Raw genomic sequence first — 57671 nt, forward strand, 5'->3', positions numbered from 1 at the left:
GGACGCCGAGGTGCGTCGTCTGGTGCGGGATATTCAACGTCTGGAGGCCTACTGAGGCCTGTGGTGCCGATGTCGCCGATCGGCGACGAGTGGGGGCGAGTATCGGGGCCGGCACCCTCGGGCTTTCCGATGAGGCGGCTCGGTGCGGCTGTCCACTGACATCGGGGGGCAGATGCGATATAACGACTCCCACGTTTTCTGGCTACCGGCTTCCCACCCATGACGCAATCCCGAGATGAGCGCTTTCTGCTGAGCCGGCGGCGTTTCGGCCTGCTGGCGCTGAGCCTGCCTTTCTGGTCGACCGCCGCCCCGGCAGCCACCATGATGAGCGACCTGCTGGCCCAGGCCAGTGCGCCGCGAGCCCCCGATGAGCTATGGGTGCTGGTGGATGATCATGAGGCCCGTCTGAGCATCTTCCGCGGTGCCAGCGAGGAGGAGCGCTTTTCCCCGGTCTCGCTGGGGCGCGGCGGTGCCAGGGCAGAGCGGACGCGTGGCGATCGCGCGACGCCGCTGGGCGAGTTTCGGGTGACGCGGTTCAACTACCGAAGCAAGTACCGCACCTTCGTCGGTCTGGATTACCCCACGCCCACGCATGCCCGTATGGCGCTGGATGCCGGGGTCTACAGTCAGCAGGATTATGACGACTACTTCAGCTACTACCGTCGGCATGGTACGCCGCCGCAGGATACGGTGCTGGGCGGGTACATCGGCATTCATGGCATCGGGGTGGCCGACCCGGCGATTCATCGGCGTTTTCACTGGACCGATGGCTGCGTCGCGGTCACGGATCGGCAAATCGACACCCTGTCGGCGATGATCGACATTGGCACGCGGGTCGTCATCCGCTAGTCTTTATATGCGCTAAGGACGTTCTAGCCGGCAGGCGCGTGCTGTCGTGAAAAACGCCCAGCATTTGACGTCTCCGGTTCGCAGCAGGCATTGTTGCTGCATTAGAACCTGCGATAGCAGGACGCCTGGTTGTCAGGCATCACCAACGCAGTACCAAGGAAGACTCAAGGAGAACACCATGACTCTCAAGACTACTCTGAAGCTGTCCGCCGCTGCCGCCTCTCTCGCCGTTCTGGCGGGCTGCGCCTCCTCCAGCGCTCTGGAAGAAGTCCGCACCACTGCCGAGTCTGCACAGGCCGACGCCGCGGAAGCTCGCAGCATCGCGACCCAGGCGCAGAACACCGCCAACCAGGCTCAGCGCGACGCTCAAGCGGCTCTGCAGATGTCTCAGCAGAACCGTGAAGAGATGAACCGCATGTTCGAGCGTTCCATGCGCAAGTAAGTCGTTAGCCGCAGGCCAGGCCTTCAGGCCTGGTGATGCCACGACGGGCCACCCCTCGCGAGAGGGGTGGCCTTTTTTGTGGGTACCGCGATCGTACCGCGTTCGCGCCATCGTGCGATGGATGTGTCGTACCCGATGACGCCGACCGGGTATGAGGTGTCACTTATGGTGCGTTTACCGTGTCGCCAATGGTATTGCCCGGTGTAAGAGATCTCGGACTGTCGCGTAAATGTCATCGCGGTTGTTTTGTAAGACATCTTTATTATCAGTAATTTACAGAAACCTGTAGGAGATTTCAGACGGTGTGAAAAGCTCGCGTTCCTTCATACGCTTCCGGCAGCAAGGCAGTCGTTCGGCATCGTTCATCCGGCCGATGAGCGATGCCTCCGGTAGAAAAAGAGAGGAACGTGATGATGGCAGGGAACACGGAATTCAAGACACGGCTCTTTCCGCTGACCGCGCTGGTGCTGGCGATCTCGCTGGCCGGCTGCAGCGGTAGCTCCGATATTTCACAGCCGCTGGACGGCGGAAATGGCGGTATGGAAGCCGGGGATGGTGATGGCACCGGCAGCGGTGACGGTTCCGGAGGAGACGGTTCGGGCGGTGATGGCATCGGTGACGGCGACGGCTCGGGTGGCGACGGCTCGGGTGGCGATGGCTCGGGTGGCGATGGTGACGGCTCCGGTGGTGACGGCGACGTGCAGTCCTCCAGCCTCGAGCGAGTGATCCAGGATGGCAGCGGAGTGACCGGCGGCGTGGGTGATACCGTCACGGCGCTGGGTGGTGCCATCCAGCAGGTCGATGCGCCTCTGGTCGGCGGGGTGACCGACGGTAGCGGCCAGGTGCTGAAGGACCTGGGCGACGGCGTCAACCTGCTCTCCGACGGTCTGAATGACGGCCTGGGCAGCCTCGGCAACAACGACAACGCCCTGGGCACGACGCTGGGCGGCGCCACGGGGCTGGTCTCCCAGACCGGCAAGGCCGTCAGCAGTGCCGGTGGCATCGTCGAGGGGCTGGGCTCGCTGCCGGTGCTGATGCAGGTGGAAGACGGCACTGGCGTGCTCGCCAGCCTGGGTGGCACCGTCGACCAGCTCGGCGGCACGGTCACCGCCGTGGGCGATCGTCTGACCTTTACTCTGACCGATGAAGATGGCCATCTGGCCGGCCTGACCACCGAGCTGACCGGCGTCGTTCGTCCGCTGGTCGTCAACGTGGAGGGCACGACTCAGCGCCTGGGTGACACTTTGGTGGTCGGCCCCGTCGGTAACCGCCTGCTGGGTCAGGTCGGCGGCGCCGTGGTCATGCTCGGCGAGCGTCTCGGTGGCGGCGGCGTTCAGCTCGCCGGTGTCGGCGATCTGGTGACCTCGACCGGCCGGCTCGTGGCCGACGCCGGTGGCCTGCTGACCGCCGGTGAGGGCGGCTCCCCGGGCCTCGGCCTGCCCGGCGTCGACGGTGGGCTGCTGGATACCGACAACGGCCTGCTCAACGGACTCGACGGGCTGACAGGTGGTTTGCTGGTGGGCGAGAACGGCCTGGTGGTCGGGGATAACAGCCTGCTTGCCGCGACCCTGTCCGCCGAAGGCGGTCTGCTGGACGATCCGACCCTGGTGCTGGGCGATCTCGGCGGCGGGCTGCTCGGCGGCGAAGGCGGCCTCCTGGGCGGCGATGGTGGTCTGCTGGGTGGCGTGACCGGCGGTCTGGGAGGCTCCGCCGGGGGCCTGCTCGGTGGCGGTGAAGGCGGTCTGCTGGTCGGCGGTGAAGGCGGCCTGCTGGGTGGCGTGACCGGTACCGTGGATGGCGTGACCGGTGGCCTGGTCGGCGGTGAAGGCGGCCTGCTCGGTGGCGATGGCGGCCTGCTGGGGGGCGTGACCGATACCGTGGATGGTGTGACCGGTGGCCTGGTGGGCGGAGAAGGCGGCCTGCTCGGCGGCGACGGTGGCCTGCTGGGCGGCGTGACCGATACTGTTGACGGTGTGACCGGTGGCCTGGTCGGCGGTGAGGGCGGCCTGCTCGGTGGCGACGGCGGCAGCCTGGGCGGTAGCGGAGGCCTGCTCGGCGGCGTCGCGAACACCGTGGATGGCGTCACCGATACCGTCGATGGCCTGACCGGTGGTGCCCTGCAGGGTGTGACCGGCACCGTGGATGACGTGGCGCACGGCCTGCTGGGCGGCGGCACCGACAGCTCCGGTAGCGAGGACTCAGGTACCGAAAGCAGCGGCGGGCTGCTTGGCCTGGGAGGCCTGCTCTGATCGCTCGCTCCATGCGGCGGCAGAAGGCCCGGCAAGTGCCGGGCCTTCTGCCGTGTAGGCCATGTATGACGGAGTGTTGATGATGAACCTCAATTTTCTTCGATTTTGGCTTGCCACAGATCAAGGTTTTTGTACTAATGTAAATTCAGTCTTCGGCATTAGTCGTTCTTAGCTTTGGTGTTAAGGCGTCGAAAGCGTGAAATAACACCATCGGCGGCGCATGCGATTACTGAATGCCATTGCAGGGAATAAATATGATGCCAAGGTTCGGCGTAAAAAATTTATTAGCAAGAAAACTTTCTGGCAAAATGTTAGTGAGTGAAGGAGTTCGGTATAAACTCTTCTCGCTTGCCATGCTTTCCGCGTGTTCGATGAGTACGACGTTGGTGCAGGCCAACGATGTGCCGTCGGTCATCAACGAGCGTCAGCCGACGATGACGCCGCCGGTACAGGACACCCTGGATCGGCAGCGACAGGGCGGGGCCGAGGTCAGCCTGCCCGGTGCCGCCGAGGCGGTAAGCCCCGAGACGCAGGTGCCGGTGGCCCGGGTGCAGATTCGCGGCGGCAGTGTCTTCGATCTCGAGACCCTGAGTGCCCCCCTTCAGCCGCTCGTCGGGCAACGCGTGGCGGTAAATCGTCTGGTCGAGGCCGTGGAGACGATCACGCGCCGCTACCAGGACGCTGGCTACCCCCTGTCCTACGCCTATCTGCCCAGCAACAACTTCCAGAGCGGTACCCTGACCGTCGTGGTGGTCGAGGGGTATATCGCCCGCACCGAGATCGCCGTGCAGGATACCGCCGTCGCCCAGCGAGTGCGGCGGCTGGCAGATCGGATGCGGGAGGAACGCCCGCTGACCCGTTCGACCTTCGAGCGCTATACGGCGCTGATCGAGCGCATCCCGGGCGCCAGCCTGGCGGTCAAGGCGCCGGTGCCGCGCACGCCGTCCGGTGCCACCACGCTGCGCGTGGAGCAGCGCGACAGCGACCGCGTCGACGCCGGCCTGACCCTCGGCGGCGGCGACAAGAACGATACCCAGGCGGTCGCGAACCTGGCCTTCCACAGCCATACCCCCTATGCGGAAACGCTCTCCTTCGCCTACCTGATGCCGGTCGACAACGACGATCGCTTCTATGCTGCCCAGTATCGTCAGGAGCTCGGTACCGACGGCCTGCGTCTCAATATGAGCGCCCAGCGCTTCGAGGGTGATGAGGAAGACCCGGTGCTGGTGGAAGGACGGCCCTACGAGGTGGCCCAGGAGAAGGAGCGCGACCGCTTCCGCCTGGGGCTCGACTATCCGCTGCTGATGGAGCGCCGTCGGCGCTGGGACGTCGAGGTCAACGTCGAGCACCTCGACGAGACGGCCGACTACCGCTATCGCTCGGATCAGGGGCCTGAATTGAGGGGGCGTCAGGACCTGCGCTACTCGACCCTCGAACTGGGCACCCACTATCGCCAGGGCAATGCCAGCCGTCGGCTGGAGGCCCGCGCCGAGCTGCGTCAGGGCATCGACATGGGCGGCAATCGCACCACCACCGAGATTCGCAACGTCGCCAATGGCGTGTCGGTGGCCGCCGATGGCCGGGAGGAACTCGAGTACACGCGGCTCGGTCTCCAGGGACGCTGGCTGGAGGCGCTGACGCCGAACTGGCGGCTGTCGATGCGCGTGGCCGGCTTCTGGTCGCAAGACGCGCTGCCGGCGCCGGAACGGGGTACCTATGGCGCCGGCCATTTCGCCCGCGCCTACGACGATGGCGAGGCCGAGGGCGAGCGCGGCTATGCCGGCGAGGTCGAGCTGCGCTACCGCCATGCGCTGGCGTCCGGCTGGGTCTCGCATCTGGAACCCTACCTGGCGGTGGACGGCGCCCATACCGAGTTCAACGACAGCGACCTGGAGTACGACCTGGCCTCGGTGGCCACCGGGATCGAGCTGAGCAATAACCGCCTTTATCGCCTGGGCATCGAGTACGCCTACCCGATCGGCGATCGTCCCGCCGAGGACGCGTCTCGGGAAGGCCGGGTCAATGCCCGCCTGAGCTGGGACTTCGGCGGCTAGCGCGCAGGGTGTCGACGGTCTCGCCGCTCATGGGTGGGCGATCTCGTACAAAAGCCCGGCCTCGGTCGGTCGATCTCAAAAGAGCACGATGAAAAACGGCGTGAGACAACGCCGGCAGGAGCAGGGCCCCGGCGCGGGACTCGCCGGGGCGGTGAAAAGAAAAGCAGGACTCAACCAAGCGGGGAAATTCTTATGAAACGCTTCTCTCTCTCAAGTGTGTTCGGCAAGGCCCATGCCAATCTGGCGACTCGTCAACTCAATCGCCCCGTCTTTCGTCGACAGCGGGGGGCGACGGCAATTGAATATGCGATTATTGCGGCTGTTTTAGCTATTGCAATTTTTGCGGTATTTAGTGCTTCGGATGGTGGCTTCCAAACATTACTTGGAAATCTTTTTGACAGAGTGGAGAGTGCTTTAACAACTACGGAAGGTGGGTGACGTCTGAAAGCTATTTTGACTGCAATGAGAAAGCTTTTGGGATGGTTTAAATATGTCGCCTAATTTACTCAAAGCCATCGCCGCCTTATTGGTGGCGGTGGCCATTGGCCTGGCCTTTGCGGGCTGGCGGATGGCCAATGAGGTGCCGGAGACGGTGGTGACGGCGCCGGCGGTGACTCCCGCGGCGCCCGAGCCCACCGGCCATGAGGTACTGGCCGCGGCCCGCCCCCTGGCGGTGGGCACGCGGCTGGCGGCGCCCGGCGAGGGCCAGGCGCCGCTGCTTCGAACCATCGATTATCCCGAACCGCTGGACGAGAGCTTCGGCGCGCTGTCCGAGGTGGAGGGGCGGGTGCTGACCCGGCCCCTCGCCCAGGGCGACGTGCTGAGGCCCTCGCACTTCGCCGCCGGCGGCCTGCTGGCCGAGGCCGTGCCGGCGGGCAAGCGGGGCATCGCCGTCAGCGTCGACGAGGTGATCGGCGGCGGCGGCTTCGTGGCGCCGGGGGATCGCGTCGACGTGTTCTTCTACGCCCAGGACAGCGGCGGCGAGCGCACGCGGCTGGCGCGCCGGGTACTGCGCGATATCCAGGTGTTGAGCTTCGGAAGCGCCCTGCGCGGCCAGCCCCTGCCCGAGGGCGGCGAGGGCGGCCCCCAGCGCAGCGGGCGCACCGCGGTGCTGGCGCTGGACGAGGCCCAGGCCCCGCGGCTGCTGTTGGCCGAGGAGACCGGCCGGCTGCGGCTGGCGGTGATCGGCGCCGAGGAGCGTCGCGCCGCCCTGGAACCCACCCTGCCCGAGGGCGGCGATGGCTGGCTGATGCCGGCGTCGCTCGAGGCCGCGAACGACGACGACGCCGAGCCGGACGACCTGGGCGAGCCCGTGGACTTCGACAGCCTGATGGGGCGTGACGGCGAAGCGAGCCCGACGCCGGCCGCGCGGCCGGAACGCCGGAATGGCGGGCGCCGGGTCGTCCAGCAGGTCGGCGGCGAAGTGCGCAGCGTCAGCGTGGGCGGCTGAGACGCCGCCGCGACCATTATTTCAAGCAGGATGCAGGGAACAGCATGCAACGAGCGACGAGTCCTACCTTCCGGCAGCCGCCGGCCCTTACGCGCGCCTGGCCGATGCTGGTGGCGATGTGGCTGGGCCTGATGGCCCTAGTGCTTTCCACGACGGCGTCGGCCCAGGACGGCGGGCGCACGCTGTCGCTGCTGGTCGGCGAGAACCAGCGGCTCGATTACGGCGCCAGCATCACGCGCACCGCGGTGGGACGTGGCGGCGTCGCCGACGTGCGGGTGGTGGGGGACCGCCAGCTGCTGGTGACCGGCATCGGCCCCGGGGCGACCACGCTGAGCGTGTGGTTGGCCGGGCGGCGCACGCCGCAGTCGATGACCCTCGAGGTGCAGCCGGCGGCGGCCCGGTCGCTGGAGGACGAGTATCGGGTCGAGGCCGGCGGCGAGCGCGGGCGGCTCTTCGGCCAGACGCGTTCGCTGGACCGTCATGACGAGGCCCTGCAGCGCTTCGGCGACGCCCCGCCGGTGGATGCGACCCGCCAGGTCGGGCCGGTGCAGATTCAGACCGATATCCGCGTCGTCGAGGTCAATCGCAGCCGGCTGCAGTCCTACGGCTTCTTCCTCGGGCGCAACAACGGCGGCAATACCCAGTACGCCGTCGGCCCCACCGGCAGCGGCAGCAGCTTCATCAACGACAACAGCCTGGTGGCGCCGCTGAGCGAGGGTTTCTCGATCATCAGCGGCGACAATGACGGCTACCTGGGGGCCATCAGCGCCCTGCGCAACAACGGCTTCGCCTATACCCTGGCCGAGCCCAGCCTGGTGACGCTGTCCGGGCAGAGCGCGTCCTTCCTGGCCGGCGGCGAGTTTCCCTTCCCCAGTAACAGCAGCGACGGCGACGTCTCGGTGGATTTCAAGGAGTTCGGCATCCGCCTGCAGCTGACGCCCACGGTGCTCGACGACGAACGGATCATGCTCAAGGTGGCGCCGGAGGTCAGCGACCTGGACTTCAGCCGCTCCGTGCAGTCCAGCGGCATCGCCGTGCCCTCGCTGAGCGTGCGTCGCACCGATACCACCGTGCAGCTCGGCGACGGCGAAAGCTTCATCATCAGCGGCCTGGTCAGCCAGTCCACCATGCAGAGCGTCGACAAGTTCCCCGGCCTGGGCGACATCCCGGTGCTGGGCGCCTTCTTCCGCTCGACCCGCTTCGAGCGCGAGGAAACGGAGCTGATCATGATCGTCACGCCGCATCTGGTCTCGCCGATCGCCGCCGGGGTCGAGCTCGACGGTCTGCCCGGCGAGGCGCTGGGGCGCTACGATCCGAGTTTCCTGGAGCTGCTGTTCGATCCCCAAGACGCCCGGGAGATCGAGCGACTCGGCGATATCGGTTTTTCCCGCTAGGAGGTGATATGGGGGCCTGGTCTTCGCTGACGCGACACAAGCCGACCCCGTCGCGGTCGGCGCCCGACCTGACCGACGGGGCCCTGAAGGCGGCGCTGCATCGCGAGGTGATCGAGCGTCTGGAGGACGACGAGGCGCTGTTCAGCGACGAGCCCTCGGCGATGCTGGTGCGCATCGAGAGCCTGGTCCGGGACTACTTCGACCAGCGCGCCGAGCAGGTGCCGGTCGAGTCGCTGGAGGCGCTGGCCAGGGAAGTGCTCAACGAGGTCGCGGGCTTCGGCCCGTTGCAGCCGCTGCTGGGCGACGATGACATCTCCGACATCCTGATCAACGGGCCGCGCAACATCCTGGTGGAGCGCCAGGGGCGGCTGGAGAGCGTCGAGGAATGCTTCATCAACGATGCCCACGTGCTGCGGGTGGTGCGGCGGATGCTGGCCCCGCTCGGGCGACGGCTCGACGAATCCAGTCCGATGGTCGACGCACGCCTGCCGGACGGCTCGCGGGTCAACGTGGTGATTCCGCCATTGGCCCTGGACGGGCCCTGCGTGTCGATCCGCAAGTTCCGTCGCGAGGCGCTCACGGCCGAGGCCCTGATCCAGGGCCGTGCGGTGACACCGGAGCTGATGGCCATGCTGCAGGAGTCGGTTGTCCAGCGTCGCAACATCCTGATCAGCGGGGCGACCGGCTCCGGCAAGACCACGCTGCTCAATATCCTCAGCCGTGACATTCCCGAGCATGAGCGGGTCGTGACCATCGAGGATGCCGCGGAACTTCAGCTTGGCAACAGCCATGTGGTGCGCCTCGAGACCCGCCCGCCCAACAGCGAGGGGGAGGGCGAGGTCTCGGCCCGCCAGCTGGTGCGCAATGCGCTGCGCATGCGCCCCGACCGGGTGATCCTCGGCGAGAGTCGCGGCGACGAGGCGCTGGACATGCTGCAGGCCATGAACACCGGCCACCTGGGCTCGATGAGCACGGTGCACGCCAACTCCGCCCGGGATGCCCTGGTGCGCCTGCAGATGATGGTACGCCTGGCCGGCTTCGAGGGCAGCGACGGGCTGGTCAACCAGATCATCGCCACGGCACTGGACCTGGTGGTGCATGTCACCCGGGACGGCGAGGGCCATCGCCATGTGGTCGAGGTCCAGCAGGTGAGGGGGCTCTCCGATGGCCGGGTCGAGCTGGCCCGGCTCTATCGTCACGAGGACCGCCGCCTGATCGACGCCGTCGACTGGCACAAGCATATCGAGGATGCCGCATGAATGCCTGGCAACTCTGGGGCCTGACCATGGCGCTGCTGCTGGTGGCCGCCAGGCTGCTGTGGCGCAGCGCCAACCACGAGAGCGACAAGGTGCTGCGGGCCGACAAGCCCAGACGACGCACCCGACGACGCCCGCCGTCCGAGTCGCTGATGCAGTGGCTGTTCGACTACCTGCTGGCCGCCGGCATTCATGCCACGCCCCGGGGGATAGCGATCGTCGGCGGGCTGGTGCTGGTGGCGGTCGTGGTGGCGCTGATGCTGCTGTCTCATCTTGTCGGTGTGCTGCTGGTGCTGGGGTCGCTGGTGTTGATCAACCTGATCCTGCGGGGGCGGGCGCAGCTCCTGCGCCGCCGTCTGCGCGCCCAGCTGCCAGGCTTCATGGAGCAGGTGGTGCGCGACCTGGGCACCGGTGCCACCGTCGAGATCGCCTTTCGCCGCAACGGTGAGACTGCCACCGGCCTGCTGCGCGAGGCCACCGCGCGGGTCAATGTTCGCCGAGAGCTGGGCATGGAGCTCCACGAGGCGCTGCATCGCGAGGCACAGCTGCTCAAGCTGCAGGAGTTCGACCTGCTGGCCACGGCGGTGGAGGTTAATCAGGCCCATGGGGGCAGCCTGCGCGACATCCTGGGCAGCTTCGTCGAGCTGCTTCGTCAGCAGGAGAAGGGGCGTCGCGAGCTGCGGGCGCTTACCGGCGAGACCCGGGTCACGGCCTTCGTGCTGGCGGCGGTGCCGGTGGCGATGGCGGGGTTCATGTGGTTCAGCAACCCCGAGTTCCTGGCGCCGATGTTCGACAGTGCCGGCGGCCGCATGGGGCTGTGGGTGGCCGTCCTGCTGGAGGTGGGCGGCTGCGTGGCGCTGTGGCGGATGCTCAAGTCGATATAGGAGAAGGCCATGGTGTGGCTGATGACGAGTGCCTTGCTGGTGCTGGCGGCGGCCGGGATCTGCCTGTGGCTGGCCCGCGTCGGGCCGCGCGAGACGCCAGCGGCGGGGCCGAATCAGGGGGAAGGCGGCAGCCGACGCCAGCAGGTGGCGGCCATGGAGGCACGACTGATGGGCAGCGGGCGGATCATCTGGCGCCGGCAGACCCGCGGTCGCCCCTGGCTGGCGGAGCTGGCGCTGGTGCTGCGTCAGGCGGGCTTCATCGGCACTCGCGCCCAGCTTCACCTGCTGTTTTCCGTGGCGCTGGTGGTCTTCGGCGTGTTCAGCGGCGGCGTGCTCCACGCTCTTCAGGGTGGCAAGGCCTGGCTGCCGGCCATGACGACCGGTCTGGCCTTCGCCGCGCTGGCGGCCGTCGGTGCCTGGATCTGGCTGAAGCGTGTGCGCCGCCGCCGGGTGGTTCGGCTGAACGAAGAGGCCGACATGGTCATCCAGGTCACGCGCATGCTGTGGGAGTCCGGCATGACCCTGGAAGGCGTGCTGCGCGGCCTGATTCACAACCTCGATGAGACCTGTCCCGAAAGCGTGCGGGAGCTGCGGCTGATCCTGCTTCGCATCGAGGCGGGGCAGGCTCGCGAGGAGGTGCTCGAGGAGCAGTCGGTCCTCCAGGCCAGCGAGGGGCTCGAGGACCTGCTCAAGCTGCTGGCGCAGATATCGTCGTCCGGGGGCGGCGCACGGCGGGCGATGCTCGACCTGAGCCACCGGCTGCGCGACCGTCGCCGCATGCGCATCCAGGAAGCGGTATCGAGCCTGTCGGGCAAGATGTCGCTGGTGATGATGGTGTTCCTGTTTCCGGCCTTGCTGATCGTGCTGGCCGGGCCGGCGGTGATCAACCTGGGCGGCATGCTCGGGAGTCTGGGAAATTGAGGGGCAATCCATGATGACAAGACGCCTTCGAGCCGGACTGTCGGCGTGGGGCCTGGTGATGCTCGGCGGCTGTGCCGGCGGCGTGGAGCCAATGTCGATGATCGGGCTGGGGCAGCGCGACGAGGTGAAGGAAGTCACCGGCCCCTGCGGCGAACGCTACAGCGCCGATACCGGGCTGCGCATGGACATGATTCGCCAGCAGATGGAAGACGGGCGCTCGCGCTCGGCCCTGGCGCATCTCGACGAAAGTGGCTTCGACTATGCCGAGGCCGCCCTGATGCGGGGCGATGCGCTGCGCGACGTGGGGCGGCGCGACCAATCGGATGCGGTCTACGAGACCCTGGCGGGTGGTTGTCTGGCGGCCGATGCCTTCCATGGTATGGCACGCAACGCGGTGGCGCGCGGTGATCGTGAGCAGGCGCTGGTGCTGATGCGCCAGGCGCGGGATGCTCGCCCGACCGACGCCGAAATCCGCAACGACCTGGGCTACCTGCTGATGCTGGAAGGCAAGCCGAAGCCGGCCCGGGAAGAGCTGCTGACCGCGCTGGAGCTGGGCGGCACCGGCCGGCGGGCCGCCTCCAACCTGGTGATGCTGATGATGCAGGAAGGACGCGTGGTCGAGGCCGAACGGCTGGCCCGACGCTACGACCTGGATGACGAACTGGTGGCCCGCCTGCGCCGGCTGGCGACCGACGAGCGAGCCCGAGAACATGGATAACGTCGAGCAAGGAGATCGCGGGATGCCTATCAGCAGGATGATGAAGCGTATGCGGTGCCTGGGCGTCTGCGGGGTGATGCTGATCGCCTCTCCGCTGGCCTGGGCTCAGGGCGAGGCGCCCTCCTCGCAGGGCGCGATGCCGGTGGCGGACCACCGCAGCGCCGAGGTCGGCGAGCGCACCGAACGGCTGCTCGAGCTGCAGCGCAGCGGACGCATCGCCAGCCGGAACCGCCAATCGCTGTCCGGGGAAGTGCAGTCGCGGATCTATGAGCGCTACCTGCAGAGCTTCACCCACGCGATTCCCGACGAGTACATCGACCTGAGCTTCGGTGAGTGATGACGACCTGCCGCCTCTACGTTCCGCGTCGCCAGCGAGGCGTGATCGGCCTGCTCGGCGCGATGGTGATGCTGCTGGTGGTGCTGTGCATCGCCCTGGCGCTGGATACCGGGCGGCTGTACATGGAAAAGCGCAATCTTCAGCGGGTGGCGGATCTGGCGGCGCTGTCGGTGGCGTCCCGCTGCGAGACGCTGTCTTCCTGCGATCAGGCAGTGACCTATGCGCAGGATGTACTGGAAGACAACGGCTATGCGCGAGAGCTGGTCGACGGTGATGGCATTACTCTGGGGCGAGTGGCATTGGTGGATGTGGCCGTAGAGGGTGGTCCCACGTCTTATCGACGCTATGACTTCGATGACTCCTTGCCTCAGGATGCCGTCCAGGTCGTACTGGAAGACCCGGTATCGCCTCCGCTCATGGCGGCTTTTGTGCCCGATGACGGCGACGCCAGTGATGGCCACACCATCATCCTTCAATCGACGGCAGTCGCGAGGAAGGCGACCTATGTGGCGTTTTCCGTAGGCTCTCGCCTGGCCTCTCTGGATAGTTCCGAATCTTCTTTGTTGGCACCTTTGCTGGGCGGTTTGCTGGGAAGCGATGTGCCGCTGTCCCTCGTTGGCTATGAAGGGGTGCTGGATACTCGGATCACGCTGCTGGAGTTGGCTTCGGAAATACCAGCTCTTGGAGTGGATTTGGCGGCGCTGACAGTCGACGAAGTGCTCAATACCAGTGTGACCTTGTCCGAGCTGCTGGAATTGTCGGAAAGCGTACTGTCCGATAGAGGATTGCTTGCATCCGATCTAGCAGTGCTGGGCGAGATGCAAAGCGCCATGAGTCTCGATGTTGGAACCGCCGATATCAACCTTGGGGAGCTTCTCGATATCCGATCGGCCGAAGGCGTCGACGATACCGAAGCCTTGAAGACTGGCATTCGTCTGGGCGACCTGTTGGGCAGCAGTTTGATGCTGGCCAACCAGGAAAATGCGATTGCGATTGATAATCTCGATGTCGATCTGTCGGCCGTGACGGCTAGCGTTGGATTGACAGTCATGGAAGCCCCGCAGATTGCCATAGGACCGGTGGGCTGCGCGGATGGAGTCGCCCCCGATTGTGGGAACGATAACTGGAAGACCTCTGCCAGCACAGGACAGCTTGATTTAGATGTTGATCTAGGGGTCGATTTGCTTGGGGTGTTGCGGCTCGATCTCGATTTGGACATCGGCGGCATAGAGGCCGAGGCAGGGATCGAGGAGATCTCATTGAATGATGGCGTCTATGGTGTCTCGGTGGGAGCCATAAGCGAGCCCTTGGTGGCATCCGTCGGCCTGGATGCTGAAGTACTGCCTGCGTTTGCCGGGTTGATCAACGTCTCGCTGGAGAGTGGTTTGACGGAAAACCTGGAAGCAGGGCTGTCGGGTTATATGACGGGGGGCATCCATGACTGGCCAGACAATGATGCCGTCGTACTCGCGTCGGGAGTATCCGGTGTGACGACGGCCGTGACCGACCTGCTGGCCGATCTGGAGCTGGACATCAGCCTGGGGGATAAGAGCGAAGAGTGTACCGGGCTGTTGTGCTCAATTACCGGCGCGCTTCTGGATCCGATCAATAACTTGCTGGATGGTGTCGTGGATTCCGTCACGGATCTCCAGAGTGCGCTTGGTACTGCGCTTGGAAACCTGATAACACCGCTGATTAATCAGGTGGTAGAGCCACTGCTGGGTGCGGCAGGCCTGGGCATCGGTGAGGCAGAGGTCAGGGTGATCGAGGTGTCGTCTTCGGGAGTGGAGCTCGTCCAGTGATGCGATCATGTCATGCTCATGGCCGAAAGGCGTCTTACCAGCAAGGCTCGGTGGCCATCGAGTTCGCCATCATCTTTCCGCTGTTTCTGCTGATTTTCTACGCCATCGTCAGCTACAGCTTGCTGTTCGTCTACAAGCAAGGCGTGCATGGGCTCAGCGCCGATGCCGTGCGCCAGGCGATTTCCGTAGAGCGCCTGAGCGACGGCTCGCTGGATGAAGGCGCCATCACCTTGGCAGTGACATCCTTTATCAATGAGGAAGCAGCAGACTGGCTGGGGAGTTCGGTCGCATTGTGTGATGACGACCTTGTCCCGTCATCAGATTCCGTGAGGGTATGTGTCCAGGCATCGTTGGATCTTCCCCAGATAAACTTCTCCAGGCTATTGCCGGGTGGAAATGATGGAGAAGACTCTGCTGACTTCAAAGTTCCGGCTAATAACACTGTGACCTCCACCTCGAGCATCCGCCTATGACATGCCTTCGGCATTGGGCGTACGGTGGCATTCTTCTGCTGGCGCTTGGCGTTGCCGTGCCGAGCTGGGCCGCGGTCACCACCGTGGCCATTGCACCCGGCGAGCCGGGCGGGCGGCTGGATCGCCAGCTGCTGAGTGAGCTCGACGATCGCCTGGAGGCCCGTGACGGCCCGGGTGCGCTGCGGGTGCTGTACCTGGAAGACGGCGAGGTCTCCACGGCCGAGTTGCGCCGGAAGCTGGCCGAGGGTGACCTGGCGGATGCGCCCCGGGTGATCCTGCTCCACGATGCGGCGATTGCCACCTATCGTGAACTGGGCGCTTCCGGGGCGAGTCCATCGCGGCGACTGGCGGCCTACGGCGCCTTCTCTCCGGCCAATCGCCGTTGGCTACGACAGCAAGGCGCCGGACACCTCGATCTGCTGCCGGTGCTGCGGCGTCATCTGAGCTGGGTGCGCCACGGCACCGAGGCCAGGCGGCTCGTGGGTTGGGTGACGCAAGACGCCCCGCTGCTGTCATTGGGCGATCGGCTGATCGAGGGCTCGGCTCGGTTGGACGCGGTGAAGGTGCTGGGGCGGGACGCGCCGGTCGCGGGGGAGGCCACCGAACAGCTGCTGCTGGGTCTGCCCGGCAGGTTGCAGCGACAGCAGGCCGCCGAGGTGCTGGGCAGCCGTCGAGGCGCCTGGTGTCTGATGCCCGAGTGGCTGGCCGACGGCTGCTTCGGCGGCGTGCAGCCGGACATCGCGGGCGTGGCCGATGGCCTGCTGCGCCGACTCGATCAGGGGGGCAATGCGACGGCGCCGGCGGCGCCGCGGCTGGACTATGCCGCGCGCGGACGGCTGTCGCCCGAGCTGCGTGACGGCGTACGCTACCTCAACGTGCCGGCCACGGAAGTCGGGCGCCGCAGCCTGGGAGAGCGCCTGCTGCTCGGTGCGCTGCTGGTGGGCGCCGGTGCGCTGGTGGCCCTGGGGGGCGCCCTCGGGGCCGAGCGTCATCGACGGCGCCAGCGTGAGCGCTTCGGCTTCGATGAATTGACCGGGCTGCCGGGGCGCCCGCGCCTCGAGAAGCGCATGCAGCGTTACCTGAATAGCCAGCATCCCTTCCAGCTGTGCTGGATCGGCTTCGACCGGCTCGATGGTCTGCAGGACACGCTGGGGCCGGAAGGCACCCGTGAGGCCGTCAGGCGGATCGTCAAGCGCCTGCGGCGCGTCGCTCGCGGGGAAGGCTATGTGGTGCGCCTCGAGGGCGATGTCTTCGCCGTCATGAGCTTCCTGCCGGTACGCGAGCGGGGGGAATCGCCGGCCGGGATGATGTTTGCCGAGCGCCTCCAGGAAAGTCTCTCTGCTCCCTTCCATGTGGGTAACGCCGACCGCCTGCTGCTGCCGCGGATCGGGATCGCTCGCTCCTCGGCCGACAGCACGCCGTTCAGTCTGCTCGAGGAGGCTCAGGGGGCCGCCCGCCAGGTGCTGCGTGGGGGCGAGCGTCGCCCCCGTGAGCTGGTGGCCGAGGCGGCGGCGCCCGAGGAGCGCAGCCTGGCGCTGACCGAGGCACTGGCGAGTCTGTCCGGCGAGGCCCTGTCCGAGCAGCTGACGCTGGCGGTCGAGCCGCGTTTCCTGCTGGCCGATCGACGCTGCTGCGGCGGGGAATTTCGTGCCCGCTGGCGGCATGCGACATGGGGCGAGGTGCCCGGGAAGGAGCTGATGCGGCTGGCCGAGGCCGCGGGGCGGCGCGCGCTGCTGGATCGCACGCTCTGCGGGATGGCCCTGGACGCCCTGGCGCATTCCGGGCTGCCCGTCGAGGCGCCGCAGGGACCGCGTTCCGCGCGCCCCGTCTGGACACTGCCGCTGGGACTGGCCCAGCTGACCGATGCCGGCTTCATCGACGGCCTGAGTGAGCGCTGTGAGGCGTTGGGGCTGACGCCGGACTGCGTCGAGCTGCAGTGGCATGGTGCGGAGCTGGGGGAATCCTGGCCGCTGCAGTCGGCGATTCGCTACTGCCGGGAACGCGGCTTCGGCGTGGCGCTCAAGGGGCTGGTGCATTCCCGCCAGGCGCTGGATGCGATCTTCCGTCAGCCGCTGTCGCGACTGGTGCTCGAGCCGCGGCTCATGCGCGGCGTACCCAGCGATCAGGCGTCGATCCTGCTGACCAAGAGCCTGCGTGACATGGCCAAGCTGGCCGGGCGCCATATCACCGTGACCGGGGTGGCGACCTCGGATCAGCTGGTGGCGATTCGCGGCATGAACTTCGTCTCGGTGCAGGGCCCGCTGTTCGGGGAGGTGCAGTCGATCGAGGCGCTGGTGGACCGCCTGGCGGCCGGCGAGGCGGCGGAGACGGCCCGCGACGAGGACCCCGGGGCGGGCGACGAGGCCAGCCGCAGCGCGGAAGCCAATCGTGGGCAGGAATAGAAGATGTGAGTCACGGAAAGGAAGAGGGTGAGGCCGAATCGTTATCGGCACGGCCTCGGAAACGCGCAGGGCCCGGCAATTGCCGGGCCCTGTCGTCGTTGCGGCGGGGTGTTCGCGAGTCAGCCCCGTGACGCTTCTTCCTCGCCGGCATCATCGTTGGCGGCGATCAGCTGCAGCTGCTCATAGAAGCGAGGTGCAGGCTCGGGGGCCGGTGCCGGCTCGGGGGGCGTTTCCAGGGCGACGGGCATGCCGCCCGGCACTTCCACGACCTCGCGCAGCCGCGAGTAGTCCACCGCATAGTCGAGCCCCTCGGTGCTGGCGTCGACCTGATCCAGGGCCTCGGTGACGCGCTGGATGGTGGTGCCCTGCTTGTCGTCCAGGTAGGGGTAGGCCTGGACGTAGAGCGTGCCGTCGGACCAGCCCAGCTTGAAGCTCTCGTTGATGATGCGCACCTGGGTGCCTACCGAGACCTGGTCGAACAGGGTCTCTACATCCTCGGGCAGCATGCGCACGCAGCCGTGGGAGACCCGCATGCCCACGCCCTCCGGCTTGTTGGTGCCGTGGATCAGATAGCCCGGAATCCCGAGGCGCATCTTGCGCGTGCCCAGCGGGTTGTCGGGCCCGGCGGGCACCACGCTCGGCAGCGGGTCGCCGGCCTCGGCGTGTTCCCGGCGGATCGATTCCGGCGGATACCAGGCCGGATTGCGGACCATCTGGGTGATGGTGGTGTTGCCCAGCGGCGTCTCCCAGTCCTGGCGGCCCACGCCCAGCGGGTAGGTCTGGACGATGCGCCGTTCGCCGTCCTCGGCCGGCGGATAGTAGTAGAGCCGCATCTCGGCGACGTTGATCACGATGTCGTTACGCGGGGCGTCGGGCAGGATGAACTGACCGGGGATCGTCACCTCGGTGCCTTCGCCGGGGTACCAGACGCTGACGTCGGGGTTGGCCCGGACCATGGCGCGATAGCCGATGCCGTACTCGTGGCCGATGTCGATCAGGGTGTCTTCCTTGTCGGCCTCGACGGTGAAGACCTCGCCGACCAGGTCGCCTTCCTCGGGCAGATAATAGTAGCCGCGGGGCAGGTCCTCGCTGGCCTGCAGCGGGGCGGCGAGGGCGGTGGTCAGCCCGACCAGCAGGGTCGCGCGGGCCACGGTGCTGCGCAGGGGTGAAGGGATCATCTTGGTCATGTCTCGAATCGGGGGCGTCAGGGGGCGCTTCGCTCGCGCGGAGCGGCCATGTCGTTAGAGTGCCCGAGGTGGCGACGGTTCGCCAGTCGCCACCTCGGACTTCAGGCGGCTTCGGCCTTGCGGTTGAAGTGGTCGAGCAGCGCCTCGACCGCCGAGAAGCGTGCCTCTTCGGCTTCCATGTCGGCCTCGAAGCGCAGCGTGTCGGCACCCTCGAGGCGATAGCGATCGGGCTGGCGCTGGATCATCTCCACCAGCGTCAGCGGGTCGACGCCGGTGTGGCCGGCGAAGATCACCCGGCCCTTCTCGGGGCCGGCCTCCAGGCGAGCGATGCCCAACCGCTCGGCCCGCTGGCGCAGGCGGGTCTGGCGCAGCAGGGTCTTGACCGGTGCCGGCAGCAGCCCGAAGCGGTCGATCATCTCCACCTGTAGCTCCTTGAGCTCGGCCTCGGTCTCGGCGCCGGCGATGCGCTTGTACATCACCAGTCGCTGCTGGACGTCGTGGAGGTAGTCGTCCGGAATCAGCGCCGGCAGGTTGAGGCTGACTTCCACGCCGTCGTCGAGGGGCGCCTCGATATTGGGCGTCTTGCCCTCGCGGATCGCCTTGACGGCGCGATCGAGCATCTGCATGTAGAGGCTGTAGCCGAGCGCCTCCATCTGGCCGCTCTGCTCCTCGCCGAGTAGTTCGCCGGCGCCGCGGATCTCCATGTCGTGGCTGGCCAGGGTGAAGCCGGCCCCCAGGTCCTCGGCCTGGCCGATGGCCTCCAGGCGTTTCACGGCATCCTTGGTCATGGTCCGGGGCGGCGGCGCCAGCAGATAGGCGTAGGCCTGGTGGTGGCTGCGCCCGACCCGGCCGCGCAGCTGGTGCAGCTGGGCCAGGCCGAACTTGTCGGCGCGCTCGATGACGATGGTGTTGGCACTGGGCACGTCGATGCCGGTCTCGATGATGGTCGAGCACACCAGCACGTTGAAGCGCTTGTGATAGAAGTCCGACATCACCCGCTCCAGGGCGCGTTCGGGCAGCTGGCCGTGGGCCACGCCGACCCGCGCCTCGGGCACCAGCGAGCGCACCGTCTCCGCGGCGGTCTCGATGGTCTTGACTTCGTTATGCAGGAAGTAGACCTGGCCGCCGCGCAGGATCTCGCGCAGGATCGCTTCCTTGATCACCGCCTCGTCGCGCTGCTGGACGAAGGTCTTCACCGACAGCCGGCGGGCCGGTGGGGTGGCGATGATCGACAGGTCGCGGATGCCGCTCATGGCCATGTTGAGGGTGCGGGGAATCGGCGTGGCGGTGAGCGTGAGGATGTCGACCTCGGCGCGCAGGCCCTTGAGTCGCTCCTTCTGCGCGACGCCGAAGCGGTGCTCCTCGTCGATGATCAGCAGGCCCATCTTGGGGAAGCGCATCGACTTGGAGAGCAGCTTGTGGGTGCCGATGACGATGTCGGCCTGGCCGTCCTCGATACGCTTGGCGGCCGCGCTCTGGCCCTGACCGCCGGTGAAGCGCGAGATCAGCTCGATGTTGACCGCGGTGTCGGCGAAGCGGTCGCGGAAGTTCTCGTAGTGCTGGCGGGCGAGCAGGGTGGTGGGCACCAGCACGACGACCTGCTGGCCGGAGTGCACCGCCAGGAAGGCGGCGCGCATCGCCACCTCGGTCTTGCCGAAGCCGACGTCGCCGCAGACCACGCGGTCCATGGGGCGGGGGGCCGTCATGTCGCCGACCACCGCCTCGATGGCGGCGCGCTGGTCGGGCGTTTCCTCGAAGGGAAAGCTGGCAGCGAAGCGGGCGTACTCGGCGTCCGGCGCCTCGCAGGCGAAGCCTTCCCGGGCCTCGCGGCGGGCGTAGACGTCGAGCAGTTCGGCGGCGGTGTCGCGGATGCGCTCGGCGGCCTTCTTCTTGGCCTTGTCCCACTGCTCGGAGCCGAGCCGGTGCAGCGGCGCCAGCTCGTCGTCGACGCCGGCGTAGCGCGAGATCAGGTGCAGGCTGTCCACCGGCACGTAGAGCCTGGCGCCGTCGGCGTATTCCAGGGTGACGAACTCCGCCGCCTGGCCGCCGGCCTCCAGCGTCTCGAGGCCCTTGTAGCGGCCGACGCCGTGGGCCTGGTGGACCACCGGGGCACCGGGCTTGAGCTCGGCCAGGTGGCGGATCGCCAGCTCGTTGTCGTCGGTGGCCTTCTCGCGGCGGCGGCTCTGCCGCACCACCTCGCCGTAGAGCTCGGTCTCGCCGATCACGGCGATATCCGGCGACGTGAGCCACAGGCCGGCGTCGATGGTGCCCTCGGTGATGGCGGTGCGCTGATCGCTGTCGAGGAAGGCCGCGAAGTCGTCGACGTGGGGCAGGGGCAGGTTCAGCGGCGCGAGCGTTTCCTCGAGGGCCTCGCGGCGGCCGCGGGACTCGGCCACGAACAGCACCCGGGTGGCGTCGTGCTGGGCGAGGAAGTCCTCGAGTTCGGCCAGCGGGCGCTTGGCCCGGGCATTGACCGGCAGGTTCGGGGCCGGCCGCGCCGCCGGTACCTGGGCATGGCGGTGCTCGGTGTCGTCGGTGAGCTCGACCCGCGGATGGCGCTTGATGGCGCCGAATGCCTCGGCCACCGGCACGAAGGCGCGGTGGGGCGGCAGCAGCGGCCGCGTCGGATCGACGCCCAGGTTCTCGTAGCGGCTCTCGATGGCCGCCCAGTGGTGCTCGGCGGCCTCGAACACGCCGGGCAGCAGCGCCACCCGAGTGCCCTCGGCCAGATGATCGAACAGCGTCGCCGTTTCGTCGAAGAACAGCGGCAGGTACTGCTCGAGGCCGGGGGAGGGGATGCCCTTGAGGGCATCGACGTAGAGCGGGCACTGGCGCGGGTCGACGTCGAACAGCGTCTCGAAGCCCTCGCGGAAGCAGGCGATGGCGCCGCGCGACAGCGAGTACTCGTGGGCCGGCAGCAGCTCGACGCGCTCGACCCTGTCGGCGCTGCGCTGGGTGTCGGGATCGAAGTGACGCAGGGTGTCGATCTCGTCGTCGAACAGGTCGATGCGCAGCGGCGTCTCGTAGCCCATCGGGAAAAGGTCGATCAGCGCGCCGCGCAGGGCGTATTCGCCGGGCTCATAGACGGTTTCCACGGCGCGATAGCCGGCCCGCGACAGGCGGTCGCGGAAGCCTTCGCGGTCCAGCGTGGTGCCCACCTCGAGGGTCATCACCCGGCCGGCGATATAGTCCACCGGCGGCAGGCGCTGCATCAGGGTGTTGATCGGCACCAGCACGATGCCGTGCTCGCCGTCCTGAAGGCGGCGCAGGGTGCGCAGCCGTGCCGAGACGATGTCCTGGTGGGGCGAGAAGCTGTCGTAGGGCAGCGTTTCCCAGTCGGGGAAGGGCAGCACCGGCAGTCGTGAATAGAAGGCCAGGTCGTCTTCCAGGCGCTGGGCGGCGGCGGTGTCGGCGGTGACCACCAGCAGCGGCGCATCCTCGGCGAGGTGCGCCAGGGCCAGGGCGGTCGCGCTGCCGGGTGGCGTCTGCCAGTAGAGGGTGTCGCGAAGGCCCGTGGGGCGGGGTGGGTCGAGAGGCGAGAAGGTCGGCATGGGCGTCGCTTGCATCGTGTCCAATGGGTGACTGGAGGGCATCTTAACAGCCCGGTCGCGTCATGTAGTGAAACCCGAATTCCTGTAAATCCCCTACAGCGTCTGCGACCATCCCGCGATTGCCCCCTGGTGCTTGGCCTCGGATAATGCCTCACGAATCTCAACCCCACGGAGAGGCCCCACGTGAGTCAGCAACCCCTCGATACCGTCTTCCAGGAATGGCACGACAACCAGGCGCTCGCCGAGCAGATGATCCCGATGATCGGCAGCCTGTACCGTCACAACAACGTCGTGACTACCCTGTACGGGCGTTCGCTGTTCAACCGCAGCGTGATTCGCATCCTCAAGGACCACCGGTTCGTGCGCAAGATCGAGGGCACCGAGCTGTCCGTTCAGGACACCTTCCCGCTGGTCAAGGCCATGACCGAGCTGAACCTGGGGCCGGCCCACGTCGACGTGGGCAAGCTGGGTGTGGCCTACAAGAAGCAGGGTGGTGGCGATGCGGTGGCCTTCCTGCGCCGCGAGCTGGCCGAGATCGTCGATGGTCATTGCAAGGATACCGGTAACGGCGAGCCGAAGGACGTGGTGCTCTACGGTTTCGGCCGTATCGGCCGCATCCTGGCGCGGGTGCTGGTCGAGAAGGCCGGCGGTGGCAATCTGCTGCGCCTGCGGGCCATCGTGGTGCGCGGCCGCGGCGACATCGCCAAGGACCTGGAGAAGCGAGCCAGCCTGCTGCGCCGCGACAGCGTCCACGGGCCCTTCGACGGCACCATCAGCGTCGATCCGGAAGCCCGCACCCTGACCGCCAACGGCAACGTCATCAAGGTGATCTACGCCGATTCGCCGTCCGAGATCGACTACACCGAGTACGGCATCAACAACGCCGTGGTGGTCGACAACACCGGCATCTGGCGCGACGAGGACGGCCTGGGCCAGCACCTGGCCTGCAAGGGCGTGGCCAAGGCGCTGCTGACCGCACCGGGCAAGGGCGACCTCAAGAACATCGTCTACGGCATCAATCATCAGGACATCAGCGACGATGACCGCATCATCTCGGCCGCGTCCTGTACCACCAATGCCATCGTGCCGGCCCTCAAGGCGCTGAACGACGAGTACGGCATCGTCCATGGCCACGTCGAGACGGTGCACTCCTACACCAACGACCAGAACCTGATCGACAACTACCACAAGGGCGACCGCCGCGGCCGCAGTGCGCCGCTCAACATGGTGCTGACCGAAACCGGGGCCGCCAAGGCAGTAGCCAAGGCGCTGCCGGAGCTGGGCGGCAAGCTGACCGGCAACGCCATCCGCGTGCCGACGCCAAACGTCTCCATGGCGATCCTCAACCTGACCCTGGAGCGCGAGACCGACGTCGAGGCCCTGAACGACTACCTGCGCCGCATGTCGATCGACTCTCAGTATCAGAAGCAGATCGACTACGTCGACTCCCCCGAGGTGGTGTCCACCGACTTCGTCGGCAATCGTCACGCCGGCATCGTCGACGCCCAGGCGACCATCGCCAACGGCAACCATGCCGTCCTCTACGTGTGGTACGACAACGAGTTCGGCTACAGCTGCCAGGTGATCCGTATCCTGCAGCACATTTCCAACGTGGCCTTCCTCAAGCTGCCCCACGCTCAGGGCTGAGCCTTCCCGGCCCGTCGCACCCCGCCCCGGCCGTCGGCCGGGGCCTCCCCAACCGCCTCTCCCTCAACGCTTTTTCCACCCTTCTGCGACACTTCGCCACTTGCCCCCGATGGACTTCTGCGACCTTCCGGCAGGTAGTCATTCCACTGGCTTCTCTTTATAATGCGGGGGATTTTTCGGGGTGGTTCGAGTTCGCCTCGGGCCCGACTGGTTACATTCTGAACAACTCACAAGAATCCGATCCAATCGCACCCCTTTCCTTCGTATATCAGATCCATCAACTGGGCGAGACTATGATCGAAGTCAAGAAAGGCCTGGATCTCCCCATCACGGGAGCCCCGGAGCAGCGTGTCGAAGACGCGCGTCCGGTGCGCCACGTGGCGGTTCTCGGTACCGACTACATCGGCATGAAGCCGACCATGGAGGTTCGAGAGGGGGACAAGGTCAAGCTGGGCGACCTGCTGTTCACGGACAAGAAGATCGATGGCGTGCGCTTCACGGCGCCGGCCGGCGGTGAAGTCGTCGCCATCAACCGCGGTGAGAAGCGCAGGCTGCTGTCCGTGGTGATCAAGGTCGACGAGTCCGAAGACGCAGTGGAATTCGCCTCCTACAGCCGTGACAAGCTGGCCTCCCTGGAGCGTCAGGCAGTGGTCGACCAGCTGGTCGAATCCGGTCTCTGGACCGCGCTGCGCACCCGTCCCTTCTCCCGCACGCCGGCCATCGATGGTGTGCCGAACGACATCTTCGTCACCGCCATCGATACCCATCCGCTGTCCGCCGACCCCGCCACGATCGTCCAGGCCGAGTCCCAGGCCTTCGAGGACGGCCTCAAGGTGCTGACGCGTCTGACAGAAGGCAAGGTCTTCCTGTGCGGCGCGCAGGGCGCCGAGCTCCCGGGAGGCGACGTTCAGGGCGTGCAGGCCGAGAGCTTCGGCGGCCCGCATCCGGCCGGCCTGGTGGGCACGCACATCCATCATCTCTCGCCCGTGGGCCTGCAGAAGAAGGTCTGGCACATCGGCTACCAGGACGTCATCGCCTTCGGCAAGCTGTTCACCGAGGGCAAGCTCGACGTCAGCCGCGTGGTGGCCGTGGGCGGTCCGCGTGCCGAGCAGCCGCGCCTGCTGCGCACCCGCGTCGGGGCCAGTACCGAAGAGCTGCTGGCCGGCGAGGTCCGCGAGCCCGATGACACGCGAGTGATCTCCGGTTCGGTGTTCTCCGGTTTCACCGCCGAGGGCAGCCTGCGCTACGTGGGCCGCTTCAACACCCAGCTCAGTCTGCTCGAGGAAGGCAACAAGCGCAGCTTCATGGGCTGGCTGTCGCCGGGTTCGAACCGCCATTCGGTGCTGGGCATCTACCTTTCGCGCATCAAGGGCCTCAAGAACTACGCACCGACCACCTCCACCAACGGGTCCGAGCGGGCCATGGTGCCGGTAGGGGCCTACGAGGAAGTGATGCCGCTGGACATCCTGCCCACCCAGCTGCTGCGCTCGCTGATCGTCGGCGACATCGAGACCGCCATGCAGCTCGGTTGCCTGGAGCTGGATGAGGAGGACCTGGCGCTGTGCACCTACGTGTGCCCCGGCAAGTACGAGTATGGTCCCATCCTGCGCGATAACCTCACCATGATCGAGAAAGAGGCCTGATGATGGGTATCCGACAGACACTCGAGAATCTCGAGCCGCACTTTCACAAGGGCGGCAAATACGAGAAGTTCTACCCGCTTTTCGAGGCGGTGGACACCATCTTCTACACGCCGCCCAGCGTCGCCAAGACCACGGCCCACGTGCGTGACGGCATCGACCTGAAGCGCATCATGATCACGGTGTGGCTCTGCACCTTCCCGGCCATGTTCTTCGGCATGTGGAACGCCGGCTGGCAGGCCAACGTGGCCATCGCCGACGGCTTCGGCGCCGCCGGCGGCTGGCGCGAGGCCATCGTCATGACCCTGGCGGGCGGCCACGACCCGGCGAGCCTGTGGGGCAACTTCGTGCTTGGTGCCACCTACTTCCTGCCGATCTACCTGGTGACCTTCGCGGTCGGTGGCTTCTGGGAAGTGCTGTTCGCCGTCAAGCGCGGCCACGAGGTCAACGAGGGCTTCTTCGTCACCTCCGTGCTGTATGCCCTGATCCTGCCGGCCACCATCCCGCTGTGGCAGGTGGCGCTCGGCATCACCTTCGGCGTGGTGATCGGCAAGGAGATCTTCGGCGGCACCGGCAAGAACTTCCTCAACCCGGCGCTGACCGGTCGTGCCTTCCTGTACTTCGCCTATCCGGCACAGATCTCCGGCGACTCCGTGTGGGTGGCCGCCGATGGCTACACCGGCGCCACCGCGCTCTCCACCGCCTTCCAGAGCGGCATGAGCGCGCTGACCGACCAGTTCAGCTGGTGGGACGCCTTCTACGGCTTCATCCCGGGCTCGGTGGGCGAGACCTCGACGCTGGCCATCCTGATCGGCGCCGCGGTGCTGCTGTGGACCAAGATCGCGTCCTGGCGGATCATGCTGGGCGTGTTCCTGGGCATGGTGGCGACCAGCCTGCTGTTCAACCTGGTCGGCTCCGACACCAATCCGATGTTCGCCATGCCGTGGTACTGGCACCTGGTGATCGGCGGCTTCGCCTTCGGCATGGTGTTCATGGCCACTGACCCGGTCTCCGCCTCCATGACCAACCAGGGCCGCTTCATCTTCGGTACCCTGATCGGTGTCATGACCGTGCTGATCCGCGTCGTCAACCCGGCCTTCCCGGAGGGCATCATGCTGGCGATCCTGTTCGCCAACCTGTTCGCCCCGCTGATCGACCACTTCTTTGTTCAGGCCAACATCAAGCGCCGCCAACAGCGCACCGGTGTGCCGGCCGAGGAGAACGCCTGATGGCACAGAGCAACAACTCCATCAAGAAGATCCTGACGGTGGCGTTCGCACTTTGCATCGTGTGTTCGGTGATCGTCTCCACCGCCGCGGTCGGCCTGCGTGCCAAGCAGCAGCTCAACCAGGAGCTCGACCGCAAGTCGAACATCCTCGACGTGGCGGGGCTCTATGAGCCCGGCACCGACGTCGAGGAGGCCTTCGAACAGGTCACGCCGCGGGTCGTCGACCTGCGCAGCGGCGAGTACACCGACCAGTTCGATGCGGCTACCTACGACAGCTTCCAGGCGGCCCGCGATCCGGCCCAGTCCCGTACCCTTTCCGGGGAGAAGGACATCGCCGGCCTGTCGCGCCAGGAGAACTACACTACCGTCTACCTGGTCGGCGACCCGGACGATCCCGAGCAGATCATCCTGCCGGTGCGGGGCCAGGGCCTGTGGGGCCTGATGCGCGGTTACCTGGCGGTGCAGGGCGATGGCAACACCATCGAAGGCATCACCTTCTACTCTCACTCCGAGACCCCGGGTCTCGGCGGCGAGGTCGACAACCCGCGCTGGAAGGCTCAGTGGGACGGTAAGGAGATCTTCGCCGAGGCCGACAGCGTCCAGCCTGACATCGCTCTCGTGAAAGGCGGCGCCAGCGGCGAGACCGAGGTCGACGCGCTCTCCGGCGCCTCGCTGACCAGCAAGGGCGTCACCAACCTCCTGCAGTTCTGGCTGAGCCCCGAGGGCTTCGGCGAGTACCTCGCCCGGTTCCGCAGCGGCATCGAGCGTGAGACCGTGCAGGATGCCTCCACCGACACTGAAGGAGCCTGATGATGTCTGCACCGACTCCCAAGGGCGTCCTGGTAACGCCGATCTTCAAGAACAACCCCATCGCGCTGCAGATCCTGGGGATCTGCTCCGCGCTGGCGGTGACCAGCAGCATGAGCGTGTCGCTGGTCATGTCCCTGGCGGTGATCTTCGTCACCTCGCTGTCGAACTTCTTCGTCTCGCTGATCCGCAACCACATTCCGTCGTCGATCCGCATCATCGTGCAGATGACGATCATCGCCTCGCTGGTGATCGTGGTGGACCAGATCCTCAAGGCCTATGCCTATGAGATGTCCAAGCAGCTGTCGGTCTTCGTCGGCCTGATCATCACCAACTGCATCGTGATGGGCCGCGCCGAAGGCTTCGCCATGACTAACGGCCCGGGCCTGTCCTTCCTGGACGGCGTGGGCAACGGCATCGGCTACGGCTTCATCCTGATGACCGTCGGCTTCTTCCGCGAGCTGTTCGGTTCCGGCAGCGTGTTCGGCTTCACCGTGCTCGAGACCGTGCAGAACGGTGGCTGGTATGTGCCCAACGGCCTGATGCTGCTGCCGCCGTCCGCGTTCTTCATCATCGGCCTGATCATCTGGGTGCTGCGTGCCATCAACCCGGAACAGGTCGAGGAAAACGAGTTCAAGATGAAGGAAAACACCCAGCCGAAGGAGGCCGTGTAAGATGCAACACTATCTGAGCCTGTTCGTCGCCTCGGTCTTCGTCGAGAACATGGCCCTGGCGTTCTTCCTGGGCATGTGTACCTTCCTGGCGGTGTCCAAGAAGGTCTCCTCGGCCTTCGGCCTGGGCATCGCGGTCATCGTGGTGCTGACCATCACCGTGCCGGTCAACAACCTGTTGCTGACCTACCTGCTCGAAGAGGGTGCCCTGACCTGGACCGGTCTGGCCGGGGCCGAGAACATCGACCTGTCGTTCCTCGGCTACCTGAGCTACATCGGCGTGATCGCGGCCATCGTGCAGATTCTCGAGATGTTCCTCGACAAGTACGTGCCGGCGCTCTACAACGCCCTGGGCGTGTTCCTGCCGCTGATCACCGTGAACTGCGCGATCCTCGGTGCGACCCTGTTCATGTCCGAGCGCAACTATGACCTCGGTGAATCCGTGGTCTACGGCCTCGGCGCCGGGGTGGGCTGGGCACTGGCCATCACCGCGCTGGCCGGTATCCGCGAGAAGCTCAAGTACAGTGACGTGCCGGCCTCCCTGCAGGGCCTGGGCATCACCTTCATCACGGTGGGCCTGATGTCGCTGGGCTTCATGTCCTTCTCCGGCATCCAGCTCTGAGGCGGCTTCCGGCGGCGCGTGTGGCGCGCCGCCGGTGTGACCAGTCAATGCTAGCAATAGGAAACCGACATGGTTGATACAACAGTCATCTTGCTCGGTGTGGTCATGTTCACCGTGATCATCATCGGTCTGACGGCGGTGATCCTGGCCGCCCGCAGCAAGCTCGTCAGCACCGGGGACGTGACCATCGAGATCAACGAAGATCCCGATCACACCCTGACCACCCAGGCCGGCGGCAAGCTGCTGAACACCCTGGCCGCCAACGGCATCTTCCTGTCCTCCGCCTGTGGTGGCGGCGGCTCCTGCGCCCAGTGCCGGTGCCGCGTGGAAGAGGGCGGTGGCTCCATCCTGCCCACCGAGGAGTCCCACTTCACCCTGCGCGAGAAGAAGGAAGGCTGGCGCCTGTCCTGCCAGGTGCCGGTGAAGCAGGACATGAAGATCGAGGTGCCCGAGGAGGTCTTCGGCGTCAAGAAGTGGGAATGCGAGGTCATCGAGAACCCCAACGTCGCCACCTTCATCAAGGAGCTCAACCTGCGTCTGCCCGAAGGCGAGGACGTGGCCTTCCGTGCCGGCGGCTACGTGCAGCTGGTGGCGCCGCCCTATGACGTCAAGTTCTCCGACTTCGACATCGAGGAAGAGTACCGCGGCGACTGGGAGAAGTTCGGGCTGTTCAACGTCTCCCACAAGAACGACGAGGAAATCATCCGGGCCTATTCCATGGCGAACTACCCGGAAGAGAAGGGCATCCTCAAGTTCAATATCCGTATCGCCACGCCCCCGCCCAACACCAACCATCCGCCGGGCCTGATGTCCACCTACGTCTTCAGCCTGAAGCCGGGTGACAAGGTCACGGTGATGGGGCCCTTCGGCGAGTTCTTCGCCAAGGACACCGACGCCGAAATGGTGTTCGTGGGCGGCGGTGCCGGCATGGCGCCGATGCGCAGCCACATCTTCGACCAGCTCAAGCGTCTCGATACCAAGCGCAAGATCAGCTTCTGGTACGGCGCGCGCTCCTGGCGCGAGACCTTCTACAACGAAGAGTACGACCAGCTGGCCGAGGAGCACGACAACTTCGACTGGCATCTGGCGCTGTCCGATCCGCAGCCCGAGGACAACTGGGAAGGCCCGACGGGCTTCATCCACAACGTCCTCTACGAGAACTACCTCAAGGACCATCCGGCTCCCGAGGACTGCGAGTTCTACATGTGCGGACCGCCCATGATGAACGCCTCCGTGATCAAGATGCTGCTGGATCTCGGGGTCGAACCCGAGAACATCATGCTCGACGACTTCGGCGGCTGATCGCCCCACGGCAACCGTCAGGGCTGGCCTCCGGGCCAGCCCTGATTGGTTCCGCCGCCCGATATGCCTCCCGTCAGGCGGCATATCAGGCGACGGCACCCTTCAGTGGCAGCCCTTCCCGGGGATCACTGCGGCGCTGACGTGGTCCCAAGGGCAACACCCTTTCTGCGAACTCGATGGAGCACTCTATGGGCACCTTTCTCGTGGTACTGGTCTTCATGCTGGTGATCATGGCCGCCATGGCCATCGGCGTCATCGTCGCCCGGAAGCCGATCGCCGGCAGCTGCGGCGGACTCAACAAGCTCGGCCTCAAGGAAGGCTGCGAGGTCTGTGGCGGCCAGGACGAGGTCTGCGAAGAGGAAAACCGCAAGCGCCAGGGCGGTGCTCGCCGCCGCAGCGACGAGAGCCGCGGGGCGGATCTCGGCTACGACGCGACCCGCCGCTAGTCGCATCGGACCCATCCGGGCGAGGGGCGAGGAGCGACGTGGCAGGGCTCCTCGCCCTTTCGCGTTTCGGGAAGTCGATGACGACCGTCCCCCGTCTTTTTCAGGCAAACAGGAGAGCGAAGGCTTCATGGCAGTCCATAACTACGATGTGGTGGTGATCGGCACCGGGCCGGCCGGCGAGAGCGCGGCCATCAATGCGGCCAAGCACGGCAAGCGCGTGGCGGTGGTGGAGAAGCAGCCCGTGGTGGGCGGCAACTGCACCCACTGGGGCACGATTCCCTCCAAGGCGCTGCGCCACCAGGTCAAGCAGATCCTGTCGTTCAACACCAATCGTATGTTCAGGGACATCGGCGAGCCGCGCTGGTTCTCGTTTCCGAAGGTCATGGAGCGTTCCCGCGTCACCATCGACCAGCAGGTGGCGATGCGGACCAACTTCTATGCGCGCAATCGCATCGATCTGTTCAGCGGCGTGGCGCGCTTCAAGGACGCCCATACCCTGATCGTGCGCGGCGAGGGCGAGAGCGCCGACGAGCTGGTAGCCGAGCGGATCATCATCGCCACCGGCTCGCGGCCCTACCGGCCGGCCGACATCGATTTCCAGCACCCGCGCATCTACTGCTCGGACACCATCCTCGGACTCAACCACACCCCGCGCACCATGATCATCTTCGGCGCCGGCGTGATCGGCTGCGAATACGCTTCGATCTTCTCGGGCCTTGGGCTCAAGGTCGATCTGATCAACAGCCGCGACAGCCTGCTGTCGTTCCTCGACGACGAGATCAGCGATGCGCTGTCCTACCACCTGCGCAAGCACGGGGTGCTGATCCGCCACAACGAGGAGTACGAGCGGGTCGAAGGCGACGAGTCCGGCGTGACCGTGTACCTCAAGTCCGGCAAGCGGCTGCGCGCCGACGCCTTCCTGTGGGCCAACGGCCGCACCGGCAACACCGACGAGCTGGGGCTGGAAAACGTCGGCCTCGAGGCCAACGGCCGCGGCCAGCTGCAGGTCGACGATCACTATCGCACGGCGATTCCGCATATCTATGCCGCCGGCGACGTCATCGGCTGGCCGAGCCTCGCCAGCGCGGCCTATGACCAGGGGCTGAATGCCTGCGACGGGCTGCTTGACCGCGAGTATCGCTACGTCACCGAGGTACCGACCGGCATCTACACGATTCCGGAGATCAGCTCCTTCGGTCGCAACGAGCGCGAACTTACCGAGGCCAAGGTGCCCTACGAGGTGGCGCAGGCGTTCTTCAAGGACACCGCCCGGGCGCAGATCACTGGCGACACGGTGGGCATGCTCAAGATCCTCTTCGATCAGGACACGCTGGAGATCTACGGTATCCACTGCTTCGGCGACCAGGCCTCGGAAATCGTCCATATCGGCCAGGCGATCATGCAGCAGGAGGGCGAGGCCAACACCCTCGAGTACTTCGTCAGCACCACCTTCAACTACCCCACCATGGCCGAGGCCTATCGGGTCGCGGCACAGAACGGGTTGAATCGACTGTTCTGACGGCTGCCGGGAAGTCGTCGGCCGCATGAGACGACGGCGCCCCTCGGGGCGCCGTCGGTCGTTCATGCCAGTGATTGACGTAAGTCGTTGAGATCAGGCATCGGCGGGTGGCTCGCGATCCTGGTACCCGTAACACGGCGGTGAGCTGGGCTCTCGATCCAGGGCATCCTCTTCCTCCAGTGCCCTCAGCAGCGCATCGCGCAGGATTGTCAGATAGGAGTCGTCCAGCTCACGGACGGCCGTGAGCAGCGTCAGGCGTCCGGCCCTGGCGTGGCGCATGAGTGGCACGAGGACGTCAGGATGGTCGCGCAGTTCGCCGCGATAGCGTACCGCGAACACGGCATCGCTGATCTCTCCCTCGTGGAACTGGCGCCGCAGGGTGGGCGAGGGCGAGGCATCGCGATACCAGTCGGCCAGCGCCAGCGACTCGCGGCGCTTGCCACGCGGCCACAGCCTGTCGACCAATACCCTGGCGCCGTCGTCGGGCTCGGGTGCCTGGTAGATCCGTTTGAGGACGATATCCGCGCTCATGCGTCACTCTCCGTCTCCAGCGCCTGACGTTCCTGTCGGGCGCGTGCCTGCCAGGGGCCGGGCAGTGTCGCGGCACGAGACAGGGCCGTCCGGGCGGTGTCGAGGCGCCCCTGATCGGTGGCGACGATGCCCAGGTTCAGCCAGGCCGGCGCGAGCTCCGGGTCCGCGTCGACCGCGGCCTGAAAAGCCCTCATGGCGCCGTCGGCGTCGCCGGTGGCGTGTCGCGCGTTACCCAGAGCGAAGCGCACCGTGGCGGCCTTGGGATGGCGCTCGGCCAGGGCCTGCCAGGCGGGCAGGGCGTCCTCGCTCCCGTTCAGGGTCTCGAAATCGGCGATGGCCTGTGTGGCATTCTCGACTCCGGCATCGGCCGGCAGTTCGCCGGGCGGCAGGGCGACGAAGGCCCAGCGGTCGCTGCGTGCCCAGGTGGCATCGAAACGGCCGAAGTCGATGGCGCGCTCCGGTGTCATGCCGGTATGCAGCACCAGCTCCTCGGCCGGCAGGTCGTAGCCGATGGCGACGGCATAGTGCCACTGGGGCCAGGCCGGTAGTGACAGGTTCTGCATCACCACCACCGGATGGCCGGCGGCGAGCTCATCGAGCAGGCCCGCGAAGCCTCCGTCGAGGCGAAAGGGAATCAGCCCGTGGCGGCGCACCGTGGCCAGCATCTCCGGCTGTACGCTGCCGTCGCGGCCGGGCAGGAAGACCTGGGGGATCAGCTCGTTCACGCTCACGTCGAGGCCGGTGGCCTCGAGGGCCATGGCCAGCGAGGCCGGGCCGCACTGGTAGTCGCGCTGGCCGTGGAAGGGCACCGCCTCGTTGATTGCCATCGACGGCAGTGCCTGGCGGGTGGCGGGGGAAAGCGACGGGGTGGTGGCGCAGCCCGTCAGCAGCAGAAGCGTCATCACCAACGCAAGAACGCCCGCGGGGCGGGCGTTCTTGCGTCCGGCTGTAGTGGATAGGCCGGTCATGGGGAACTCCCGGCTTAGCGGGTGAACGGGTAGACGTCGGTGAGGCCGAGGATGTCGGTCACCAGCAGGATGATGAAGACCGCGAACAGGGCACCGACCACGCCGGCGCCGGCGGGCATCTGGTCGAGGCGGTCTGCCATCTCGCGGGCCTCGGCATCGGACAGGGCGGCCACGCGGTTTTCCACCTCGGCCGGGGAGACGCCCTGGAGCAGCAGCTGCTGCTGCACGTCCTCGCGGGCCAGGACCCGGCGGATCTTGTCGCGATCCTGCTGGCTGGCCTGGGCGTCGAGCACCGAGGTGGTGCCGACCAGCCCCTGGTCGGCGGCAGGCACGGCGGCCACGGCCGGCAGGCTGCCGAGCACCAGGGCGAGGATCAGGAGCGGGCTTAAGAGTCGGGTGAGTCGTTTCATGCTGGCATTCCTTGTGTATCGGGATGGTCCGGCTCGGTGTCGCTCCACATGGGCGTCCTTGCGCCATGCCGGCGGCGATGCGGGGACAGTATAGGGGATAAGGGCGGCCGGTTTCACGCTTGGGCGTTGATTTCCAACCGGTTGCGTCCGTTCTGCTTGGCACGGTAGAGGCCCCTGTCGGCGCGCGAGTAGAGCTGAGCCAGCGTGTCCCCGCCGCCTCGGGTCGTGGCCAGGCCCAGGCTGATGGTCAGCCGTTGCTCGCCGGCCTGGCCGGGCAGGGGCAGGCCGGCCGTGGCCTCGCGCAGCCGTTCGCCCAGTTGTCGGGCGCCCTCCAGGCCGGTGTTCGGCATCAGCACGGCGAACTCCTCGCCGCCCAGTCGTGCCACCAGATCCGATTCCCGCCCCAGGCGGGCGAACTCGGCCGCCACGGCCTGCAGCACCGCATCGCCGGCCGGGTGGCCGTAGCGGTCGTTGAACCGCTTGAAGTGGTCGAGATCGATCAGCAGCAGGCTCAGCTCGCCGCCGTCGCGCCGGTTGAGCTCGAGATAGCGTTCCGCGACCTCCCACAGGCGGCGGCGATTGGCGAGCCGGGTGAGCTCATCGGTGACGCTCAGTTCGCGCAGCGACCGCCACTGGCGATGGATGCGTGCCAGCGCCAGCATCAAGGCGGCGGCCACCAGCAGCACCAGGATGACCAGCAGGACCACCGCCAGACTCAGCCATTTCATCAGTCGCTGCTGATCGGCGGCGGCACGGTGAACATCCTCCAGCAGGCTGCTGTAGGTCCAGGCGAGCGTGCTCTCCAGCTCGTGCCCCAGGCGATGAAGCTGCGGGACATCCATGTCGGTGCCACCGTCCGGCGCAGCGATCACCGATGCCAGCCGTTGGTACAGGGTTTCCGCCTGCGAGAGTTCGGCGAGCATGGGCGCATAGCGCGCCTCGCCGATCTCGCTGCGCGAGAGGCCCTGGCGGATGGTGCCGATCCGCTCGGGGACGCGCGCCACCAGGCTGGCGATCCGCGTCAGATGCCAGCGATGGTGGGGGTGGTTGCGCAAGGCGTTCAGCTCGAGCCGAAGCTCGGCGGTGTCTTCCTGGGCGCGCACCAGGTCGCCGGCCAGGGCCGAGTAGTCGGCCCCAAGGTGGCGACCGGCCTGGAGGCTGAAGGCGCCTGCCACGATGGCGCCGAGCGCCGCCAGCAGGCAGAAGCCCGCCAGCAGGCCGGAGCGCAGGCCGGGAGCCGGGGTCACCGCGCCTGGATTTCGCCGATGGCCCAGATCCACTGGCTCATCGGCGCTTCACCGGTCAGTGTCGCCTCGGCATCCGCCGGTACGATCAGCATCAGCGGCCCCAGCTCCTCCGGCGTGAGGGGATCGCCGTCCAGACGCGTGGCCAGCAGGAAACGCCGCGCCTCGCGATCGGCAGGCGTGAGGAAGCTGGTGTAGTCGTCCAGGGCGATGAAGCGCAGCCGCGAGGCCTCGTCGAGCTGCTGGTCCTCGAGGAAGTCATCCAGCCAGACGCCGCTGAAGGTGCCTTCGGGGCCTTCGAAGTGGCGCATCGTCACCTGGCCGGCGTCGCTTCGCTCGATCTCCTCGAGGGTCAGCTGGCGCGTCTCGGTACCGGTGCGGATGTCCAGGATCGGTTCTGCCGCCGACGCGACGGCGGGGCAGAGGGCGGCGGCGATCAGGGTGGAGAGCATCAGGCGTCGTGGGAACATCGTGCAATGCCTCAACAAGGGGATGCCGATTATCATACCCCGAAGCCTGGTGCCTGTGGGCGTGGAGACCGTGCCCTGTCGATTCAACCGACGCGGTAGGAGTGAGGCGACTCGGCCAGCAGGCCGCGACCGCCGGCGAGCGTCAGGGCCAGGTCGTGCAGGCCTTCCCACAGCGGGATGGTGCCGGCGCCCTTGATCGCCAGATCCAGGCGCTGGGCGAACAGCAGCAGCTTGTGCAGGCGCTTCATGGGCAGGCGTTTCAAGGCCTGCTGGTAGGCAGGGCGGCGCTTGTCGAAGATCGGCGGCTTCTGTGCCTTGCAGGCGTGCTCCAGGCTCTGGCCCTGATCGAGATGCTGATGCAACGACAGCAGCAGCCGCAGCTCTCGGGTCAGCGCCCACAGCACGATCGGTGGCTCGACGCCCTCGCCGCGCAGGCCGGTCATGATCCGCGAGACCCGTGCCCGCTCGCCCTTGAGGCAGGCGTCCATCAGCGTGAAGACGTCGAAGCGCGCGCTGTCCTCCACGCCACCGGCGACCTGCTGGGGAGCGATGCGGGCGCCGGGCGGCGAGAGCAGGGCCAGCTTCTGCAGCTCCTGGTCGGCGGCCAGCAGGTTGCCCTCGGTGCGCTCGCCGAGCAGGCGGGCGGCATCGAGATCGAGGTTCAGGCCGTGGTGCGAAGCGCGATCGCGCAGCCAGAAGTGCAGACGCGAGACGTCCACCGGCCACACCGGGACGAACAGGCCGGCCTTGTCGAGCGCCTTGAACCAGGCGCTCTTCTGCTCGCGGTAGTCGAGCTTGCCGGCCGCCACCAGCAGCACGTTGTCGCTGTCGGCCATGCCCTCGGCGTACTCGCGCAGCTCCTTGGCGCCTTCCTGGCCGGGCTTGCCGTTGCCCAGGCGCAGTTCGATGAGCTTGCGCGAGGCGAACAGCGACAGGCTGGCGGACGCCTCGGTCAGCCGCCCCCAGGCGAAGTTGGCCTCGACGTGGAGCACCTCGCGTTCTTCGATACCCGCCTGGCGCGCCGAGGCCCGCACGGCGTCACAGGCCTCGCGGTGCTGGAGGGGCTCGTCGCCGGCGACGATCACCACCGGCGGCAGCGATTTGGCCAGCGCCGGCTCGAGCTTGTCGGGAAAGACCTTCACGACGACCTCAGTTCGGTGACAGGGCGCGCAGGCGATCCATCAGCCGCCGGACGCCTTCCCGACGCAGCCGCTCGGAGGCCGCTTCACGCAGCTCGTCGCCGACCAGCAGGTTGCTGTCGCTGATCGAATAGCGCTCGCTGACCTCCACGACCTGCTGGTCGAGCCGGTAGGCGCCGTCGCGACGGCGCTGGACCGAGAAGGGCACGCTCAGGGTCAGCTCGCGCTCCTGGCTGCCGCTGCTGAGCACGCCCAGGCGCTGTTCCTCGATGCGCTCGGCGCCGAGGTTGAGCACCATCGGCGCGTCGTCGCGGACCGCCACGCCGGCGGACTCGAGCCGCCGGGTGACCTGGCGCGAGAACTCGCCGGAGGCGCCGGCCACGGCCAGCGCCTCCAGGTCCAGGGCCGGCTCGTCGAAGCCGCGCAGCCGGAAGCCGCAGCCGCCGAGGGTGAGGCCGGCGGCGCCGGCCAGGGTGAAGCGCAGGAAGTCACGCCGTTGCATTTGGCTCTCTCCTTGGCCGGCGGTCGGCTCAGCCGACGACGATGTTGACCAGCTTGCCCGGGACCACGATCACCTTGCGCACCGTCTTGCCCTCGAGGTGGCGCTGGACGTTCTCGGCGGCCATGGCCTGGGCCTCGATGGCGGCCTTGTCGGCCTCGGCCGGCACCTCGAGACGAGCGCGCAGCTTGCCGTTGACCTGCACCACCAGCTCGATGGTGTCCCGGGCCAGGGCGGACGCGTCGACGGTCGGCCAGCGGGCGTCGATGGCCGGCTCGTCATGGCCCAGCTCGGCCCACAGCGCATGGCAGGCGTGGGGGGTGATCGGCGCCAGCAGCAGCACGCAGTCCTCGACGGCCTCGCGGGACACGGCCAGGCCGAGCGGGCTTTCATCCTCGAACTTGCCGATCGCATTGGTCAGCTCCATCACCGCGGCGATGGCGGTGTTGAAGGTGGTGCGTCGGCCGATGTCGTCGCTGGCTTTCTGGATAGTTTCGTGGGTCTTGCGACGCAGCTCGCGCTGATCGTCGTTCAGGGCGTCGACGTCGAGCTCGCCCGGGGTGCCGGCCTCGACATGCTCGGCCACCATTCGCCACAGGCGCTTGAGGAAGCGATGGGCGCCCTCGACGCCGGAGTCGGACCACTCGAGGGACTGCTCGGGCGGCGCGGCGAACATCATGAACAGGCGCACGGTGTCGGCACCGAAGCGGTCGATCATCGCCTGGGGATCGACGCCGTTGTTCTTGGACTTGGACATCTTCTCGATGCCGCCCATCTCCACCGGCTGGCCGTCTTCCTCGAGCACGGCGCTCAGCGGCCGTCCCTTGTCGTCGCGCTGGACGCTGACGTCGGCCGGGTTGAACCACTCCTTGCCGCCATTGGCCTCGGGGCGATAGAAGGTCTCGGCGATCACCATGCCCTGGGTCAGCAGGCGCTGGAACGGCTCGTCGGACTCGACCAGGCCGAAGTCGCGCATCAGCTTGTGGAAGAAGCGCGCGTAGAGCAGGTGCAGGATGGCGTGCTCGATGCCGCCGATGTAGAGGTCCACCGGCAGCCAGTAGTTGGCGCGCTCGTCGAGCATGGCCTCCGGGTTGTCGGCGCAGGCGAAGCGCGCGTAGTACCAGGAGGACTCCATGAAGGTGTCGAAGGTATCGGTCTCGCGCACCCAGCCGTCGCCCAGATCGCTGAACTCGGGCATCTTCTTGAGCGGCGAGCCGGAGGCGTCGACGGTGACTTCCAGCGGCAGGGCGACCGGCAGCTCGTCGTCGGTGAGCGGCACGGTCTGGCCCTCGGGGCCGTACTTGACCGGGATCGGCGCGCCCCAGTAGCGCTGGCGGGCCACGCCCCAGTCGCGCAGGCGGAAGTTGGTCTTGACCTCGCCGTGGCCTTGCTCGGCCAGGCGGGCGGCGATGGCGTCGAAGGCCGCCTGGAAGTCGAGGCCGTCGAACTCGCCGGAGTTGATCAGCACGCCGTGCTCATCAAAGGCGCCCTGGCTGAGGTCCGGTGTCTGGCCGTTGTCGTCGGCGATGACCGGCTCGATGGGCAGCGCGTACTTGGTCGCGAACTCCCAGTCGCGCTGGTCATGGGCGGGGACGGCCATCACCGCGCCGGTGCCGAACTCCATGAGCACGAAGTTGGCCACGTAGACCGGCACGCGACGCCCGGTGAGCGGGTGCACGGCCTGGTAGCCGGTGGCCATGCCCTTCTTTTCCTTGGTGGCGAGCTCGGCCTCGGAGGTGCCGCCGTGGGCGCACTCCTCGAGGAAGTCGGCCAGCTCGGCATTGCCCTCGGCGGCGGCCTTGGCCAGTGGATGCCCGGCGGCCACGGCGAGATAGGTCACGCCCATCAGCGTGTCGGGGCGAGTGGTGTAGACGCGCAGTGGCTCGAGGGCGTTGTCGTCATGGTCGGCGACGTCGAAGGCCAGCTCGACGCCCCTGGACTTGCCGATCCAGTTGCGCTGCATGGTCTTGACCTGCTCGGGCCAGTCGACCTTGTCGAGATCCGCCAACAGCTCATCGGCGTAGTCGGTGATCTTGAGGAACCACAGCGGGATGTCCTTGCGCTCGACCGGCGCGCCGGAGCGCCAGCCGCAGCCGTCGATCACCTGCTCGTTGGCCAGCACGGTCTGGTCGACCGGGTCCCAGTTGACCGTGGACATCTTCTTGTAGACCAGGCCCTTCTCGACGAGCTTGGTGAAGAACCACTGTTCCCAGCGATAGTAGTCGGCATCGCAGGTGGCGAACTCGCGGTCCCAGTCGTAGGCGAAGCCAAGCGCCTTGAGCTGGCCGCGCATGTAGTCGATGTTCTGGTAGGTCCACTCGCCGGGCGGCACCTGGTTCTTGATCGCCGCGTTCTCGGCCGGCATGCCGAAGGCGTCCCAGCCCATCGGCTGCAGGACGTTCTTGCCCTGCATGCGCTGGAAGCGGGAGACGACGTCGCCGATGGTGTAGTTACGCACATGCCCCATGTGCAGCTTGCCGCTGGGGTAGGGGAACATCGACAGGCAGTAGTACTTCTCGCGGCCGGCGTCTTCCACTGCCTTGAAGCAGGCGTTCTTCTCCCAGTACTGCTGGGCGTCGCGTTCGATTTCTCGGGGCTGGTATTGTGCGTCCATCGCTGTCTTCGGGTACCTTGCTAGTCGAGCGCGGCGCGCGTGGCGCGGCGCATGTCAGCGGGCCTTGTCCGGCGTCAGGGTTGGCCCCATTGATTGGGGGAAGCCATTGATTCGCCGACGGCATATCGTCTAAATGGAAGAACCTCTGGGGCGCAAGGATACCCCAGCACGGCGGGCGCCGGCTATGGTGGCGGCGCCGCGACCCCGATGCGGACAGGACACGGACAGGAGAACTGCGATGAGCGATCAACCGCAAGACCCCCATGAGGACCATCGCCTCAAGGATGCCTACGAACGCGTGCTGGAGCGGCTGCAGGAGGGCGCCGGCGAGCTGAACCGCGAGTCGTTGCAGAAGGAGCTCGACGAGGCGATCGAGTTCGAGGCCGAGGTGGAAGAGTTCACCCGGGATGAGCTCTCGCTGCTGCGCGCCTGGGTCGATCGCGACCTCAAGGAAATGCGCCACTACCTGAGCGCCGGCGGGCACAGCGTCGCCCACTGGTTGGGCGTCGATCTCTCGGTGCTGTCGCGCCGGGTGGTGGAGTCGCTGCTGTCGATCGCCGATCGCAGCCGGGTCGAACGCGAACGCCTGGAAGACGACCTCGAGGCCTCGCGGGCCGACTATACCGCCGGTGAAATGGCCGTGCCGGGGCGCATGGCCTGCACCCACTGCGACGCCGTGGTCGAGCTGAACGAAGTGGCCCGCCTCGAGCCCTGCCACCAGTGCGGCCACCGCTACTTCATGCGTGCGCCGCTGGACTGAGCCCACCGCCCCCTGAGGCCGATCCAGCGCTCAGGGGGTATTTCTTTCTGCCCGTGTTTTAAGGTGATGTCAGAAAGTTGGCGAGCGAAGGTTAGGGCTAGCCCCCTTCCCGACGGGGCAACGCACTTCCCACCTCCCTGTGGGTCGCAAGGCAAAAATCAACGAGGAGGCGGACCGGGCTCGCGCACGAGGCGATTTTTAACGCCGTATAACCGAGCGTAGGCCTTTCTGGCGCGCCTTACGCCAGCCAGGTGATCATTCCCACCACCAGCGTCGCCATGATCAGCGCGTAGCGCAGATTCTCTCGCATCATCAGCCCGCCGCTGACGCCATAGCGCCCCTGCAGCGACAGGTTGATCCCCGACAGCGGCCCGACGCTGGTGCCCACGGCCCAGGCCGCCAGGGCGACGAAGGCGAACAGCGTCTGCTCCGACGCCGCCAGGTCCAGCACCGAGGCCAGCACCGAGACGCCGATGATCGGGTGCAGCCCGGCCACGGCGCTGACCACGATGGCGAGAAAGCTGCTGATCGCCTGGGGAGCGCCGAAGTGTGCGAACAGCGTCCAGCCGCCCTCGGTGGCGGCGTCGGCGAGCGTCGATAGCCCCTGGGTCAGCAGCCCCGCGCACAGGAACAGCGAGATCTCGCCGCGCATGGCCGGCAGTCGGGTCAGGGTGTGCTGGCGCAGGCGACCGGCGGTCCAGTGCAGGCCACGGGGCAGGTTGGCCGCCAGCGCCGCACCGGGCATCAGGAAGGTGATGATGGCGACGATGGAGAGCCCCGGCGTCAGCCCGAAGTGAAAGCCCATCACCAGCGCGGCCATCACCACCGGCAGCAGCAGGCTCCTCGGCGCCATCGAGAAGCCGGCGGTGTCGGTCAGGTCGAAGCGCCGCGGCAGCTCGATCAGGGTTACCAGTCCCGCACACAGCGCCAGCGGCAGGCCGTGGGCCAGCACGGTGGCGTAGTCCATGCCCGGCGCCAGGGTGATGACGATGCCCATGGAGGCGAAGAAGGGCGACCACAGCGCGGCGCTGGACAGCCCGCGGTTGAGCGCCAGCAGCTGGGGCGTGGTCAGCGGCGCGCGACGCGCCAGGCGATCGCCGACCATGAACACCGTCGACAGGTTGAGGATGGTGCCGAGCAGGTGCACCCCGAGCCAGGTGCCGGCGAGGCCGCGACGCCCGGTGACCGGCGGCCCCGAAGGACGCGATCGGCCGCGACGATTGCCGATCAGGCCGATGAAGCTGACACCCACCAGCATCGCTACCACCTGGGTGTTGGCGTCCAGCAGGTGCGGCCAGTCCACCCGGGCACCGTAGACGAACGCCGCGAACAGCAGCAGGCCGACGCCGATGCCCGCCAGCAGCCCCGCCTGACGGCGGTTGCGGCGAGACAGGTCGGGCCACAGCAGGGCGATGCCCAGCCACAGGGCCGGACCGGTCAGCGCCTCGGCGCCGGGCAGCCAGGCCAGTCCCGCGATGCGCGACAGCAGCCCGACGAGAATCGCCAGGCCGGCCAGGGCATGGCGGAGGCCGACGCCGGATGAGGTCACTGCTTCGGTCTGGGCGGGCATGACGGGGTCCTGGCAGGCGAGAAGACAGGCTTGCTCGGAAGCTCGACGGAAAAATAGCATCCTAAGCAAGGCCAGCGGCAGCCTTCAAGTTGGCTGCTCCGGCCGCCATCTTATGTCGGCCACTGCAGTGCCGCGCCTTCACGGGCGGCCTCGAGGCGATCGAGCATCGCCCGGGCGGCGTTGGAGAGGGTGCGGCTGCGGTGCACCAGATAGCCCAGCGGGCGCCGGATCGGCGGGTGATCCACCTCGAGCACGTGCAGCTCTCCGGCCGCGAGGCCTTCCGGCAGCAGGCTCCAGCCCAGGCCGATGGCGGTCATCATCTTCAGCGTCTCGAGGTAGTTGGTGGAAAGCGTCACCGGCAGGCGCAGGCCGGCGGCGGCGAAGCGCGACTCGATCAGCCCGCGGGTGAAGGTCAGCGGTCCCGGCAGCACGGCATCGAAGTCGCACAGCTCGCTCAGGGCCAGCGGGCCGCGTGAGGCCAGGGGGTGATCATGGGCGCAGACGAAGCACAGCCGGTCGATCCACACCGGCACCACCTGAAGCTGGGCGTCGGGATGCGGTGCCAGGGTGGCCACGGCGATTTCCAGCGTGCCGTCGAGCACGCCCTGGTAGGCCTGCTCGGAGTCCTCGAAGCGCAGGTCGAGCCGAACTTCGGGATGCTGGCGGGTATAGTCCTTGAGCAGCGGCGGCAGCCGGTGCAGGCCGATATGATGGCTGGTGGACAGCGTCAGGCTGCCTGCCACCTGGCCGTCCAGGTTGCCCAGCGCACGCCGGCTGTCGTCCACCATCACCAGGATCTGCCGGGCCCGGGGCAGCAGCAGGCGGCCGGCCTCGGTCAGCGTCACCCGGCGGCCGATGCGGTCGAACAGTCGCGCCCCGACCTGATCCTCGAGCACCGCGATGCGCTTGCTGACCGCCGGCTGGGTGAGATGCAGCTGCTCGCCGGCACGGGAGAAGCTGCCGCCGTCGGCCACGGCGAGGAAGGCCTGCAGGCTCTGGGTATCCATTCGGGCTCCAGCGTTGTGGGCGAAGGGGGAACTCTGTATTCCTTTATGGAATCCTTTGAATAAATAACATGAATTGCTTTTATGTGCGCGTCGCGGGACACTCACGCCAAAGCGCAACGCACAGAAATAGCGCCATGCGCCCCGACCGAGACAGACCATGGATCGTCGGCGGCGCCACAGACCGACCGGACACGCACAGGGCCCAGCGCCCGGGAGAACGAGATGGCAGGCCAGACCCTCTACGACAAGCTGTGGTCGCAGCACCTGGTGAAGGAGCGCGACGACGGTACCGCCCTGATCTACATCGATCGCCAGCTGCTCCACGAAGTGACCTCGCCCCAGGCCTTCGAAGGTCTGCGCCTGGCGAACCGCCGCCCGTGGCGGATCGACGCCAACCTGGCGACGCCGGACCACAACGTCCCGACCACTCTCAAGGAACGTGCCGAGGGCAACGCCGGTATCGAGGATCCGGTGTCGCTGATTCAGGTCCAGACCCTCGATGACAACTGCAACGAGTTCGGCATCGAGGAGTTTCGCATCAACGACCCGCGCCAGGGCATCGTGCACGTGGTCGGCCCGGAGCAGGGCGCGACCCTGCCCGGCATGACCGTGGTCTGCGGCGACTCCCACACCGCCACTCACGGCGCCTTCGCGGCGCTGGCCCACGGCATCGGCACCTCCGAGGTCGAGCACGTGCTGGCCACCCAGTGCCTGCTGGCCCAGAAGATGAAGAACATGCAGGTGCGCGTCGAGGGCGAGCTCGGCGTCGGCGTCACCGCCAAGGACGTGGTGCTGGCCATCATCGGCGAGATCGGCACCGCCGGCGGCACCGGCTACGCCATCGAGTTCGCCGGCAGCGCCATCCGCGAGCTGTCCATGGAAGGCCGCATGACGGTCTGCAACATGGCCATCGAGGCGGGTGCCCGGGTCGGCCTGATCGCCGTGGACGACACCACCATCGATTACCTCAAGGACCGCCACTACGCGCCCAGCGCCGAGCGGTGGGAGGCCGCGGTGGCCGACTGGCGCGGCCTGGTGTCCGACGAAGGCGCCGACTTCGACAAGGTGGTGACCCTGAACGCCGCCGACATCGAGCCGCAGGTCAGCTGGGGCACCAGCCCCGAGATGGTCACCGGCATCGGCGGCGAAGTGCCGGATCCGGCCGAGGCCGCCGACGACACCGCGCGCACCGGCATCAGCCGTGCGCTCGAGTACATGGGGCTGTCGCCGAAGCAGAAGATCACCGACATCCGCCTGGACAAGGTGTTCATCGGCTCCTGCACCAACTCCCGCATCGAGGATCTGCGCGAGGCCGCCAAGGTGGCGCGCGGCAAGAAGGTCGCCGATTCCATCAAGCTGGCCATGGTGGTGCCGGGCTCCGGCCTGGTGAAGCAGCAGGCCGAGGCGGAAGGGCTCGATGCGATCTTCCGCGAGGCGGGCTTCGAATGGCGCGAGCCGGGCTGCTCCATGTGCCTGGCGATGAACGCCGACAAGCTCGGCGCCGGCGAGCACTGTGCCTCGACCTCCAATCGCAACTTCGAGGGTCGCCAGGGCTACGGCGGGCGTACCCATCTGGTCAGCCCGGCCATGGCCGCCGCCGCCGCCATCGCCGGCCACTTCGTCGACGTGCGCGACCTCGGCGCCGCCAATGACGCCACCCAGCAGCAGGAGGCCTGAGCCATGCAGAAATTCGAACGTCTCCAGGGCCTGGTCGCGCCGCTGGATCGCGCCAACGTCGACACCGACCTGATCATTCCCAAGCAGTTCCTGAAGTCGATCCAGCGCACCGGCTTCGGCGTCAACCTGTTCGATGAACTGCGCTATCTGGACGAGGGCCAGCCGGGGCAGGACTGCTCGCAGCGTCCGCTGAATCCGGACTTCGTGCTCAACCAGCCGCGCTACAAGGGCGCCAGCGTGCTGCTGGCGCGCCAGAACTTCGGCTGCGGCAGCTCCCGCGAGCACGCCCCCTGGGCGCTGGCCGACTTCGGCTTCCGGGCGGTGATCGCGCCGAGCTTCGCCGACATCTTCTACAACAACGCCTTCAAGAACGGCATCCTGCTGATCAAGCTCCCCGAGGAGCAGGTCGACCGGCTGTTCCGCGAGACCGAGGCCGAGGAAGGCTATCGCCTCGACGTCGATCTCGAGTCCCAGCGCATCATCACGCCGTCCGGCGAGGTCCTCGAGTTCGAGGTCGACGCCTTCCGCAAGCACTGCCTGCTCGAGGGGCTCGATGACATCGGCATCACCCTGCAGGACGAGGACGCCATCCGCGCCTTCGAACAGCAGCATCGCGCCGCGCGTCCCTGGCTGTTCCGCGATGAGGTCGGCGCCTGAGGCGGGATACAGAACGCGAGGGGCGCCGGGTCGAGTTGGCGCGAGGGTTTTTTGCCATGGTTGAGGCGACTCTTTCTGAGATCACCTCGCCTGATTGTCGACCGGCTCGTTTCTCAGAGATATGACGGCGGAGCGTCGGAGGCAGGTCAGAGAGGAGGTCCTGCGCCATGGATGGCGCCGGTAGCGCCCAGGGATGGGTTCACAGCGCCTCCTCGGCGGCCTGCCTCCGAGTCAGCTCCGCTTTCCCAGCAAGGAAGATACGATGACACGCAAGATTCTGGTTCTCCCGGGCGACGGCATCGGCCCGGAAATCACCGCCCAGGCCAGCCGCGTGCTGGCCGCCTGCCAGGCCCGCGGCCTCGACGTCGAGGTCGAGGAAGCGCCGGTCGGCGGCACCGCCTACGATCTCGAGGGCTCGCCGCTGCCCGAGAGTACCCTGGCCAAGGCCCGGGCCGCCGATGCCGTGCTGCTGGGCGCGGTGGGCGGTCCCAAGTGGGACAAGCTCGAGGACATCAGCAAGCGTCCCGAGAAGGGCCTGCTGGGCCTGCGCAAGGAGCTCGGCCTGTTCGGCAACCTGCGCCCGGCGCTGCTCTACCCGCAGCTGGCCGAGGCCTCCAGCCTCAAGCCCGAGCTGGTGTCCGGTCTCGACATCATGATCGTGCGCGAGCTCACCGGCGGCATCTACTTCGGCCAGCCCCGCGGCATCGAGGAGCGCGACGGCCAGCGGGTCGGCTACAACACCTACGTCTACTCCGAGGCCGAGATCGAGCGCATCGGTCGCGTCGCCTTCGAGATGGCCCAGAAGCGGGGCAAGAAGCTGTGCTCCGTCGACAAGGCCAACGTGCTCGAGGTCACCATGCTGTGGCGCGAGGTCATGGAGCGGCTGGCGCCGGAATACCCGGACGTCGAGCTGTCGCACATGTACGTCGACAACGCCGCCATGCAGCTGGTCCGCGCGCCAAAGCAGTTCGACGTGGTGGTCACCGGCAACATGTTCGGTGACATCCTCTCCGACGCCGCCGCCATGCTTACCGGCTCCATCGGCATGCTGCCCTCGGCCTCGCTCAACGAATCCGGCCAGGGCATGTACGAGCCCTGCCACGGCAGCGCACCGGACATCGCCGGCCAGGGCCTGGCCAATCCGCTGGCCACCATCCTCTCGGTGGCCATGATGCTGCGCTACTCGCTGGGCGAGGCCGAGCTGGCCGAGCGCATCGAGGCCGCCGTGGGCAAGGTGCTCGACGATGGCCTGCGCACCGCCGACATCGCCGCCGAGGGCGCCCCCCGCGTTTCCACCAGCGAGATGGGCGACGCCGTGCTGGCAGCCTTCGAGGCGCTCTGATCGCCTGACGGCAGCGCGTCGCCGAAGCGGTCGAGGCGATGAAAGTGGCAGGAAGCGTGCGTTTTCCTGCCATTTCGTGTCGCGATCTCGACAACCGGGCGCTCGCTGTTAGGGCACGCTTTTTTCTGTAGACTAACGGGTTCAATTCTTTCTGGAGGACTTCACATGTTGAAAGTCGGTTTCGTCGGATGGCGGGGCATGGTGGGTTCCGTGCTCATGCAGCGGATGGTGGAAGATGGAGACTTCAACGGCATCGAGCCGATCTTCTTCACCACCTCCCAGGTCGGCCAGGCCGGCCCCGACGTCGGCGTTGAGGTGCCTCCGCTGAAGGACGCCTTCGACCTCGAGGCCCTCAAGGCCCTCGACGTGGTCATCACCTGCCAGGGCGGCGACTACACCAAGAAGGTCTACGAGGACCTGCGCAACGGCGGCTGGAAGGGCTACTGGATCGATGCCGCCAGCACCCTGCGCATGGCCGACGAGGCCACCATCGTGCTGGACCCGGTCAACCGCAAGGTGATCGACGAGCAGCTGGCCCGCGGCGCCAGGACCTTCGTCGGCGGCAACTGCACCGTCAGCCTGATGCTGATGGGCCTGGGCGGGCTGTTCGAGGCCGACATGGTCGAGTGGATGACCTCCATGACCTACCAGGCGGCCTCCGGCTCCGGCGCCAAGCACATGCGCGAGCTGCTCAACCAGATGGGCGGCCTGCGCGACAGCGTGGCCGACGAGCTCGCCGACCCGGCCAGCGCCATCCTCGACATCGACCGCAAGGTCACCGCGGCCATGCGCTCGGGCGAGTTCCCGACCGACAACTTCGGCGCGCCGCTGGCCGGCAGCCTGCTGCCGTGGATCGACTCCAAGCTCGACAACGGCCAGAGCCGCGAGGAGTGGAAGGGCAACGTCGAGACCAACAAGATCCTCGGCCTGCAGGACAATCCGGTGCCGATCGACGGTCTCTGCGTGCGCATCGGTGCCATGCGCTCCCACAGCCAGGCGTTCACCATCAAGCTGCGCCAGGACGTGCCGCTCGACGAGATCGAGGAGCGCATCGCGACCCATAACGACTGGGTCAAGCTGATCCCCAACGACAAGGATGCCACCATCGACGGCCTGACCCCGGCCGCCGCCACCGGCACCCTGACCGTGCCGGTCGGCCGCCTGCGCAAGCTGGCCATGGGCGGCGAATACCTGTCCGCCTTCAGCGTCGGCGACCAGCTGCTGTGGGGCGCGGCCGAGCCGCTCAAGCGCATGCTCAAGATCCTGCGCGAGCAGTAAGGGGCATCCCCGGTTTCCTGATCGCGCTTGCGACGGAATCGCGGATTTCCTTCCGCTTCATGTGGGCGGACCTGGCGGGGCGTCTCCTTCGGGGGCGCCCCGCCTGTCGTTGGGCGGCTCGCCCTGTCACGGATCAATGAGTGACGTTGAATTCCGCCTGGGACGGGCGTGGGTGGCCTGGCGTTGCCAACGAGCCGGATGTGTTAGACCCGTCAGTCAGACATCGTTTTATCGTTCTGCCTCGGCCGCGTACCAGCGCGTCCGACCGGGCGGTTGCAAGGGGATCCATGAAACGCACGCTATCGCTCACCACACTGCTCCCGCTTTTCCTGGTCAGCCCGCTGGCGCTGGCCCTGGGGCTGGGTAATGCCGAGGTCGTCTCGCCCCTCAACGTGCCGCTGCGCGCCACCATTCCGCTGACCGATACCGGCGGTCTCGAGGTCGGCCGGCTCAACGCCTCGGTGGCCGACGGTGATGCCTATCGTGCCGCGGGGCTGACCCGCACGCCGCTGGCGGCCAGCGTCGACCTGGCGGTCCGGCGCCGCCAGGGGCGGCTGGTGCTGGAGCTCACCACCGAGCGTGCCGTGCGCGAGCCCTGGGTCGATCTGCTGCTGCGCTTCGACTGGCCGGGCGGTCGTCAGCTGCAGGAGGTGACGCTGCTGCTCGACCCGCCTGACTATGCCGCCATGCCGGCGCTGGTCGAGGGCAGCGGGGCCGCGACGTCCTCGCCGGCGCGAGCCGTGTCGGCCGGCGGGGGCGTCGATCCGGCTCGGGTGCGCAGCGGCGATACCCTGTGGATGCTGGCCGACCGGTTGCGGCCCGACAGCGGCATCGGCATGAACCAGATGATGCTGGCGCTGGTCGAGGCCAATCCCGAGGTCTTCCCCAGCGGCAACATCAATGAGATGCGTGCCGGCTTCACCCTGACCGTGCCCTCCCGCGAGGCGATCGCCGTGCGTTCGCCAGCGAGGTCGGCCGAGCTGGTGCAGGCCATGAACAGCGCCTGGGCCAGCCGCGGCGGTGGGGCGCCGGCACCGGTGTCGCTGGGCTCCGCCGAGCCGGCCATGGCCGAGGTGGATACCTCCGGGGGCGAGACGCCCGAGGCGGTCGCCGACGAGACCGCGGTCGCGTCTCCTGGGGCGCCACGCGAGGCCTCGCGGGATCAGGCGCCGCGGCTGACCCTGCTGACCGACGCGGAGGTCGCCGCCGGCCTGGGTGACCACGGCGTCGACGCCGGTGGTGCCGGGGGCGATGCGAGCGGTGAGGCCGGCAGCGCGGAAGAGGACGCGTCCCCGGCGTCATCCGACGCCGCCGAGCGGATCGATCCCGGAGTGCTGGCGGACATCACCGCCCGGGGCGGGCTGACCGATGGCGATCGTCTGTTGCGTCTGGAGCAGCGCTTCCAGGAGAGTCGTTCGGCCCTGGCCGAGTTGCAGGCCGAGCGCGACGCGCTGGAGGCCGAGGTCGGCGGGCTGCGCGAAGAGCTGGACGCGCTGCGCGACCGGGTCGCGGCCCTGGCGGCCGGGGGTACCGGTGTCGATGCGGCGGGAACCGGCGGCGTGGCGCCGCCCGAGAGCGCTGGTGATGGCGGGGCCGGTCAGCCGCGCCCCTGGTGGGGCGCGCTCTATCAGGGGGCGGTCGGGCGGCCGCTGGTGCTGGGCGGCGCGGCGGTCGCGCTGCTGCTGGCGCTTTGGGGCCTGGTGCGCCGGCGTCGCGCGGAAGAGGTCGCGCCGTCGACACAGCGCCCGGCGGCCGCCTTCGGCGAGAACCGGGTCATACGCCCGCCGGGCGAGCCGGCCTCGCCGAATGCCGGAAGCGACGCCATCGGCGTACCCAGGCGCTCGGTGCGTGACGCCATGCCGGAGACGGAGGCGATCAGCGAGGCCGATATCTTCATTGCCTATGGCCGCTACGATCAGGCTCGTGAACTGCTGGAAGCCGGCGTGGCGCGGGAGCCGGAGCGCCAGGATCTGCGCCTCAAGCTGATGCGGGTGCAGCTGGAGCAGGGCGATCGCGCCGCCGCCGAGGCCCAGGCCGAGCATCTACGGGCCTCCGGCGATGAGTCGGCACGTGCCGAGGTGCTCCGGCTGATGGGACCGGTCGTCGAGGATGACGAGGCGCCCATCGAGCGTGCGGTCTTCGGTGCGGCCGACGAGCGCCCGCCGCGTCTCTTCGGCGATGGGGGCGAGTCGCAAGCCGCTGCCGAGCCTGACGAGCCGGAGGCCGGTGTGAAGCGCCCGGAGGCGGCACAGGAGGACCTGTCGCGCTATCGCCCGCCGGTCATCGAGCCCGCACCCGGAGAGGCGAGTTCGTCCAGCGATCACGGGCGACAGGACGATGAGGCGTCGTTCGAAACGTCATTCGAGCCGGAGCAGGACGGCGAGCCAGATGCCGCACCGGAGGCCCCGGCGTCGGCCTCGGAGCCTGAGATGCCCCAGGTGGCGACCCGGACCAAGGAAGACGGCCGCCAGGTCATCGACTACCGGCCGCCACCGCTGGAGCCGGTCGCACCCCGGGAGGAAACGCCGAGCCAGCCGCAGGTCGAGTTCACGCCGGTCGGCGGGGGCGGCCGTGACGCGGATTCGTGGGAGGTCGAGGAGGTGGCGTTCCCGCCGCTGCCCGGGGATAATGATGGTCCCGACGACGCGGCGCCCGCGATCGCCACCCTGGACGAGGCACGCCACCTGTTCGAGGTCGGCGAGGTTCGCGAGGCGCGCGTCATGCTGGAGCGCTTCCTCGAGGCGTCCAACGACGCCGCCGCCCGGCAAGAGGCGCGCGACCTGCTCGACCGCCATCAGCCATGAAGAACGCATGACCTTCTTTCATCGTCTCGACGACAAGCAACCCCTTCGCGGCCGATTGGCCATGGCCGTGGAATACGACGGTACCGCCTACTGCGGCTGGCAGCGCCTGAAGCACAGCGCCTCGGTGCAGGCCTCCCTGGAACAGGCGATGTCTCGCGTCGCCGCCGCACCGGTCTCCGTGATGTGCAGTGGCCGCACCGACTCCGGCGTGCACGCCACCCGCCAGGTGATTCACTTCGACCCGCCTTCGCTGCGTTCGGAGAAGGCCTGGGTGTTCGGCACCAACGCCAACCTGCCCCGTGATATCGCGGTGCGCTGGGTCAAGCCTGTGGCCGACGACTTTCACGCTCGCTTCTCGGCACTGGCGCGGCGCTATCGCTACGTGATCCTCAATCGCACCAGCCCTCCGGTGCTCGAGCGCCACAACGTGACCTGGTGTCGCGATCCGCTCGACGCCGAGGCCATGCACCGCGCCGCCCAGGCGCTGGTCGGCGAGAACGACTTCTCCACCTTTCGCGCCGCCGGCTGCCAGTCGACGACGCCCTGGCGTCACCTGCACTTCATCGAGGTGAATCGCTACGGCCCGCTGGTGGTCATCGACGTCCAGGGCAACGCCTTCCTGCACCACATGATCCGCAATATCGCCGGGGCGCTGATGTCGGTGGGGCGTGGGGCCCAGGACGAGGGCCACATCGGCCGGCTGCTGACCCTGCGCGATCGTACGCTGGGCGACGTCACCGCGCCGGCTCACGGCCTCCACTTCGTCGACTGCCTCTTCGACGAGAGCTGGGAGCTGCCTGCCGAGCCGCTGGGCCCCAATCTGCTGGCCTTCCTCGGCGAGTGGAGCGGCGAGCGGGCGGTGCCCGATTCGCCCATGGCCGCCTACCGGCGCGACCGCTCCCGGGCGGCCAATGCCGCGGCGGCGCTGGCGGCGGAGGAGGGCGACGATGCTTGAGCATGGCGCGGCCCTCGGCCGCACCCGGGTCAAGTTCTGCGGCCTGACCCGCCCCGAGGACGTCGACGCCGCGGTGGCGGCGGGGGCCGATGCCCTGGGCTTCGTGCTGTGGCCCGGCAGCAAGCGGGCGGTGGGCCTCGAGCGGCTGGCCGCGCTGGCCGCCCGGGTGCCGGCCTTCGTCACCCGGGTCGGGCTGTTCGTCGACCCCGACGAGGCGCTGGTGGCCCGGGCCGCCGAGCACCTGGACCTGCTGCAGTTCCACGGCGAGGAGACGCCGGCGTTCTGCGCGGCCGCGCCCCGGCCCTGGATCAAGGCACTACGCATGCGCGACGGCCTGGATGTTCACGCCGCGGCCCGCGACTACATAGGCGCCCGGGCGCTGCTGCTCGACGCCTATCGCCCCGGCGTGCCCGGCGGCACCGGCGAGACCTTCGACTGGTCGCGCATCCCCGCGTGCCTGGCGAAACCTGTTATTCTCGCCGGAGGCCTGACGCCGGCCAACGTGGCCGAGGCCATCGCCGCGGTGCGCCCTCTGGCGGTGGATGTCTCCGGCGGCATCGAGACCGCGCCCGGCATCAAGGGCGGCGCGGAAATGGCCGACTTTCTCCGCGCGGTCCGGCACGCCGATGGCTGACTCCCGCGGCCGACGCATTCACGACCATTCCCTGTTGGCGATCCTGTGAGGTGTCCTTGTGAGCAAGTTCAGCGACCTGACCCGGCTGCCGGATGCCCGCGGCCACTTCGGCCCCTACGGCGGGCGGTTCGTCTCGGAGACCCTGAGCTTCGCCCTGGAAGAGCTGGACAAGACCTACGCGCAGCTGCGCGACGATCCGGCGTTCCAGGCGGAATTCGACCACGACCTGGCCCACTATGTGGGTCGGCCCTCGCCGCTCTATCATGCCGAGCGATGGTCGCAGCGGCTGGGCGGCGCCCAGATCTGGCTCAAGCGCGAGGACCTGAATCACACCGGCGCGCACAAGGTGAACAACACCATCGGTCAGGCGCTGCTGGCGAAGAAGAGCGGCAAGCCGCGGGTGATCGCCGAGACCGGCGCCGGCCAGCACGGCGTGGCCACCGCCACCGTGGCGGCGCGTCTGGGGCTCGAGTGCGAGGTCTACATGGGCGCCGAGGACGTCGAGCGACAGAAGCTCAACGTCTATCGCATGCGCTTGCTCGGCGCCAACGTGATTCCGGTGGAGTCGGGCACCCGTACCCTGAAGGATGCCATGAACGAGGCGCTGCGCGACTGGGTGACCAACGTCGACGACACCTTCTACATCATCGGCACCGTGGCCGGGCCGCATCCCTATCCGATGCTGGTGCGCGACTTCAACGCCGTGGTCGGCCGCGAGGCGCGCCGCCAGTCGCTGGAGGAGTTCGGTCGCCTGCCCGATGCGCTGATCGCCTGCGTGGGTGGCGGCTCCAACGCCATGGGGCTGTTCTATCCCTTCGTCGAGGACGACGGGGTCGCCATGGTTGGCGTCGAGGCCGGTGGTGATGGCGTGGCCACCGGCCGTCACGCCGCACCGCTGGCCTCCGGGGCGCCACGTGGCGTGCTGCACGGCAATCGCACCTATCTGATGTCCGACGAGGGCGGTCAGGTCAGCGACACCCATTCGATCTCCGCCGGGCTCGACTATCCGGGCGTGGGGCCCGAGCATGCGCTATGGAAGGACGTGGGCCGGGTCAACTACGTGGCGGCGGACGATGAGGCGGTGCTCGAGGCCTTCCGCGAGCTGACCCACGTCGAGGGCATCATGCCGGCGCTGGAGTCGGCCCATGCGCTGGCCCATGCCAGGGTGCTGGCGCCGCAGATGCGGCCCGACCAGCATATCGTGGTCAACCTCTCCGGACGCGGCGACAAGGATATCCTGACGGTCGCCAAGCTCGACGGCATCGAACTCTAGGGGACACCGATGAATCGTATCGACCAACGCTTCGCCGCGCTGAAGGAAGAGGGGCGCCGCGCGCTGATTCCCTACATCACCGCCGGCGACCCCGCGCCCGAGCACACCGTGGGCTTCATGCACGCCCTGGTGCGCGCCGGCGCCGACGTCATCGAGCTGGGCGTGCCGTTCTCCGATCCCATGGCCGATGGCCCGGTGATCCAGAAGGCCTGCGAGCGCGCCCTCGTGCACGGCGTGCGCCTGGCCGACCTGATCGAGATGGTGCGGGCGTTCCGGCGCGACGACGCCGAGACCCCGGTGGTGCTGATGGGCTATCTCAATCCCGTCGAGCGCATGGGGCTCGAGGCCTTCGCCGACGCCGCTCGCGACGCCGGCATCGACGGCGTGCTGCTCGTCGACATGCCACCCGAGGAGGCCGACCTGATGGGGCCGGTGCTCAAGGAGCGCGGTCTGGCCTCGATCTTCCTGGTGGCCCCTACCACTTCCCGTGCCCGGGCCGCTACAATATGCGCCCATGGCGAGGGTTATCTGTACTACGTCTCGCTCAAGGGTGTCACCGGAGGCGCCAGCGTCGATGCCGCGGACGTGGCCGAGCATCTGGCCCCACTGCGCGAGATGACCGACCTGCCGCTGTGCGTGGGCTTCGGCATCCGCGATGGCGCCTCGGCCGCCGAGGTCGGCCGAGTGGCCGACGGCGTGATCGTCGGCAGTGCCCTGGTTTCGCGCATCGCCGAGAACGCCGAGCGCCCGGCGGCGATTCCCGCCAAGCTGGAAGCCGTGCTGAGCGAGATGCGCCAGGCCCTGGACGCCTGACGGACCCCGAATATCGATTCGACAGTCGCCCCGCTCGGAGGGGGCGACCGCAAAAATGGAAGCGTTTCTGACATGAGCTGGCTAGACAAGATCGTGCCCTCGGTGGGCCGCATTCAGCGCAAGGACCGCCGTTCGAGCGTGCCGGACGGCCTGTGGCGCAAGTGCCCCAAGTGCGACGGGGTGCTCTACCTGCCGGAACTCGAGAAGCACCACCACGTCTGTCCCAAGTGCGAGCATCACCTGCGTCTCACCGCGCGCAAGCGCCTCGACTGGTTCCTCGACAAGGAAGGTCGCGAGGAGATCGCGGCCGATCTCGAACCGGTCGACCGCCTCAAGTTCCGTGATTCCAAGAAGTACAAGGACCGTCTGACCGCGGCCCAGAAGTCCACCGGCGAGAAGGATGCGCTGGTGGCCATGCGCGGCCAGCTGGACGGCATGTCGGTCGTGGCGGTGGCCTTCGAGTTCACCTTCATGGGCGGCTCCATGGGCGCCGTGGTGGGCGAGAAGTTCGTTCGCGCCGCCGAGCAGGCCCTGGACGCGGGCGTGCCGCTGGTGTGCTTCGGCGCCTCGGGTGGTGCACGCATGCAGGAGGCGCTGTTCTCGCTGATGCAGATGGCCAAGACCTCCGCCGCGCTGGAGAAGCTCAAGCAGGCCGGCGTGCCCTACATCTCGGTGCTCACCGACCCGGTGTTCGGCGGCGTCTCCGCCTCGCTGGCGATGCTGGGCGACCTCAACGTCGCCGAACCCAACGCCCTGATCGGCTTCGCCGGCCCGCGGGTCATCGAGCAGACCGTGCGCGAGAAGCTGCCGGAAGGTTTCCAGCGCAGCGAGTTCCTGCTCGATCACGGCACCGTGGACATGATCGTCCATCGCCACGAGATGCGTGAGCGCCTCGGCGGCGTGCTGCGCAAGCTGACCCACCAGCCCGCCAATGGCCCGGCCGACGCGCCCGAGGCCGCCGAGCCGGATCTGGTCGATACCGCTCAGCAGGCCGAGGATACCCCGGTCGAGCCGGCGGACGACGGCGCCGAGCCGCGTCAGGACGCCGAGCGTTGATGGCGTCATGAACGAGGCTCCTTCCGCTTCCCTCGGGAACTGGCTGGCGCGGCTTGAAGCGGCGCATCCGGTCAGCATCGACCTCGGTCTGGAACGGGTGGCCGAGGTCGCCCGCCGCATGGGGCTGCTCGACGGCCCCATCGCCGGGCGTGTGATCACCGTGGCCGGCACCAACGGCAAGGGCTCCACCGTCGCCATGCTGGAGTCGCTGGCCCGGGAGCACGGGGTCGGCACCGCCACCTACACCTCGCCTCATCTGCTGCGCTACAACGAACGGCTGCGCCTCGACGGCGCGGAAGCCGGCGATGCCGAGCTGGTGGCGGGCTTCGAGGCCGTCGAGGCCGCGCGTTTCGACGGCGATCCGATCAGCCTGACCTACTTCGAGGCCGGCACTCTGGGGGCGCTGCATGCCATCCGTGAACGCTCGCCGGAACTCGCCATCCTCGAGGTCGGCCTCGGCGGTCGCCTGGATGCGGTCAACGTGCTCGACGCCGACGTGGCGGTGGTGACCACCATCGCTCGCGATCATGCCGCCTATCTGGGCGACGATCTCGAGGTCATCGGCCGCGAGAAGGCCGGCATCATGCGCGCGGGGCGTCCCGCGGTGCTGGGCAGCCAGGCGCTTCCGCAAAGCGTCGCCGCCACCGCCGAGGCGCTGGGCGCCCAGGTGCATGCCCTCGGGGCGGCATTCACGCGTGTCGCATGCCGGGGCGAGACTTCCTGCCGAGAGACGGGCGAGGGCGGCTGGACCTGGCAGGGGCACGATGCCGAAGGCGCCGTCGCGCGCCTCGAGGCGCTCCCCGATCCCGGGCTGCCGCTGGACAACGCCGCCACCGCCCTGCAGGCGTTTGCCCTGGGCGGCTGGATGCTGGAGGCCGAGGCCTGTCGGCGAGCGCTGGCCGGCGTCGAGTTGCCCGGGCGCATGCAGTGGCGTGGGCAGTGGTGCCTGGACGTCGGCCACAACCCTCATGCCGCCGAGTATCTTGCCCAGCGTCTGGCCGAGCGGCCCTGCGAGGGGCGCACCGTCGCCCTGCTGGGCATGCTCGCCGACAAGGACGCCGAGGGCGTGATCGGCGCCCTGGCGCCGGCCATCGATGCCTGGCTGCCGGTCACTCTCGAGGGCGATCGGGCGCGTAGCGCCGAGGCGCTGGCCGCGACCCTCGAGGCACTCGGCCAGCCGGTGTGGCATCGGGCGGATTCCCCGGCGGCGGGGGTGGCATGGCTGGGCGAGCGCCTGAGCCCGGCGGACCGGGTCCTGGTGTGTGGCTCCTTCTTCACCGTGGCCGATGTACTGGCGGCCTGGGCCGAGCCGGCGCAGACTGCCATGGAGGCCGGCAGCGAGGGAACGAGATGAAGTACGGATGGCGAGAGCGGATCAGCGGAGCGCTGATCCTGTTGGCCCTGGCGGTGATCTTCCTGCCGCTGCTGTTCGATGACCCGGCGCCGCGGGAAGATCGCCCGCAGCCGACCATGAGCATCGAGCAGCCGATCGAGGTGTCACACCGCGAACCCGAAGCGCCCGAGCCGTCGGAGGAACTGTCGGCGAACGCCGAGTCTCCGGCGCAAGAGGGGGCATCCGGTGTCGACGCGATGTCATCCGCCGATGACGTCGTCTCGGTCGAGGCGGGGCAGGCGTCGGTCGAGGCCTCGTCTTCCGATAGCGACGATGCGCCGGCCGTCCAGGACACCACGCAACAGGCCTCGACGGAGGTCGCGTCGGCCTCTGGCGATGCCGAGTCTTCAGAGGCCGATGCGCCCGCGTCGGACCCCATCGCCGATCTGGCCCGTGCCGCCGACGAGCGCATGGCGGCCTCGGACGCACCGACCCGAGAGGCGGTCTCCGGCGGCGAATGGGCGGTGCAGGTGGGCAGCTTCGGTGAGCCGGCCAACGCCGAGCGGCTCGAGGCGCGCCTCGAGGAGCAGGGCTTTCCGGCCTATCGCCGCCCGCGCAACAACGATCTGACCACCGTGTACGTCGGGCCCTATGCCCGTAGTGAGGTCGCCGAGCAGGCGATGAGCGAGCTCAAGGCCGACCTCAATCTCCAGGGACTGCTGGTGGAGGCCGAGTGACCCTGACCTGGCTGGATTGGGTGTTCGTGGCGGTGCTCGCCGTCACCGG

General features: G+C 67.7%; 51 protein-coding genes (2 of these 51 cut by a window edge). 39 read left to right on the forward strand and 12 right to left on the reverse strand.

All coding sequences use genetic code 11. The features are described 5' to 3' along the window. The 16 genes from QWG60_RS06980 to QWG60_RS07055 all read left to right on the forward strand — a co-directional run. Positions 1-55, forward strand: the 3' portion of a protein-coding gene (locus QWG60_RS06980) for a 2-hydroxyacyl-CoA dehydratase (protein WP_246124635.1). The gene continues 413 nt to the left of window position 1, outside the view; the window shows 55 of its 468 coding nt (coding positions 414-468); the start codon falls outside the window, past its left edge; the stop codon is at positions 53-55. A gap of 164 nt (positions 56-219) precedes the next feature. Continuing rightward, a complete protein-coding gene (locus QWG60_RS06985; RefSeq protein WP_046080194.1) occupies positions 220-849 on the forward strand; it encodes a L,D-transpeptidase family protein in 630 nt (209 codons plus the stop codon). 178 nt (positions 850-1027) lie between these two features. Next, the gene (locus QWG60_RS06990) at positions 1028-1291 is read left to right on the forward strand and encodes an Lpp/OprI family alanine-zipper lipoprotein (protein ID WP_016854575.1); all 264 of its coding nucleotides are present in this window, start codon (positions 1028-1030) and stop codon (positions 1289-1291) included. Positions 1292-1704: 413 nt separating this feature from the next. Next, positions 1705-3540, forward strand: a complete 1836-nt coding sequence (locus tag QWG60_RS06995; RefSeq protein ID WP_146907960.1) for a collagen-like triple helix repeat-containing protein — start codon at positions 1705-1707, stop codon at positions 3538-3540. Between the two features lie 371 nt (positions 3541-3911). After that, positions 3912-5594: a ShlB/FhaC/HecB family hemolysin secretion/activation protein gene (locus QWG60_RS07000; protein WP_246124636.1), complete on the forward strand. Its 1683-nt coding sequence runs from the start codon at positions 3912-3914 to the stop codon at positions 5592-5594. Between the two features lie 192 nt (positions 5595-5786). Then, positions 5787-6032: a Flp family type IVb pilin gene (locus tag QWG60_RS07005; RefSeq protein WP_146907962.1), complete on the forward strand. Its 246-nt coding sequence runs from the start codon at positions 5787-5789 to the stop codon at positions 6030-6032. Between the two features lie 52 nt (positions 6033-6084). Continuing rightward, positions 6085-7044 carry a Flp pilus assembly protein CpaB gene (cpaB, locus tag QWG60_RS07010; protein WP_146907964.1) on the forward strand — a complete coding sequence of 320 codons (960 nt, stop codon included), beginning with the start codon at positions 6085-6087 and terminating at the stop codon, positions 7042-7044. Positions 7045-7088: 44 nt separating this feature from the next. Then, positions 7089-8438, forward strand: coding sequence for a type II and III secretion system protein family protein (locus tag QWG60_RS07015; RefSeq protein WP_146907966.1), 1350 nt, complete (start codon positions 7089-7091; stop codon positions 8436-8438). An 8-nt stretch (positions 8439-8446) separates the two neighbouring features. Beyond that, on the forward strand, positions 8447-9697 hold the full coding sequence (locus tag QWG60_RS07020) for a CpaF family protein (RefSeq protein WP_046080196.1): 1251 nt from the start codon (positions 8447-8449) through the stop codon (positions 9695-9697). Beyond that, positions 9694-10578, forward strand: coding sequence for a type II secretion system F family protein (locus QWG60_RS07025; RefSeq protein ID WP_146907969.1), 885 nt, complete (start codon positions 9694-9696; stop codon positions 10576-10578). The genes QWG60_RS07020 and QWG60_RS07025 overlap by 4 nt, the downstream gene beginning before the upstream one ends. A 21-nt stretch (positions 10579-10599) precedes the next feature. Beyond that, positions 10600-11499 carry a type II secretion system F family protein gene (locus QWG60_RS07030; RefSeq protein WP_290130935.1) on the forward strand — a complete coding sequence of 300 codons (900 nt, stop codon included), beginning with the start codon at positions 10600-10602 and terminating at the stop codon, positions 11497-11499. A gap of 10 nt (positions 11500-11509) precedes the next feature. Next, positions 11510-12217 carry a tetratricopeptide repeat protein gene (locus QWG60_RS07035; RefSeq protein ID WP_107182054.1) on the forward strand — a complete coding sequence of 236 codons (708 nt, stop codon included), beginning with the start codon at positions 11510-11512 and terminating at the stop codon, positions 12215-12217. A 22-nt stretch (positions 12218-12239) separates the two neighbouring features. Next, positions 12240-12554, forward strand: coding sequence for a DUF3613 domain-containing protein (locus QWG60_RS07040; protein WP_186810048.1), 315 nt, complete (start codon positions 12240-12242; stop codon positions 12552-12554). Then, entirely contained in the window at positions 12554-14356 is a 1803-nt protein-coding gene (locus QWG60_RS07045; protein ID WP_146907975.1) for a pilus assembly protein TadG-related protein, read from the forward strand. The genes QWG60_RS07040 and QWG60_RS07045 overlap by 1 nt, the downstream gene beginning before the upstream one ends. Before the next feature lie 50 nt (positions 14357-14406). Next, a complete protein-coding gene (locus QWG60_RS07050; protein WP_220084866.1) occupies positions 14407-14829 on the forward strand; it encodes a TadE/TadG family type IV pilus assembly protein in 423 nt (140 codons plus the stop codon). Positions 14830-14885: 56 nt separating this feature from the next. Continuing rightward, positions 14886-17231 (forward strand): EAL domain-containing protein, encoded by a 2346-nt coding sequence (locus tag QWG60_RS07055; RefSeq protein WP_181454282.1) that lies wholly within the window; start codon positions 14886-14888, stop codon positions 17229-17231. Between the two features lie 119 nt (positions 17232-17350). On the opposite strand, the gene QWG60_RS07060 is transcribed toward QWG60_RS07055, so the two are convergent. Both QWG60_RS07060 and mfd read right to left on the reverse strand, forming a co-directional pair. Further along, a complete protein-coding gene (locus tag QWG60_RS07060; protein ID WP_046080200.1) occupies positions 17351-18418 on the reverse strand; it encodes a L,D-transpeptidase family protein in 1068 nt (355 codons plus the stop codon). Positions 18419-18519: 101 nt separating this feature from the next. Beyond that, on the reverse strand, positions 18520-21969 hold the full coding sequence (mfd, locus tag QWG60_RS07065) for a transcription-repair coupling factor (RefSeq protein ID WP_082090959.1): 3450 nt from the start codon (positions 21967-21969) through the stop codon (positions 18520-18522). A 183-nt stretch (positions 21970-22152) separates the two neighbouring features. Between mfd and QWG60_RS07070 the strand changes: the two genes are divergently transcribed. From QWG60_RS07070 to sthA, 9 genes are all read left to right on the forward strand, one after another. After that, the gene (locus QWG60_RS07070; protein ID WP_035596136.1) at positions 22153-23616 is read left to right on the forward strand and encodes a glyceraldehyde-3-phosphate dehydrogenase; all 1464 of its coding nucleotides are present in this window, start codon (positions 22153-22155) and stop codon (positions 23614-23616) included. Positions 23617-23909: 293 nt separating this feature from the next. Next, on the forward strand, positions 23910-25259 hold the full coding sequence (locus QWG60_RS07075) for a Na(+)-translocating NADH-quinone reductase subunit A (protein ID WP_046080202.1): 1350 nt from the start codon (positions 23910-23912) through the stop codon (positions 25257-25259). Further along, positions 25259-26485 (forward strand): NADH:ubiquinone reductase (Na(+)-transporting) subunit B, encoded by a 1227-nt coding sequence (locus QWG60_RS07080; protein ID WP_146907977.1) that lies wholly within the window; start codon positions 25259-25261, stop codon positions 26483-26485. Before QWG60_RS07075 ends, QWG60_RS07080 begins: the two co-directional genes overlap by 1 nt. Next, positions 26485-27294, forward strand: coding sequence for a Na(+)-translocating NADH-quinone reductase subunit C (locus QWG60_RS07085; protein ID WP_046080204.1), 810 nt, complete (start codon positions 26485-26487; stop codon positions 27292-27294). Before QWG60_RS07080 ends, QWG60_RS07085 begins: the two co-directional genes overlap by 1 nt. 2 nt (positions 27295-27296) lie before the next feature. Beyond that, complete coding sequence (locus tag QWG60_RS07090) at positions 27297-27965, forward strand: NADH:ubiquinone reductase (Na(+)-transporting) subunit D (RefSeq protein WP_046080205.1); 669 nt, start codon at positions 27297-27299, stop codon at positions 27963-27965. A 1-nt stretch (position 27966) separates the two neighbouring features. After that, complete coding sequence (gene nqrE / locus QWG60_RS07095) at positions 27967-28584, forward strand: NADH:ubiquinone reductase (Na(+)-transporting) subunit E (RefSeq protein ID WP_046080206.1); 618 nt, start codon at positions 27967-27969, stop codon at positions 28582-28584. A gap of 69 nt (positions 28585-28653) precedes the next feature. Continuing rightward, complete coding sequence (nqrF, locus tag QWG60_RS07100; protein ID WP_046080207.1) at positions 28654-29886, forward strand: NADH:ubiquinone reductase (Na(+)-transporting) subunit F; 1233 nt, start codon at positions 28654-28656, stop codon at positions 29884-29886. A 188-nt stretch (positions 29887-30074) separates the two neighbouring features. Next, positions 30075-30332, forward strand: coding sequence for a (Na+)-NQR maturation NqrM (nqrM, locus tag QWG60_RS07105; protein WP_046080208.1), 258 nt, complete (start codon positions 30075-30077; stop codon positions 30330-30332). A gap of 127 nt (positions 30333-30459) precedes the next feature. Beyond that, on the forward strand, positions 30460-31851 hold the full coding sequence (gene sthA / locus QWG60_RS07110; protein WP_035596113.1) for a Si-specific NAD(P)(+) transhydrogenase: 1392 nt from the start codon (positions 30460-30462) through the stop codon (positions 31849-31851). A gap of 93 nt (positions 31852-31944) precedes the next feature. Here sthA and QWG60_RS07115 read toward each other — a convergent pair whose 3' ends face one another. The 8 genes from QWG60_RS07115 to leuS all read right to left on the reverse strand — a co-directional run bounded on the left by QWG60_RS07115 (position 31945) and on the right by leuS (position 39726). After that, positions 31945-32382: a DUF488 domain-containing protein gene (locus QWG60_RS07115; protein ID WP_146907978.1), complete on the reverse strand. Its 438-nt coding sequence runs from the start codon at positions 32380-32382 to the stop codon at positions 31945-31947. Then, positions 32379-33284, reverse strand: a complete 906-nt coding sequence (locus QWG60_RS07120; protein ID WP_290130936.1) for a PA2778 family cysteine peptidase — start codon at positions 33282-33284, stop codon at positions 32379-32381. The genes QWG60_RS07115 and QWG60_RS07120 overlap by 4 nt, the downstream gene beginning before the upstream one ends. 80 nt (positions 33285-33364) lie before the next feature. Further along, complete coding sequence (locus QWG60_RS07125; RefSeq protein ID WP_046080212.1) at positions 33365-33760, reverse strand: PA2779 family protein; 396 nt, start codon at positions 33758-33760, stop codon at positions 33365-33367. A gap of 113 nt (positions 33761-33873) precedes the next feature. After that, the gene (locus QWG60_RS07130) at positions 33874-35007 is read right to left on the reverse strand and encodes a GGDEF domain-containing protein (RefSeq protein ID WP_146907981.1); all 1134 of its coding nucleotides are present in this window, start codon (positions 35005-35007) and stop codon (positions 33874-33876) included. Then, the gene (locus tag QWG60_RS07135) at positions 35004-35474 is read right to left on the reverse strand and encodes a molybdopterin-dependent oxidoreductase (RefSeq protein ID WP_146907983.1); all 471 of its coding nucleotides are present in this window, start codon (positions 35472-35474) and stop codon (positions 35004-35006) included. The genes QWG60_RS07130 and QWG60_RS07135 overlap by 4 nt, the downstream gene beginning before the upstream one ends. A gap of 83 nt (positions 35475-35557) precedes the next feature. Further along, positions 35558-36616, reverse strand: coding sequence for a DNA polymerase III subunit delta (holA, locus tag QWG60_RS07140; RefSeq protein WP_146907985.1), 1059 nt, complete (start codon positions 36614-36616; stop codon positions 35558-35560). Positions 36617-36623: 7 nt separating this feature from the next. Beyond that, the gene (locus QWG60_RS07145; protein WP_035596101.1) at positions 36624-37115 is read right to left on the reverse strand and encodes an LPS-assembly lipoprotein LptE; all 492 of its coding nucleotides are present in this window, start codon (positions 37113-37115) and stop codon (positions 36624-36626) included. A 28-nt stretch (positions 37116-37143) separates the two neighbouring features. Continuing rightward, a complete protein-coding gene (gene leuS / locus QWG60_RS07150; RefSeq protein WP_146908194.1) occupies positions 37144-39726 on the reverse strand; it encodes a leucine--tRNA ligase in 2583 nt (860 codons plus the stop codon). A 238-nt stretch (positions 39727-39964) separates the two neighbouring features. Here leuS and QWG60_RS07155 point away from each other — a divergent pair, with 238 nt between their 5' ends. Further along, entirely contained in the window at positions 39965-40486 is a 522-nt protein-coding gene (locus QWG60_RS07155) for a zinc ribbon-containing protein (RefSeq protein WP_035596095.1), read from the forward strand. Positions 40487-40724: 238 nt separating this feature from the next. Here the strand turns inward: QWG60_RS07155 and QWG60_RS07160 are convergent, their stop codons facing one another. Continuing rightward, a complete protein-coding gene (locus QWG60_RS07160) occupies positions 40725-42056 on the reverse strand; it encodes a hypothetical protein (protein WP_146908196.1) in 1332 nt (443 codons plus the stop codon). A 110-nt stretch (positions 42057-42166) separates the two neighbouring features. Continuing rightward, a complete protein-coding gene (locus QWG60_RS07165; RefSeq protein WP_146908198.1) occupies positions 42167-43063 on the reverse strand; it encodes a LysR family transcriptional regulator in 897 nt (298 codons plus the stop codon). 222 nt (positions 43064-43285) lie between these two features. On the opposite strand from QWG60_RS07165, the gene leuC reads away from it, so the two are divergent. The 13 genes from leuC to QWG60_RS07230 form a co-directional block, all read left to right on the forward strand. Continuing rightward, positions 43286-44740: a 3-isopropylmalate dehydratase large subunit gene (gene leuC, locus QWG60_RS07170; RefSeq protein ID WP_146908200.1), complete on the forward strand. Its 1455-nt coding sequence runs from the start codon at positions 43286-43288 to the stop codon at positions 44738-44740. Between the two features lie 3 nt (positions 44741-44743). Then, complete coding sequence (gene leuD, locus QWG60_RS07175; RefSeq protein WP_046080218.1) at positions 44744-45397, forward strand: 3-isopropylmalate dehydratase small subunit; 654 nt, start codon at positions 44744-44746, stop codon at positions 45395-45397. 262 nt (positions 45398-45659) lie between these two features. Continuing rightward, on the forward strand, positions 45660-46739 hold the full coding sequence (gene leuB, locus QWG60_RS07180) for a 3-isopropylmalate dehydrogenase (protein WP_146908203.1): 1080 nt from the start codon (positions 45660-45662) through the stop codon (positions 46737-46739). Positions 46740-46904: 165 nt separating this feature from the next. Further along, positions 46905-48017 (forward strand): aspartate-semialdehyde dehydrogenase, encoded by a 1113-nt coding sequence (gene asd / locus QWG60_RS07185; protein WP_107182040.1) that lies wholly within the window; start codon positions 46905-46907, stop codon positions 48015-48017. Between the two features lie 287 nt (positions 48018-48304). Continuing rightward, a complete protein-coding gene (locus tag QWG60_RS07190; RefSeq protein WP_146908205.1) occupies positions 48305-50821 on the forward strand; it encodes a type IV pilus assembly protein FimV in 2517 nt (838 codons plus the stop codon). Between the two features lie 7 nt (positions 50822-50828). Further along, a complete protein-coding gene (gene truA / locus QWG60_RS07195) occupies positions 50829-51776 on the forward strand; it encodes a tRNA pseudouridine(38-40) synthase TruA (RefSeq protein WP_046080221.1) in 948 nt (315 codons plus the stop codon). Then, positions 51769-52410 (forward strand): phosphoribosylanthranilate isomerase, encoded by a 642-nt coding sequence (locus QWG60_RS07200; protein ID WP_046080222.1) that lies wholly within the window; start codon positions 51769-51771, stop codon positions 52408-52410. Before truA ends, QWG60_RS07200 begins: the two co-directional genes overlap by 8 nt. Before the next feature lie 58 nt (positions 52411-52468). Beyond that, positions 52469-53683, forward strand: coding sequence for a tryptophan synthase subunit beta (gene trpB / locus QWG60_RS07205; protein ID WP_146908206.1), 1215 nt, complete (start codon positions 52469-52471; stop codon positions 53681-53683). A gap of 9 nt (positions 53684-53692) precedes the next feature. Beyond that, a complete protein-coding gene (gene trpA / locus QWG60_RS07210) occupies positions 53693-54496 on the forward strand; it encodes a tryptophan synthase subunit alpha (RefSeq protein WP_046080225.1) in 804 nt (267 codons plus the stop codon). A 72-nt stretch (positions 54497-54568) separates the two neighbouring features. Continuing rightward, positions 54569-55552: an acetyl-CoA carboxylase, carboxyltransferase subunit beta gene (gene accD, locus QWG60_RS07215; RefSeq protein ID WP_146908207.1), complete on the forward strand. Its 984-nt coding sequence runs from the start codon at positions 54569-54571 to the stop codon at positions 55550-55552. A gap of 7 nt (positions 55553-55559) precedes the next feature. After that, positions 55560-56906, forward strand: a complete 1347-nt coding sequence (gene folC, locus QWG60_RS07220) for a bifunctional tetrahydrofolate synthase/dihydrofolate synthase (RefSeq protein ID WP_146908208.1) — start codon at positions 55560-55562, stop codon at positions 56904-56906. Beyond that, complete coding sequence (locus tag QWG60_RS07225; protein ID WP_146908210.1) at positions 56903-57622, forward strand: SPOR domain-containing protein; 720 nt, start codon at positions 56903-56905, stop codon at positions 57620-57622. Before folC ends, QWG60_RS07225 begins: the two co-directional genes overlap by 4 nt. Continuing rightward, positions 57619-57671 carry the beginning of a CvpA family protein gene (locus QWG60_RS07230; RefSeq protein ID WP_035596057.1) on the forward strand. Its footprint extends 511 nt past the window's final position, so only the first 53 of its 564 coding nucleotides appear in the window; its start codon is at positions 57619-57621; its stop codon lies beyond the right edge, outside the window. Before QWG60_RS07225 ends, QWG60_RS07230 begins: the two co-directional genes overlap by 4 nt.

Source organism: Halomonas halophila, assembly GCF_030406665.1.
In the GTDB taxonomy this organism is placed as follows: domain Bacteria; phylum Pseudomonadota; class Gammaproteobacteria; order Pseudomonadales; family Halomonadaceae; genus Halomonas; species Halomonas halophila.

Excerpts from the sequence above, each read along its gene's own strand:
- leuS (WP_146908194.1), bottom strand. The coding sequence starts at position 39,726 with ATGGACGCACAATACCAGCCCCGAGAAATCGAACGCGACGCCCAGCAG.
- nqrF (WP_046080207.1), top strand. The coding sequence starts at position 28,654 with ATGGTTGATACAACAGTCATCTTGCTCGGTGTGGTCATGTTCACCGTG.
- folC (WP_146908208.1), top strand. The coding sequence starts at position 55,560 with ATGAACGAGGCTCCTTCCGCTTCCCTCGGGAACTGGCTGGCGCGGCTT.
- QWG60_RS07040 (WP_186810048.1), top strand. The coding sequence starts at position 12,240 with ATGCCTATCAGCAGGATGATGAAGCGTATGCGGTGCCTGGGCGTCTGC.
- QWG60_RS07020 (WP_046080196.1), top strand. The coding sequence starts at position 8,447 with ATGGGGGCCTGGTCTTCGCTGACGCGACACAAGCCGACCCCGTCGCGG.
- QWG60_RS07045 (WP_146907975.1), top strand. The coding sequence starts at position 12,554 with ATGACGACCTGCCGCCTCTACGTTCCGCGTCGCCAGCGAGGCGTGATC.
- QWG60_RS07120 (WP_290130936.1), bottom strand. The coding sequence starts at position 33,284 with ATGACGCTTCTGCTGCTGACGGGCTGCGCCACCACCCCGTCGCTTTCC.
- QWG60_RS06990 (WP_016854575.1), top strand. The coding sequence starts at position 1,028 with ATGACTCTCAAGACTACTCTGAAGCTGTCCGCCGCTGCCGCCTCTCTC.
- QWG60_RS07005 (WP_146907962.1), top strand. The coding sequence starts at position 5,787 with ATGAAACGCTTCTCTCTCTCAAGTGTGTTCGGCAAGGCCCATGCCAAT.
- sthA (WP_035596113.1), top strand. The coding sequence starts at position 30,460 with ATGGCAGTCCATAACTACGATGTGGTGGTGATCGGCACCGGGCCGGCC.
- leuB (WP_146908203.1), top strand. The coding sequence starts at position 45,660 with ATGACACGCAAGATTCTGGTTCTCCCGGGCGACGGCATCGGCCCGGAA.
- QWG60_RS07090 (WP_046080205.1), top strand. The coding sequence starts at position 27,297 with ATGTCTGCACCGACTCCCAAGGGCGTCCTGGTAACGCCGATCTTCAAG.
- QWG60_RS07000 (WP_246124636.1), top strand. The coding sequence starts at position 3,912 with ATGAGTACGACGTTGGTGCAGGCCAACGATGTGCCGTCGGTCATCAAC.
- cpaB (WP_146907964.1), top strand. The coding sequence starts at position 6,085 with ATGTCGCCTAATTTACTCAAAGCCATCGCCGCCTTATTGGTGGCGGTG.
- QWG60_RS07015 (WP_146907966.1), top strand. The coding sequence starts at position 7,089 with ATGCAACGAGCGACGAGTCCTACCTTCCGGCAGCCGCCGGCCCTTACG.
- QWG60_RS07160 (WP_146908196.1), bottom strand. The coding sequence starts at position 42,056 with ATGCCCGCCCAGACCGAAGCAGTGACCTCATCCGGCGTCGGCCTCCGC.
- nqrM (WP_046080208.1), top strand. The coding sequence starts at position 30,075 with ATGGGCACCTTTCTCGTGGTACTGGTCTTCATGCTGGTGATCATGGCC.
- leuD (WP_046080218.1), top strand. The coding sequence starts at position 44,744 with ATGCAGAAATTCGAACGTCTCCAGGGCCTGGTCGCGCCGCTGGATCGC.
- QWG60_RS07085 (WP_046080204.1), top strand. The coding sequence starts at position 26,485 with ATGGCACAGAGCAACAACTCCATCAAGAAGATCCTGACGGTGGCGTTC.
- QWG60_RS07155 (WP_035596095.1), top strand. The coding sequence starts at position 39,965 with ATGAGCGATCAACCGCAAGACCCCCATGAGGACCATCGCCTCAAGGAT.
- trpA (WP_046080225.1), top strand. The coding sequence starts at position 53,693 with ATGAATCGTATCGACCAACGCTTCGCCGCGCTGAAGGAAGAGGGGCGC.
- QWG60_RS06985 (WP_046080194.1), top strand. The coding sequence starts at position 220 with ATGACGCAATCCCGAGATGAGCGCTTTCTGCTGAGCCGGCGGCGTTTC.
- QWG60_RS07030 (WP_290130935.1), top strand. The coding sequence starts at position 10,600 with ATGACGAGTGCCTTGCTGGTGCTGGCGGCGGCCGGGATCTGCCTGTGG.
- QWG60_RS06995 (WP_146907960.1), top strand. The coding sequence starts at position 1,705 with ATGGCAGGGAACACGGAATTCAAGACACGGCTCTTTCCGCTGACCGCG.
- QWG60_RS07200 (WP_046080222.1), top strand. The coding sequence starts at position 51,769 with ATGCTTGAGCATGGCGCGGCCCTCGGCCGCACCCGGGTCAAGTTCTGC.
- QWG60_RS07145 (WP_035596101.1), bottom strand. The coding sequence starts at position 37,115 with ATGCAACGGCGTGACTTCCTGCGCTTCACCCTGGCCGGCGCCGCCGGC.
- QWG60_RS07060 (WP_046080200.1), bottom strand. The coding sequence starts at position 18,418 with ATGACCAAGATGATCCCTTCACCCCTGCGCAGCACCGTGGCCCGCGCG.
- QWG60_RS07190 (WP_146908205.1), top strand. The coding sequence starts at position 48,305 with ATGAAACGCACGCTATCGCTCACCACACTGCTCCCGCTTTTCCTGGTC.
- QWG60_RS07115 (WP_146907978.1), bottom strand. The coding sequence starts at position 32,382 with ATGAGCGCGGATATCGTCCTCAAACGGATCTACCAGGCACCCGAGCCC.
- asd (WP_107182040.1), top strand. The coding sequence starts at position 46,905 with ATGTTGAAAGTCGGTTTCGTCGGATGGCGGGGCATGGTGGGTTCCGTG.
- QWG60_RS07225 (WP_146908210.1), top strand. The coding sequence starts at position 56,903 with ATGAAGTACGGATGGCGAGAGCGGATCAGCGGAGCGCTGATCCTGTTG.
- mfd (WP_082090959.1), bottom strand. The coding sequence starts at position 21,969 with ATGCCGACCTTCTCGCCTCTCGACCCACCCCGCCCCACGGGCCTTCGC.
- QWG60_RS07025 (WP_146907969.1), top strand. The coding sequence starts at position 9,694 with ATGAATGCCTGGCAACTCTGGGGCCTGACCATGGCGCTGCTGCTGGTG.
- QWG60_RS07080 (WP_146907977.1), top strand. The coding sequence starts at position 25,259 with ATGATGGGTATCCGACAGACACTCGAGAATCTCGAGCCGCACTTTCAC.
- QWG60_RS07075 (WP_046080202.1), top strand. The coding sequence starts at position 23,910 with ATGATCGAAGTCAAGAAAGGCCTGGATCTCCCCATCACGGGAGCCCCG.
- leuC (WP_146908200.1), top strand. The coding sequence starts at position 43,286 with ATGGCAGGCCAGACCCTCTACGACAAGCTGTGGTCGCAGCACCTGGTG.
- accD (WP_146908207.1), top strand. The coding sequence starts at position 54,569 with ATGAGCTGGCTAGACAAGATCGTGCCCTCGGTGGGCCGCATTCAGCGC.
- QWG60_RS07035 (WP_107182054.1), top strand. The coding sequence starts at position 11,510 with ATGATGACAAGACGCCTTCGAGCCGGACTGTCGGCGTGGGGCCTGGTG.
- truA (WP_046080221.1), top strand. The coding sequence starts at position 50,829 with ATGACCTTCTTTCATCGTCTCGACGACAAGCAACCCCTTCGCGGCCGA.
- QWG60_RS07165 (WP_146908198.1), bottom strand. The coding sequence starts at position 43,063 with ATGGATACCCAGAGCCTGCAGGCCTTCCTCGCCGTGGCCGACGGCGGC.
- nqrE (WP_046080206.1), top strand. The coding sequence starts at position 27,967 with ATGCAACACTATCTGAGCCTGTTCGTCGCCTCGGTCTTCGTCGAGAAC.
- QWG60_RS07135 (WP_146907983.1), bottom strand. The coding sequence starts at position 35,474 with ATGTTCCCACGACGCCTGATGCTCTCCACCCTGATCGCCGCCGCCCTC.
- QWG60_RS07125 (WP_046080212.1), bottom strand. The coding sequence starts at position 33,760 with ATGAAACGACTCACCCGACTCTTAAGCCCGCTCCTGATCCTCGCCCTG.